Raw genomic sequence first — 57671 nt, forward strand, 5'->3', positions numbered from 1 at the left:
ATTCCAACAACTCAGCATCGTCAACCATGTCCGCTTTGTTCAGGAACACAACGATGTAAGGTACACCTACCTGACGTGACAACAGGATGTGCTCACGCGTCTGCGGCATTGGGCCGTCAGCAGCCGAACATACCAGAATCGCTCCGTCCATCTGTGCAGCACCGGTGATCATGTTTTTAACATAGTCAGCGTGTCCTGGGCAGTCTACGTGCGCATAGTGACGGACTGGTGACTCATACTCTACGTGTGAAGTCGAAATCGTGATACCACGCTCACGCTCTTCAGGTGCATTGTCGATACCGTCAAACGCTACCGCTGTACCACCCCAAACTTCTGCACATACGCGAGTCAACGCGGCTGTCAAAGTCGTTTTACCATGGTCAACGTGTCCGATTGTTCCTACGTTGACGTGAGGCTTGTTACGTTCAAAAGCTTTCTTAGCCATCTTGAATTCCCAATCTAATTTTGTTGACCTAAGGCCATAAATACAACAAAGGGCAGACATATTACTATATCTACCCTTAACAATACATGGAGCTCATGGGCGGAATTGAACCGCCGACCTCACCCTTACCAAGGGTGTGCTCTACCCCTGAGCTACATGAGCGAATTTGGAGCGGGTAGCGGGAATCGAACCCGCCTCTTCAGCTTGGAAGGCTGAGGTAATAGCCACTATACCATACCCGCCGGGCGTAGCTGATCGAGGTGGTGGTGGGAGGTGGATTCGAACCACCGAAGCTCTCGCGTCAGATTTACAGTCTGATCCCTTTGGCCACTCGGGAATCCCACCACATCGATTTACATCTTGATACTTCGTGGTGCCGGCACCAGGAGTCGAACCCGGGACCTACTGATTACAAGTCAGTTGCTCTACCGACTGAGCTATACCGGCGTTGCCATCGAAGTGGTGCGTATATTACTGAGCGGAATATATCTTTGCAAGCCTTATTTTCATTTTTTTATATTTTTTTACTAAAAAAATACATTTTTCTTACGCTTACCGCTCATTCAGTAGAATAATTGTGGCTTCTGAGGCAGTTGAAGCCGCGCGGGGTGCGGGTGCTGACTGATTCTGGACAAACCAAAATCCAGCCAAAACATTCAGCAAGACAACAAACATTAACAACCAACGCCAGAAAATTGATCCGCCCATACCAAGCCCTCCATCACTAATTCCGGCTCCCATTGAGCTGTTCGCAAATAATCGATAAGGAAATGACCATCACCGCCAGTGACCACAATACTCTGCGTTTTTTTCTCGTCTGCCTGCCGCTGTATTTTTTCAGCCAAAGCACCAAGAACATAACAACTTCCATTTTTAACACAGGCATCCGTCGTTGAGCCAGGGGAGTCATTCCAATTAAAACCCTGAGTATTGAACTTCACCCTTGCCGTATTACTCTGCAGTGATGTTTGTAACATTCTAAGCCCCGGGATGATATACCCTCCCAAATGCAGCCCATGCGTATCTACCCAGTCAATTGTGATCGCACTGCCACAATCGATCACACACAGACTAGAACGCTGACGCTGCCATGCGGCCAACATCCCCAACCAGCGATCCACTCCCATTTTTTCGGGCGTTTCATACGCATTGACCAAGCCATACATTTGCGCCACAGACTGAGCAAAAAACACCTGCGGACAAATCGCCTGTAAATACAAACGCAAACGCTCATTGATTTCATCGCTGGCAACAGAGGCAACCCGAACACGACTCACTCCAGAAAAAGCAGTGGCACTCACTTCTCCCGCTAAAAACGCGGCCGTAGTGGCGCGCTGGATAGGTGTTTTTCCAACTTGGTCGACCACCCTCCATTTTAACTGAGTATTTCCGACATCAATTTCAAGAACTTTCAGCAAGTCGGACACTCAACTCCCCTCCATGCAGCGCTTGCAAGCCACTGGCTCCCTTTAGCAACAGTGCACCCGAGTCATTCACCCCCTGACAAACTCCTTCCCAAGACTGTGACAGTGTTTTAACGCATACAACCTGCCCTTTAAATGCATCGGCATCGTTCCACTGCTGTTTAAAGTGAGCAAAACCGCGCTTCTCAAACTCGCTTAGTGCAGGCAGTAAATGCTTCAAAAGCATGATCAACAAGTCAGTTCGAGTACACACAAGCCCTTGGGACCTTAAGTCTGTCCAAGGCTGATCAATTTCACTGGCCATTTTTGCTGGCATCGCAACATTAACACCAATGCCTATTACCACTTGACTCTCAATCGATGTGTCACCGGACACCTCAATCAATACGCCTGCTAGTTTTTTGAGCTCAATAAGGACATCGTTTGGCCACTTTAACGTGACATTCGACAAGCCTAGTTCAGCCAAGGCAGACCGAATCGCCATGCCTACCACCAAACTTAAGCCTTCAAGCGCCGCAACACCCACACTAAATCGCCATGCCAGCGAAAAGCATAGATTGGCCGCAAAGGGACTCGCCCAAGTGCGTCCTCGCCGACCCCGCCCTTGCGTTTGCTGCTCGGTCACGCACAAGGCACGGTGATACCCATGACGAAAGGCATCCATTGCGTCACTATTCGTTGAGCCAGAGCAAACACTTAGCTGCAAGCACTCGATTGAGCTAAGCGCCTGCTGGTGCAGCGCCTTTTCCAGCCGAGCTCCATCAATAAGATCCACTCCGCCCGGTATTCGATAGCCCTTGCCTCGAACACTAAACACTTCTAACCCTATCGCCTCTAGAAGCTTGACCTGTTTCCATATAGCCGTTCGACTGACGCCTAGCGTAGCCGCCACTACGCTTCCAGAATGAAACTGGCCATCCGATAACAACCTTAACAGATCAAGAGTGGTCTCACCTATTGATGAAGGCGCCGTGAGCTTAGCGATCATTCTGCGCTCGCCTGATAGACAATAAAACTATAAGGATAGGGGTTAGGCTCAACCGCATTGAAATCTTCTTTTAAAATTTGCTGCCATTTCTGCGCATTAATTTCAGGGAAATAGGCATCCCCCTCGATCTCTGCATGCACCTGAGTTAAGTACAAACGCTCTGCCAGGCTCATTGCCTGCTGATAAATCTCAGCCCCACCTATGACCAAGGCTTCATCAACGCCATCAATCAGCGCTTGATGCTCGGCTAACTCAATCGCAGCCTCTAAGCTATTCACCACTTTTACTCCGAGTGGCTGATAGGTTGCACTGCGCGTAATCACAATATTCAAACGCCCAGGCAAAGGACGGCCAATAGACTCATAGGTTTTACGTCCCATAATAATGGGCTTACCCTGAGTGATTCGCTTGAAATACTTTAAGTCCTCGGGCAGGTACCAAGGCAACTTATTCTGCCGCCCTATTACGCGATTCGTAGACTGCGCAACAATAATCGATATACGCATAGCAACCTCAAATAGCTATAGGAGCTTTGATTGGGGGGTAAGGGTCGTAATCCACTACCTCAAAGTCATCATATTCGTATTCAAACAATGAAGCGGGCTTACGCTTAATAACAAGCCTTGGTAGAGGTCTAGGTTCTCTTGACAGTTGCTCAGCAACAATTTTCGGATCGGACATATGGTTGTGATATAAATGCAAATCACCAAACGTATGCACAAATTCGCCAACCTCCAGATCACACTGCTGTGCAATCATGTGAGTGAGCAAAGCATAGGACGCTATATTAAATGGCACACCCAAAAAATAGTCCGCACTGCGCTGATAAAGCTGACAACTTAACGCTCCCTTCGCGACATAAAACTGAAACAATGTATGACAAGGTGGCAAAGCAGCCTTCCCTAATCGCGCATTTTCTTGCGGACTTAGACCTTCATCAGGCAAGTCGGCTGGATTCCAACCACTCACCAACAAGCGGCGCGATTCTGGACGACATTTAATTTGCTCAACCACGTTCGATATTTGATCGATCGTACGCCCATCAGGGCATTGCCACGACCGCCATTGCTTGCCATACACCGGACCTAAGTCACCATTATCAAGCGCCCATTCATTCCAAATAGTGACACCCTGTGCCTGCAAAAGTCGGTTATCAGTGCTGCCTGATAAGAACCATAAAAGCTCATGAATCACCGACTTCATATGAACCTTCTTTGTGGTCAATAAGGGGAAGCCTTTTTGCAAATCAAAGCGCATTTGCCGACCGAACAATGATCGGGTACCCGTTCCCGTTCGATCACCTCGATCCACGCCATCATTTATGATCTCTTGCATCAGGTCTAAATACGCCCGCATGAGCAAACTCCAAACATCATTTTATTAAACTTTATTTAGCTCGCCTTACGATACGCCAGCGCAAGGAACAGAACCCCACAAACAACCATTGGCAGCGACAGTACTTGACCCATGGTGATCGCATTAAACGCTAGATATCCCAACTGAGGGTCCGGCTCCCGCACCGTTTCAACGGCAATTCGAAACAAACCATACAGCGTGAGAAACAGACCGGATACTGCCATACGTGGCCTAGGCTTCGAAGAAAAGAACCACAAGGCACAGAATAGAACAACACCTTCCAACAGCATTTGATAGAGCTGAGATGGATGGCGTGCCAAACCGTCTCCCGCTGCAGGAAAAATGACCCCCCAGGTTTGATCCGTGGCCTTACCCCATAGCTCTCCTCCAATAAAATTACCCAAGCGTCCAGCGCCCAAACCTATCGGAATTAAAGGAGCAACAAAATCACCGATTTCGAAAAAAGATTTTTGATACTTCTTGGCAAAGATGACTAAAGTCGCGAGCACACCTAGAAAACCACCATGAAAGGACATCCCGCCTTCCCAGATGGCAAATAGCCATAGTGGATCTTGAAGAAAATAATCAAAGTGGTAGAAAACAACGTAGCCCATTCGCCCGCCAAGTATCACACCCACAGCGCCCCAAAAAATCAGGTCCGACACCTGCTGCTCGCTCCATCCTGATCCTGGCTGCGCGGCCCGCCGATTACCCAACCACCAAGCCGCGCCAAAACCGACCATGTACATCATTCCATACCAGTGGATTTGCAAAGGGCCCAAAGAGAGCGCCACTGGATTTATTGCATGTTCCCACATTGTTATAGCACCCAATTAACCACTAAAAAACGAATTGCAATCACAAACAAAAACGCAGCGAAGCACTTTTTCAATACAGACTGCGGAAGCTTATGGGCAAGCCGGGCCCCAACGCCCGCAAACAATGAACTGCTAATAACAATACCCAAAAATGCAGGAAGATACACATACCCCAAACTCCACTCAGGGAGAGGCTTATCTAAACCGACCCAAACATTGGTTAATGCACCCATTACTGCAATAGGCAAACCACAAGCAGCCGACGTTGCGACCGCACGACGCATTTCTTGGCGACGCCATGTCAGATAAGGCACTGACAGGGTCCCACCACCTATACCAAAAATCGAAGATGCCCAACCTATAACACCTCCCGCACACTTCAACTCAATACCTGTTGGCGCCTCGCCACTTTGTTTAGGATGTAGGGAAAATGCCATTTGCAGCGCCACCAACAATGCGAACACGCCAAAAATCATTTGCAACACATGCCCAGGCAACAGCATAGCTGTATTTACCCCAAGCATTGCACCAACCAAAATACCCAACGTTAAGGATCTAAACAAAGGCCAATCAACGGCACCCTTGGCATGATGCGCACGAACTGAGCTCATAGACGTAATCACAATGGTGGCAAGTGAAGTCGCAACCGCCATGTGTGTCAGATACTCTACAGGCATCCCTTGTGCTTCGAAGCTAAAAATTAACACGGGGACTATAATAAGCCCTCCGCCAATACCAAACAGTCCTGCGACCAATCCCGCAAACGCACCTAGCGCTAAATATAGCGCTATAACCATTAACATATGGGTTCCTTATGTATTCAATAGACTATTCTTTTTCAGGAGTCGCTGGGCGCGTCAAGCGCGTCAAGCCAAAAGCTTTCAATGAACGACGCAACTCTTGATGTATTTCTTCGGCATCATGCATCATTCTAACACGGTGTAGTAATTGACGAGCATCCTCTAAGGTCACCTCGCGTATCGCATATTTTACACGCAGCAAATTGTTTGCGTTAACGGATAGCACATCGTACCCCATCGCCATCAGTAGCAGCGCTCCGCCCGGATCGGCCGCAATTTCGCCACAGATCGACACATGTTTTTTTTCTTTATGCGCCTCATGCACAATAAAATCCAACGCTTTTAAAACGGCAGGATGGTAAGACGCATACAAACCCGCCACTCGCGGATTGTTCCTGTCGACCGCCAGTAAATATTGAGTTAAGTCATTAGAGCCTACTGAAATAAAATCAACCATACGTGCAAAACGTCGCGTCTGATATACCGCAGCTGGCACCTCAATCATCACTCCAATAGGAGGACGCTTTACATCATAGCCTTCGTCGTTCAGTTCGCGGCACGCACGCTCTATCTGCCGAATAGCCTCTTCAACCTCATGAATACTGGTCACCATCGGCAACATGATTCTTAGATTATTGAGGCCAACGGAAGCACGCAACATCGCTCGGACCTGTACCATGAAGATTTCCGGGTGATCCAGCGTCACTCGAATACCACGCCAACCTAAGGAGGGGTTTTCTTCATGGATGGGGAAATACGGTAATGCTTTGTCTCCACCGATATCTAACGTCCGCATGGTGACCAATGCAGGAGCAAAGGCCGCAAGCTGAGTTCGATAACTTTCCAACTGCTCCATTTCACTCGGGAAACAATCACGAATCATAAACGGAATTTCAGTACGGTAAAGGCCGATCCCTTCAGCACCTCGCTCTAAAGAGCGCGCAACATCAGCAGCTAACCCGGTATTTACCCATAAGGGCAATCGATAGCCATCTTTAGTAATCGCGGGCAGCTCTTTTAGTGAGTTGAGTTGATCCAGAACAGCTCGCTCATCACTCAGAATACGACCATAGGCTTGCAGTAACTCTTCCGAAGGATTGAGATAAACGCGTCCGCTGTAACCATCTACGACAATTTCACACGCATTCAAACGTAAATACGGAATATTGGTGACGCCCATCACCGTGGGAATACCCATTGATCGGGCCAAAATTGCGGCATGAGAGTTTCCGGAGCCACTAATTGACACCAATCCCGACAATTTTCCTTCGGGCACCATGCCCAACATAGCGGGGGTTAACTCATCAGCCAGAAGAATGGCATTTTCAGGGTAGGTGACTTCGTTGCGCACCTCATCTTGAAGATGTCGTAATATTCTTCGACCTAAATCTTTAATATCGGTTGCACGCTCACTGAGATAACTGTCATCCATGGCTGAAAAGGCGCGCACATGCTCACTGATGACTTCTTTTAATGCCCCCTGAGCCCACAGGCCTGATCGAATACGATCCGACACTTCCAACGCAAGCGCATTGTCATCGAGCATGCGCAAATAAACATCAAACAGTGCACGCTCATCGACACTCAAGCGCTCAGACAAATTGGCTGCGACTTGACGTATCTCATCACGAACCGCTTCAAGCGCTTTATTAAAGGCCAGCAACTCCGCTTCAGGATCATCTGTTGTTTTATCTGGAACGGTGTCTAGATCGGCGGGCAAGGAGACAATGATGACCCGACCAATCGCGACACCAGGCGCGCCTGACACCCCTTCATAACGTACATCCAGTTTGCCGTTCAGGGATGCTCCTAAGGCGTAATGATTTCCGGTGGCATGAGAGTGCGCAATGATTCCCGCCAATTGCGCAGACAACGTGACCAAAAAGGCCTCTTCACTCTCATCAAAACGCCTTTTTTCATGCTGCTGTACAACCAAAACGCCCAAGACTTCGCGCTGATGAATAATAGGGACGCCTAAAAAAGCGTGGAAGCGCTCCTCTCCCGTCATTTGCAAGTAGTGAAAGGAGGGATGGGTAAACGCATCTTGAAGATTAATCGGTTCGGCGCGCTGTGCGACCACCCCCACAATACCTTCATTTAAGCCTAAGCTAACATGGCCCACGGCTTCTTGATTTAAGCCATGCGTTGCCATCAACACATAGCGCTGCACTGTTTTATCCAGTAAAAAAACAGAACAGACTTCTGTTTTCATGGCTTTTTGAACACGACTGACAATGATCGACAACACCGCATTTAGATCAGGTGCAATACCGACTTCCTGAACTATTTTGCGTAAAACATTTAAGATGCTCATGTTGCCACTCCCCAGTGTTATTATTAGATGTTCGTATGCAGTCGAATCAGCTTAGGAGACAATTCCTTCATCGCTTTTCGATACACTTCTCGCTTAAACGACACTACTTGGCCCAGCGGATACCAATAACTCACCCACTGCCAACCATCAAACTCTGGAGAGTCCGTAAGATCGATTTTCACGGCAGTATCCTTACTTAACATCTGTAACAAAAACCATTTTTGCTTTTGCCCAATACAGACGGGATGACTGTGTCGTCTCACCATTCGTTTGGGCAAGCGATAACGTAACCATCCCCGAGTCACTGCAAGAATCTCGACGTCGTTTGCCGACAATCCTATTTCTTCTCGCAACTCTCGATACATTGCTTCTTCAGGTGATTCATGGTCTTGAATCCCACCCTGAGGAAACTGCCACGCATCCTGGCCTACTCGCCTTGCCCAAAGTACCTGACCCAGCGAGTTCACCAGGATGATGCCGACATTCGGTCGGAAGCCCTCTGAATCAATCACAATATTTTACCTGAGTATTTCTTTATATTATGTTTATTGTTCCACAACTATGGGTTTACGCAAATAGCCATCTCGCCCGATTGGATTGCATATCACCCGTGCTTCAGTCTAAGCTATTCCATCTAATATCACTCAATGCGCCTAGTTTCATTGTATTTCTTGGTAATCCCTACATTTTGCACCGCACAGACCTTTGTTTATACAATGCATTAGAGCATATGATTGCGTCTTTTTAAAACAGGACTTGGAGTATCGTAACGTGAGGCTGGCTATTTTTGATCTCGATAACACTCTGCTTGGTGGTGACAGCGACCATGCGTGGGGCGCTTTTTTATGCGAAAAGGGAATTGTAGATCCGCAAGACTATCAAGATGCCAATGATTACTTCTACAAACAATACCAAAATGGGTCATTGGATATTGTCGAATTTTTGAGTTTTGCCTTAAAACCGCTCGCCCAGCATTCAATCGCTGACTTGCAGGCGTGGCACCAAGAATTTATGCAAACAAAAATTGAACCTATGGTGCTCCCTAAAGCACTGTCGTTGCTAAAACACCATAGAGACCAAGGTGACTATCTTCTTATCATAACGGCCACCAATGGTTTTATCACTCGCCCTATTGCTGAGCGCTTTGAAGTCGACGATATCTTGGCTACAGAACCTGAAATACTAAACAACCAATACACTGGCAGCTTTATTGGCAGTCCTTGCTTTCAAGATGGAAAAGTAACGCGCTTGCACGAGTGGCTAGACAAGACAGGGTACTCGTTGAGTGGCAGCTATTTTTACAGCGACTCCTGCAACGACTTACCTCTACTCGAAAAAGTGGACAACCCAATTGCCGTCAATCCCGACGAGATTTTGACCAAGGTTGCCAATGAGCGCGCTTGGCCAATTCTCGATTTACGCTAGTAGCCAGGCAACACGCGCATGAAACAGGCTTTAAGATAGTTGGTTTCGGGGATAGCTGGATGCATAGGGTGATCTGCACCTTGATGACCTAGCGCAAAGACTTGTGCGCTTCGATCCAGCTCTCGGCTATTTCCGCGCAGAATATCAATCAGGCTTTCTTGACTTAAGTGCATTGAGCAAGAGCCTGATATCAACACCCCGTCACGGCTTAGCAAACGCATGGCAAAGTTATTGATTCGAGAATACGCCCTTTCCCCATTGCGAATATCTTTGCGGCGCTGAATAAAAGCCGGCGGGTCAACCACAACCACATCAAAGCGCTCGCCCTCGGCGGTTAAGGCTTTACAGATATCAAACGCATCGCCTTTCAATCCCTTAAAACGCGTCTCGCCTTTGTTGATACGTGCATTCTCTGCTGCAACATCTAATGCAGTTTGCGATGCATCCACACAAATGACTTCAGATGCGCCAGCCGCAAGCGCTTGCGCACCCCAACCACCGACATAACTGAATAGATCCAGCACGCGCTTCCCTTTCACCAAGGACATCATTCGGGCACGATTCTCCCGATGATCATAGAACCAACCCGTCTTTTGGCCGTCAAGAACAGGTGCTACCAAAGACACACCATTTTCAGTCAGTGGAGCCAACTCTGGCACTTCGCCCTGAACAACTTCAACATAGCTGTCGAGCCCTTCAAGCGCACGCATCTTGCCATCGTTACGCAAAAGAATCGCTTGGGGAGTAAAGACCTTATTCAGCGCATCAACGATATCGGCCTTAACCCGCTCCATCCCTGCGGTTGAAATCTGAACAACGAAAACATCATAAAAGCGATCTATAACCAAGCCTGGCAAACCATCTGAGTCACCATAAACCAAACGGTAACAGTTCTCTGAAAAGCAGCGTTCACGCAAAGCCAACGCAATATTCAGACGGTGAACCAGCAACGAGCGATCCAAAGGATATTTGATATCGCGACTTATTAACCGCCCACAGATAAGATTGTTAGGATTAACATAGGCTAACCCAAGCACCTTTCCTCGCGCATCTTGCACACACACCTGCTCACCCGCCTCAAACTGCTTGAGTGGCGAAAGCTGTGTATTAATTTCGTTGCTGTAAATCCAAATATGGCCAGCACGCAAACGCTTCTCAGCACCTGCGTTTAGAATAAGCGGTTGAAAGTTCATATATATCGCTTTAGAGAAGCAACCTACGATTCATTCATAGGTTGTTTGTGTAAAAATCACAGAGTAATCAGCTTTCTGATTCGCAATGCTCTGCGTAACCATCGGCATCCAACAAATCGTCCAGCTCAGCTGGATCGCTTATACGGATACGAAAGAACCAACCATCACCATAAGGATCTGAGTTAACCAGTTCTGGCGCATCTTCTAAATCTTCGTTAATCGCAATCACTTCACCTGTGAGCGGAGCATAGATATCGGAGGCAGCTTTAACCGACTCAACAACACCTGCATCATCGCCCGCTGCCAGCTCGTCACCCACCTCTGGCAGCTCAACAAACACGACATCACCCAAAAGATCTTGCGCATGGTCCGTGACACCAATCGTGAAGGTTCCATCACCTTCATCACGAATCCACTCGTGACTAGCGACATACTTTAATTCAGCGGGAATGCTACTCATACTTAATCCTACCTGTTTCAGGAATATACTTTTTTACCGTTTCGAACAAACGGTGGCCTTACTATCTTGACACAAACTTGCTTTCCTCGCATATCAACTTCAGCCGTGTCTGACTGAGTGATTGGAAGTCTTGCTAATGCAACAGAATAGCCCAATGTCGGTGAAAAGCTACCACTGGTAATCTCACCTTCTTGCCCTTCTGCCGTGATCACTCGTTGATGGGCTCGCAACACACCACGTGACTCCATCACCAACCCAACCAATTTATACGCTGGCCCCTGAACTTTCTCAGCCTCTAGAGCCGCACGCCCCACAAAAGAGCGGTCTTGTGGCTCCCAAGCAACCGTCCAGGCCATATTAGAGACCAAAGGTGTGACGTTTTCATCCATGTCTTGGCCATAGAGGTTCATTCCTGCTTCTAAGCGCAATGTATCTCTTGCCCCTAAACCGCAAGGCTTTACTCCGGCTTCAGCTAATTGCTGCCAAAAGCCTGCGGCTTCATCCTCAGGTAACATTATTTCTAAGCCATCTTCGCCCGTATACCCTGTGCGCGCAATAAACCAGCCTTCGGACTCGTGGCCTTGAAATACATCCAGTTCATCTATTAATGCTTGGCGATAGGGACTCAAAACGGACTTGGCTTTTTCGATGGCCGTCGGCCCCTGAATCGCGATCATCGCTAACTCGGGTTGCTCGGTTAAGGCAACATCCATTTTAGCGGCACGCTCAGACATCCAACGCAAATCTTTTTCACGCGTAGCGCAATTGACTACGAGTCGATAACCTTCACCGACGACCTCTGAGTCCGTCATTAAATAGACAATCAGGTCATCGATAACACCACCCTGCTCATTCAGCATGGCAGAGTACAAAGCTTTGCCTTTTTGCTTCAAACGAGCGACATCGTTCGCAAGCAACAAACGAAGATATTCCCGAGCATCTGGGCCTGTTACATCAACAACGGTCATGTGTGATACATCAAACATGCCAGCGTCTGTGCGAACCTGATGATGCTCCTCTACTTGGGAACCATAGTTCAGTGGCATATCCCATCCACCAAAGTCCACCAGTTTGGCTCCCATAGCAAGATGCATAGCGTGAAGTGCGGTTTTATTTCCCATGAAGTTACTCATCTGTACGGCATTCTCAAGCGAACAATCTCACACTGCTCTGCTAGGTCGTGCAAAAAAGGGATATTAATGTAGCGACAAAGCAACTCTAATTCAATTATGAGGCACGTGTACTGTAAATTTTTTTCACTGGCGATCACCGATATTGGCGTGCTCGCGCAAAATCGCCATGGCGTTTTCTTTCAGTATGATCAAGCGTATCTAATAAAGTGGGGTCAATTAGGGTCTAGGGTCACTTCCTGTAGCATTTTTTCTCGCCAGTTTTTAGCACCCTTAGGAGGCTGGCCATAACTCACCTCATCCCCACCAACGATAATGGCGTGGCAGGTTGGGTGTTGTTTTTGGATTTTTGCCAGTGCTCGCATGAAAATATGGAAGCCACGGTAAGGCTCGAGGTTGCGTAAATGGATCAAATAAACATCAGGAGAGTGTGGCCAAGATTTCGCAACCTCTCGAACTTGACCGGGAAACGTATGATGAAGCATTAGAGCGGCCGTCAGCAGAGTGCTTTTTGGCGGCTGGCTAACAGCGTTGTGATGCACTCCCTGCACGATTCATTCTTCCCTATGATATTTTCCTTGCAGAGGATGCTAAACCCAGCTTAGAAAAAGATCAACAAAAAAGCCTGATCTGTCATTTTGCACTACCTGCCTTGCTCTAGCGACAAGCCGTGCAAAAAATAAACAGCCACCCACTCCGTCAAAACACCCTTACGGGTGCTCGACACAGAGGTGGCAAGTTCCCTTTAGTGCCCATCGCCATGGCTACCAAATGATTCTTCACCGGAGCCAGTTGATCAAGACCCTTCATGCCCAAGCTTCTCAACAAACGTATAGGCGCAGGTCTGTGTCCAAACAGACGGCGAAACACTTCCATGGTCGCGGCCATTTTGATATTTTCAGCCCGCCTTTGCCTCTGAAAACGACGCAGTACCGTCAGTGATGACAAAGACTCTCCTGCCTGATGCGCTTGCGTTAACACATCCGCCAATGAGGCGACATCCAAAAAGCCAAGATTAACGCCCTGCCCCGCCAGAGGATGAATCGTATGCGCCGCATCGCCAATCAGAGCCAAGCCTGTATCAACATACTGGTGCGCATGCCTTTGACGCAAATTTAAAGCCGTGACCTGATCAACCACTCGTATGTCACCCAGCCGTTGCCCGACCGCCTGAGTAATTGCCTGCCCTAACGCTTCGGCTGACAAAGCTTGCAAGGATCGCGCATGCGTAGGAGAGGTGGACCAAACCAATGATAAATAGTGCGGAGAAGAAGATGCTAGAGGCAATAGTGCCAGAGGGCCATCCTCGGTAAAGACCTGCCAACAGGTATTCTGATGACTCTGCTCACTGATCAAGGTGGTCACCAACGCATGATGACCATAGTCCCACTCTGTAGCGCCAATACCAGAGAGTTGCCTCGTTTTTGACAACGCGCCATCCGCTCCAATCAACAGCGGTGTATGAATAACGTCATTGTTGGTCAAGGTGATCTGACGTCCACCTGCTGCATCGGGTGCGCTCAACGCTGACAAGCCAACACCTTGTATGATTTCGATCTGCGCATATTGCTGAACAACTTGGAGCAACGCCGCATGTATAATACGGTTTTCCACGATATGACCTAAACAGGGTTCATGCAACTCATCCGCGCTGAAATGAATTTCGCCACGCCCCATACCGTCCCAAACATGCATATCGGTATAAGCGGCCGCACGCAAGCCCTCAATAACTGACCAAGCACCCAAAAAGTCTAATAGCTGAGACGATGCCTTTGTCAAAGCGCTCACGCGCACATCAAAACGATCACTTGGCAGCGCATCTAATGCACTACTCTGCTCAAGAGCCTGCTGCTCAAGCAGTAAAATACGCAATCCCGTCGGCGCTAAGGCGGCCGCTAACGCCAACCCGACCATGCCGGCCCCAGAGATTACCAGATCGAAACTTACCTTTGTCTCAGACATCATCTTTCCCCTTAGACTCTTAATGCTGGGTAATCCAATCCCATTGCTGAGCGTGCAAGCAATGATTTCAGTGGTGGACTCACATCCAATAGCTGTAGGCCTAAATCACGCCCCAATGCAGAAATACTATTTGTGTTAGAAAACAGCTTCATCGTTTTGTCGCTAAACGCAATGGTTCTGAACTGATCCTGACGGCGCTTTTGCTCAAAGGCTTGCAAGGCTTCAAGATCACCCAATGCGCGTTGTTGACGACAGCTGGCCACGATTGTTTCAGCCAAGTCTGTAACACCGCGCAAAGCAAGGTTATACCCCTGCCCTGCAATTGGATGCAGCGAGTGCGCTGCATTGCCGAGCATGACCAGCCCTGTTCGAACCTGTTCTTGAGCCACGGTCAGCTTTAAAGGATAGTGATAACGCTCGCCCACCCGCATAAAACGACCCGATCGATATCCAAATGTCTCTTGTAACTCGCGAATAAACGCCTTATCCGATAAGTTAAGCACTCGATCAATAGATGCCTCAGGCAATGTCCAGATTAACCCACAGCGATGCTCATAGCCTTGAGACTCGCTGGGCAATAGCGCCATTGGCCCCGTTGCCGTAAAGCGCTCATAAGCCACCCCAGCATGAGGACGATCAATACTGACGTTGCTGACCAATGCATATTGTTGATAACTCTCTTGGCTATATGGAATACCCAGTGTGTTTCGTAACTCGGAGCGTCCACCGTCAGCCATCACCACTAATTGAGCAATACACTCATGACGGTCACCGCCCGATTGCACCTCAACCCGATATCCCTCAGTTTGATGCGTTAAAGACATCACTTCTGCTGGACAGATTAAATCGACAGCACCCTGACCTTTGTCTCTAAGGTGATCCAACAGCACACGACCTAGCCAATGATTCTCGACCACATACCCAAGCGCAGGAACCCCTTCCTCTTTTGCATGCAAACGAGCCGCACCAAAATGTCCTTTATCCGAAACATGAATATGCTCAATCGGGGTCAAGTGTTCGGCCAGACGCTGCCACACACCCGTGCGCTCATAAAAACTTCTCGCTCCGTATGACAACGCCGTCGTTCGAGCATCATAACTCGGTTGATATGGCTCACCAGCGCCAGGCATTGCCTGTGCTTCTATGACCGCAATGGATAGCCCTAAGGAGTGTGCGACAGGTAAAAGTGCCGTGGCCAAACTGGCGCCGACCATCCCACCACCAATAATCAATAGATCGTATGCGGGTGCCATTACAGACTCCTAACGCGCCATTAAGGCTTCTATTTCATCGATTTCTTTTGGCACTGCAGCCGTTAATATATGATGACCTGTTGCCGTAACAAGCACATCGTCTTCTATGCGTATCCCGATGCCTCTCCAACGAGGATCAACGTCCTGGTTGTCCGCGGCTATATACACACCAGGCTCTACCGTCATGACCATACCCTCTTCCAGAGGCCGCCAATCCCCTTTTTGTTTGTACGCACCCACATCGTGAACATCCATACCCAGCCAATGCCCTATTCTGTGCATATAAAAAGGCTTATAGGCACCGGCTTCAATCAACTGATCGGCCTCACCCTTCAACAAGCCCAGCTCAAGTAAGCCTTCGGTTAAGAGCTTTACAGACAAATCATGAATCGCATTCCAAGGCGTTCCCGGCTTAATGGCTTCGATGCATTGCTTTTGCACGTCGAGAACCAGTCCATATAAGGCTTTTTGTTCTGGTGAAAAACGCCCATTGACCGGGAAGGTACGGGTAATATCACTGGCATAGCAATCCAATTCGCAGCCAGCATCAATCAAAACCAAATCGCCATCCTTTAGCTCAGCTGTATTCTCAATATAATGAAGAATACACGCATTCTGGCCTCCTCCAACAATGGGCGTATAGGCTTGAAAACGAGCGCCCTGCATCGCGCAATAATGCTGGATTTCTGCTTCTAGCTGATACTCCATCACGCCCGGACGACAAACTTGCATCGCGCGAACATGGGCCTGTGCAGAAATATCGGCGGCGCGTTGCATGAGCGCAATTTCTGCATCATCTTTAAACAGGCGCATTTCGTGTAATAAATCATCAATCAAGCCCAGCTGATTAGGCGCATGACGACCTTGGCGTGACGCTTCACGCAATCCTTTTAGCCAATTCATAACCTTAGAATCAAACTCAGCGCTCTGGCCCCAAGCATAATAAAGTGCCTGTGTGCCATCCAACACATCCGGCAACTGCTTTTCTATTTCAGAAAGAGCAAATGCTTGATCCATCCCATACTGGCTAACACAACCTTCTGGGCCTGCTCTAAAGCCTGTCCAGACTTCCATCGCGGGATCTCGTGGCTGACAAAACATAATACTGCGCCCCACACCCAAGCCAGGCAACAACACCAACAGGGCATCTGGCTCATTGAAACCCGTCAGATAATAAAAATTGCTGTCTTGTCGGAAGGCATATTCCGCATCTCTATTTCGAGTTACCAAACGGTTCGCGGCAATCAGCGCAACACTACCTTCAGGCATTTTTGACATAAGTTGCGCACGACGCTTTGCGAACACAGATTGATCTAACGTCATCAACATTTAAATACCCCTTAATGCAAAAGTGCCGGTTTGTCCGATGAATCATCTGCATCGGGCTGATTATAATCAATAAACACCAAAACCAAGGCCATGCGCACATACTCAGCCACTTCCATGAAATTGGCCTCGTCTCCAGCCTCTTCCTCTGAGTCTGCTTCTATCTGAGCAATTTGAGCCAGGTCTTGAATCGCTTCGTTCACCTGTTCCGACAAATGTTTAGTTGCGACCTGCATACCAAATCCAGCAAGGAAGCCACTGCACCAGCTGCCCAGTGCATCAACACGATCACTGAGTGCTTGATCGTCATCAGGCAACAACAATTCTACGGCCAAAGAGTCAGATTGGAGTTGAAGGAGTGTTGCTTGGTAGACACTCAGCAGCCCTAGTTTAGAAGTTTCTTGCTTAAAAGCACTGATGTCGGTCAGGTCTGCAAGCATTCGGAGTAATGTATCAGGGTCAAATCGTGCTCCAGCCGCCACATGGCCCGCAATCACCCCATGCAATTCTGAGGGTGAAAGTGTGAGAATGCCCTCTTCTATCAGTGCATTCGCAAGCGTATCAAAATCAGGCAGTTCTGTAGGTAATATATCTTTAGACATAGCGCATCGCATTACTCAATGATGAATGAATGTTGTTATGCTAGCATTTACTGAAGGTAGTATGAACAAAAGCACCGATTGACCCCATAGCGTGCGCTGTTTATATTGACGCTAACGCTGAGAGGAACATGTACGACATGAGTGAACACTATTTTGATGCGCTCGAACATAAAATTGATCGATTAATTACGCGTCTTGAAGAGTTAGAGCATGAAAACTTGCGTCTTAAAGAGCAGGAAGGCCGCCTAAGAGATGAGCGCAATCAATTGCTCACCATTAACAATCAGACTCAAAGCAAAGTCGAGGCAATGATTGCCCGACTCAAATCATTGGAGCAACGCTCATGAGCGCATCTCGCAGCGTGACCGTTAAACTTCTCGATAAAGAGTACACCATCAGTTGCCCAGACGGTGCAGAAGCTGAGCTACTGGCATCGGCTGACTATCTCAATGAGAAAATGCGTGAAATACGCAATACAGGCAAAATTGTTGGATTGGAACGCATTGCGGTGATGGCAGCATTGAATATGTCGCATGAGTTGATGAAGAGTAAAGAAGAGCAACGCCACGTTGTTGAAATGAATTTACGACGCATCAGCAATAAAATTGATCGAGCGCTTAACGATAAAAAAGGATAACACCTGACAAATGTCTTAAATTTGTTATAATAGGTTTGTCTCCTAGGATGTTCGAGAGTTGGTTAAGTCCCTCGAGCCTATAAATTCCTACTTGGCGGTGTTACTTTGGTGTTGTGTGCATGTCCGATGTTTCGGAAAGCCTAATACGCCAGATAATGCCTCCACTCTGAACCTCACGGTTCAGGGCCACAATCAATATCGGCATTCTGGGAGATCCTTTATATACCATGTCGACCGCTAGCGAAAAACAAACACTTCGCCAACAGATGCGAAGCGCTCGCCGAGCCCTATCACCACACCAGCAACGCCAGAACGCCCGTCTTTTATGCCGCTCAGTTGAGTCTCAACTTTGGTTTCAACAAGCTAAATCGATCGCTTTGTATTTACCCAATGATGGCGAAATAGACACAGGCCCTCTAATTCAACTCTGTTGGTTATCGGGGAAAAAAGTATTTCTACCCAGACTCCATCCCACAGCCAAGCACCGTCTTATCTTTGTTCCCTACACCGCGCAGAGCAAAATGCGACTTAATTGCTACCAAATTCCAGAGCCTATGATTCAGGGTCTAAAACCAAGACCTGCTTGGGCTTTAAGTTTAGTCATGTTTCCATTGGTCGCATTTGATCAAAAAGGAGGCAGATTAGGAATGGGGGGCGGCTATTATGACCGGACGTTTAGCTTCAAACACCTGCCTAAAGGCATGAACTCAACAAAACTTATTGGCTTAGCTCACGATATTCAGAAAGTAGACAGCTTACCGACCGAATCTTGGGACATACCCTTGCAGGGTATCGCTACAGATAAGGATTATTACCCCTGTTGACACCAAAAATGCCTAACTATTGAAAACTTGCTGAACTAACGACGCAATTTCAGGGGCACTTTGTGAAACACCGGTCATAACCGTACCCACAATAAAGAACAATACTACAACCAGAATAAGGTCAGGACTCCTTTTCATTAACTCGTATCTCACAATTGTAATAGGTTAGTGACAAACTCGTAGTGCGAAATAGCAGCTAGACTCTTGGCTTTAGTGCCAACTTAGCATCATATAATTTTAAACTATTGACGTAATAGTCTTTCACATTTAGAAATAAAATCAAGCATTAATTCTCTTTACTACGTAAGTAGTACAAAAGCGTTGATCTTTATCCAACAAATGACAACACCAAGGGTAAGGTTAACATCGCGAAGAGCGTTTGGGCCGTGATGATCGCCGCCATCACAGCCGCATCGCCCCCTAGTTGTCGGGCCAGAATATAGGCAGAGGTTGCGGTTGGCATTGCCGCAAAAATGATCAACACTTGAGATGCTAACTCGGATAACTGAAAGCCGTAAGCAACTCCCCAAGCAATGAGAGGAAATAGCAAAAGCTTGATGGCCGAAGAAATATAAAGCACTCGACCTGAAGACCTCAAAGCACTCAGATTAAGCGCAGCCCCCACAGAGAGCAGACCTAAAGGCAACGCCATTTGCCCTAACAGGCCTAGAGTGGCAGAAAACGTCGCTGGCAACCCACCCAACTGATTCACAAGAACCCCAGCAAAACAGGCAAGAATTAGCGGGTTAGTCACTAACGCCTTAAGGGTCGGCACTAGATTGGAGGCCAAACCCTTCTCACTCGAAAAAACAAGAACACAGAGTATATTTAGAGTTGGAATCATCACTGCTGCAATAATGGCGGCAATCACCAAACCCGCTGATGATAACAATGCCGATGTGGTGGCAAGCGCAACAAATGTATTAAAGCGCATACTGCCTTGATAAAACGACGTATAGGTTGCAAAGCCAACCCCTAAACGTTTTTTTAGCAACAAGCAAACACCACTGACGAGTGCTAACAGAAGCAAAACCGCCAATACAATCCGCAAGGACTCACCTCCTGAGAGGCTGGCTTGACTCAAACTATTAATTAATAGAGCCGGAAACAGCAGGTAGTAAGTAAAGCGCTCTGCGGGCGCCCAAAACCCCTCTCCGGGGAATCCGTGGCGACGCGCAAAAAAACCAATCATCAGTAACGCAAAAATAGGCACTAACGCAGAGATGATCTGTAGCATCGCCTTTCCTCAAGCCTTCTGTGAGTAAAGGCATCTAGAGAAGACCAGATGCCCCTTCTTAATCAGTCAACTGAACGTGCTTGCAGCATTTGACGACCCTGCTGCACAGCCCATCGAACTTGATCAGGTGCCGTGCCACCTATATGATTTCGAGCCGCAACTGATCCATCCAGAGACAAAACATCAAACACATCGGCTTCAATGATATTTGAGAACTGTTGCAGCTCTTCGAGCGACATTTCACCTAGATCTTTCTGTGTGCGTACACCATAAGCAACGGACAATCCAACGATCTCATGGGCATCACGGAAGGCAACACCTTTGCGCACCAAATAATCCGCTAAATCCGTAGCCGTTGAAAAGCCTCTCAACGCCGCTTCCCTCATCACATCTTTGCGTGCTTCAAGGGCAGGAATCATATCTGCGAAGGCCCTCAGGCAACCCTTGACTGTATCGACCGTATCAAACAGCGGTTCTTTATCTTCTTGATTATCTTTGTTGTACGCCAGAGGTTGAGACTTCATTAATGTCAACAACGACACTAAATGACCATAAACACGCCCACTTTTACCGCGAACCAACTCGGGCACATCTGGATTTTTCTTTTGCGGCATTATCGAAGAGCCTGTACAGAAACGATCCGGCAAGTTGATAAAATTGAATTGTGAAGATGTCCACAAAACCAATTCTTCAGACATACGCGTCATATGCATCAGCAACAGACTGGATGCCGCACAGAACTCGATTGCAAAATCACGATCAGAGACAGCGTCCAACGAGTTATTGGCAGGCGCCGCAAACTGGAGCAGCTCCGCTGTGTAAAAGCGATCAATTGGATAGGTTGTCCCCGCTAAAGCTGCAGCGCCTAACGGCAGAACATTAATCCGTTTACGGCAATCAACAAAGCGCTCGTAATCACGGCTCAGCATTTCAAACCAAGCCATTAAATGATGACCGAAAGTGACGGGCTGCGCCGTTTGTAAATGTGTAAAGCCTGGCATGATTGTATCGGCTTCGCGTTCGGCTAACTCTAACAATCCATTTTGCAGGCGGCTTATTTCATCTAAAATCAAATCCGTTTCATCGCGCATATACAAACGTATATCCGTGGCAACTTGGTCGTTGCGAGAACGTCCCGTGTGCAATTTCTTGCCAGTAATACCAATTTTACGGGTCAGTGCGGCTTCTATGTTCATATGCACGTCTTCGAGTTCAACCGACCACTCAAAGTCACCACGTTCGATTTCAACACGAATTTCGCTTAAGCCACGAATAATGTCATCACGTTCAGCATCGCTCAGGACACCGACTTTAGCCAACATACGCGCATGCGCAATTGATCCCTGAATATCCTGCCTAAATAGACGCTGATCAAACATGACTGAGGCGGTAAAACGAGCAACGAACGCATCGGTAGGTTCCGAGAAACGTCCGCCCCACTGTTGATTGGTTTTTTCACTCATGTCGAGATCTCCGTGAAGGGCTAAAAAATTAACGCAATTATACCAATGTTATCATCATAATGGACGTAGGATTTCGCCTGAAACGCTGTCTTCTGATACAATCCCATGTATTTTAAGATGATTAATCCGGTGACAGGGCCCACATTATGAGCAGAACCATACGAATTGCTACACGTCGTAGCTTGCTTGCTCTTTGGCAAGCAGAATACGTCAAATCGGAATTGGAACGTCACCACCCTGAATTAACGATCGAATTGGTCACAATGGTGACCCAAGGCGACAAGATTCTAGATACACCCTTGGCCAAAATCGGTGGTAAGGGACTTTTCGTCAAAGAATTGGAAACTGCCATGCTTGAGCATCGAGCGGACATTGCCGTTCACTCCATGAAAGATGTTCCTATGGAGTTCCCTGAAGGGTTAGGCCTTGCAGTGATCTGCCCTCGCGAAAAGCCGACTGATGCTTTTGTCAGCAATCATTTTGATTCACTAGATGACTTACCGATGGGTGCACGCGTTGGTACATCCTCTTTACGCCGAGAAGTACAAATCCGCGAGCGTCGCTCTGACCTTGTAGTTTCGAGCCTACGCGGGAATGTTCAAACACGCCTTGGCAAACTGGATGCGGGTGAGTTTGATGCCATCATCCTTGCGACAGCAGGCTTGATTCGCCTGAAACTTGAAACGCGTATCCGTCAGGAAATACCCGCTGAAGAGAGCCTACCAGCAGGCGGTCAAGGCGCTGTTGGGATTGAGTGCAGACTGGACGATCACGAACTCATCGCGCTGCTCCAACCCCTGCATGATATTGATACCTCTGACCGCGTCTTGGCCGAGCGTGCCATGAACCGCCGTCTTGAAGGAGGATGCCAAGTACCCATTGGATGCTACGCTCTGCTAGAGGGTGACCAGCTTTGGTTACGGGGTTTAGTCGGTCGTCCAGATGGCACTCTCGTTTTGAGAGATGAAATTCGCGGCCCCAGACAGGACGCCGAATCTTTAGGCATTACACTCGCCGAGCGCTTATTGGCTGCGGGTGCTGATGACGTGTTAAAAAGTGTTTATGCATCACATGGATAAACCCTTAAAAGGCCGTCATGTTTTGGTATTGCGGGCTGCGCATCAAAACGCTGCTCAATGCGAACGCTTGGCGCAACTGGGGGCACAGGCTGTTGCACTCCCAGCATTGGAGATAGAGCCGGTTACCGAGATCAATGCAGAAGACTATTGGTCGCTAAAGGACAGCATTCAAAATATCGACACTTATCAAATCGTTATTTTTGTTAGTCCCAATGCAGCTGAATTTTCCTACGAGTGGATCGATGCCTATTGGCCACAACTGCCTGTGGGAGTGGACTGGATCGGCATTGGCCAACAGACATGCAAACGACTGCAAAGCTTAGACATTCCAGCTTGGTCCGTGGCTAACGGATACGACTCCGAAAGCTTACTTTCTGATGCGCGTCTGCAAAATGTGGCTGGGCAACGAGTTCTCATCCTTCGCGGACAAGACGGCCGACGTCTTATTTACGACACACTGACCCAACGTGGTGCTAAAGTCGATTATAGAACAGTTTACTATCGTCGCTGCCCCCGCTATTCTGAACAGGTTATTTATGAGGCTGTGGTCGCTCATCCACCTGCTGCCATTTTAGCAACCAGTGGCGAGGTGCTGACCAACCTATTGTCCATCGTAGGCCAGCTTTCCACAGAGCAGCGCCAGTCAATTTTTTTAAGTTTGTTAATCGTTCCCAGCCAGAGAATTGCTGAATTAGCACGAGGCTTGGGATTCACCCGGGTCAGGGTTGCGTCTGGACCAGATGATGAATCAATGGTTCAGGCTATAATTCCTGCCAACGAATTGGAACAACCGGCATGAAAGACACACCAGAGAAGAAGAACGATAGCACAACCAAGAAAACTCAACCTGAACAATCCACCTCGGCATCCGAAAGCAGCGGTGTAGATGAGACAACCTCTGCCAAGACTGACGCTAAAGAGGCAACCTCTAGCGAGAAAAGCGCGCCAGTATCGAAAGAACCTAGTGTAGAGCCAGTGTCCGCCTCTAACGAGCCGCCGACCAAGCCTGAAATGACACCAGCGACCCAACCCACTTCGTCAAACTGGCCTGGTAAAGTCGCGTTAGTCTTGTCTGTTGCGGCACTTGGCCTTAGCGGCTATATGTACTGGTCCAGCGAGCAGTCCCGCACTCAAATCCAACTTCTCTCTGCAAACCTAGACAGCGCATTAGCCAGTGCTAAAGCGGATAGCAGTGAGCGCATTAGCGGCATCAGCCAACAGTTAGGTCAGGTTCAAGAGCGAACTGAACAACTGCGTTCATTGAATACAAAAACGGAACAAAGCATCGAAACACTGCATGGCCGTTTAACTCAAGCCGTACAACAAATGAATGCTCAACAACAGGTTTCTGACAAAGACTGGCTATTGGCTGAAGCTGAATACTTGTTGCGGTTGGCAAATCAACGCGTCTTAATGGAAAACTCAGCATCAGGTGCCTTAGCGCTCCTCAGATCAGCTGACAAGGTTTTACAAGAAGCCGACGATGTTTCGCTATACCCGATTCGCCAAAGCTTAGCAGCTGACATCAGTGCTTTAGAAGGAGTGCCTAGACTGGATGTAGAAGGCATTTACTTACGCTTAAGCGCAATGAGCCAACAGACGACGCAACTGCGCATGTCTCACCCCTCTGATCAACGTCAATTACCAAACTTATTGGATGATGTTACACCGGACAGCTTAAAAGAGAGCTGGGGAGCAGGCGCAAAAGCCGCACTCAACAAGGCGATGGACAAGCTGGATCAACTCGTTGTTATTCAACATAGAGATGCTCCTATCGCTCCTTTATTGGCCCCAGATCAAATCTACTATCTGCAACAGAATCTCCACTTAATGTTTGAACAGGCTCAAACAGCGGTTTTACAACGCCGCCAAGGTGCCTATGAAGAAAGCTTATCGAAAGCGTCAACCTGGATTGGAGATTACTTTGATACGACAGAAGCCAATGCCATTTCTTTACTGCGTGCGATAGAGGAACTTAAAACCTTCCAAGTTGCCCCTGAGCTACCTTCAATTGCCACTTCTCTCAATGCGCTCAAAGAGCACATGGCTGAAGTAAGACGCTTGCAAAGAGAAGGAGGCAATTAATGAAACGTTTTTTTCTACTGATACTCATCGTCTTAGTCGCAGGTGCTTGGGCCGGACAGCTCATGATGCAAGATACTGGGTATGTGTTAGTAGCGTTCAAGCAAACGACGATTGAAACAACCCTTTGGGTATTCTTAATCGCCACACTGATCGCTTTTTTCATTGCTCACGGCTTAGTGAATCTCTTCTTTAACACACACCTGCCTTGGGATAAATTCCGTAACTGGCGTGAAAAAAGACAACAAAAAGCCGCGAACAAAGAAACCCTTAAAGGCTTTTTGCAACTGTCACAAGGCGACTGCTTGAAGGCACAGAACTTGCTCAGCCAATCGGCTGAAAAGTCCGGCGTCCCTTTGATCAACTACCTTGCAGCAGCACGTGCCGCCAATGAGGGTGGAGATCACCAGAACGCTGACCTTCTGCTGCAGAAGGCCTTAAAGGCTGCCCCTGAGGCGGACTTAACCATTAAAATCACTGAAGCCCAATTCAAGGTCAACCGTGGACAGATTGAAGCGGCGCTAACACTTCTGTTGAATCTTCGCCGGACAGAACCCAGAAACAAACAAATTCTCGTACTGCTTAAAGAAGTCTATGCAGGGCTAGATGACTGGCAAGGCCTTGTTGACCTTCTTCCAGACCTAAAAAAGTACGAAGCACTCACCAACACTCAGCTACAGCGTATTGAAAAAGAAGCCTGCATTGGTCTTCTTAAGCAGTTCAAACAACAAAATACACTAACCGATGAGAATGCCGTTAAGCATTTGCAAAGCCTTTGGGTAACCTTACCCAAAACAGTGGCTAAACATAACGACGTAGTGGCTGAATACACTCAACAGCTCATCGAACACAAAGGCTTTTCAGCAGCAGAAACCCTACTGCGTGAAACGCTCAACAACAGCTGGAATGAAAGACTGATTGAACTCTATGGACAAGTGCAGCTAGCCAAACCAAGAAAGCTTCTTGATCAGGCGAAAGCATGGTTTCCAGCACATCCAGAAAGCCTGGGGTTGAAGTTAGCACTCGCACGCCTCTCTCTTCTCAATCAAGAATGGGAAGAAGCTGCTGAGTACTATCAAATGACACTGGCGTCTCAGGAGACACCAGAACATCTGGCGGAGTATGCAAGACTCCTGAAACACCTTGGCAAACCCGTTGAGGCCAGCGAGCAGTTAAATCGTAGCATCGAGCTGCTCAGCAGCCAGTTACCTGATTTACCTTTGCCACCACCGGCACTAAAAGCCACCTAAACACAGCAATACCGGATGTCATGCAATAAAAAAAGGGTCTGAAATGACCCTTTTTTATGGTAACAAGAAACCAACTTAAGTGTGCCGAACAGGCCTTGGCGCATAAGCAAATGCATCGGCAAAGATCTGATCGTCTAGCACACCTCTATCCTCTAGCACATCCACTAAAGCATAGACCATTGCTGGCGACCCACTAATGTAAACCCGCATCTGAGAAAGATCACTTGGCAAGTCCTCTTGAATTGCAGTGGGCAGCATTCCTTTACGTCCCATCCACTCAGCATCATCATCGCTCAAGACAGGCACAAAGCGTACATTCTTGTGCTCCTTAGACCACTGATCTGGCAAGTCCACCAAATACATATCCTCGCGCTGACGAGCCCCCCAGTAGATATCGATGGGATTCATCACTTGATTAGCAAGCAAATGCTCAACCATGCTTTTGATCTGGGCAAAACCTGTGCTTGCGGCCACAAACACCAAGTGCTGCTCGGGATTTAAGGTTTGCACATCTAAACAACATGAACCCATACCCAGCGTGACACTCACTTGTGGCTGTGTCTGCAAATGCGTCAAGATCGCGGTATTTAATAGACTCTCTGGCATCGCACGGATGTGCAGTTCCAGATCGCTGCTTTGATCAGGCGCTGACGCGATAGAAAAGGAGGCTTTACGTCCATCAGGCAACTCTAAATCTAAATATTGACCTGCAATAAATTCCAACCGGTGCTGAGCATCTGCTACACGTAAACGGACTCGATACACATCATGATTCAATAAACTTACATTGACGATATCTGTCGTATAACTTTTCAATTCTGTGTTCCTCCAAGGATGTCTAGGCTGTCCCATAACGCATCCACTCGCACCTTGATTTCATCACTCATTGCAATGGGCTCTCCCCACTCTCGCTGAGTCTCTCCAGGCCATTTATTGGTCGCATCCATCCCCATCTTCGACCCTAAGCCAGATACAGGTGATGCAAAGTCAAGATAATCAATCGGTGTGTTTTCAATCATGACCGTATCACGGGAAGGGTCCATCCGCGTGGTAATCGCCCAGATCACATCCTTCCAATCCCTTGCATTGACGTCATCATCGCAAACAACAACAAACTTAGTGTACATAAATTGGCGTAAAAATGACCAGACGCCCAACATGACGCGCTTCGCATGCCCAGGATACTGTTTCTTAATGGTCACAACAGCCATTCGGTAAGAACAGCCCTCTGGTGGCAGATAGAAATCAATGATCTCGGGGAACTGCTTTTGCAGTATCGGTACAAACACTTCATTGAGGGCAACCCCTAAAATGGCAGGCTCATCCGGTGGCCGACCGGTATAGGTGCTGTGATAAATCGGATCTTTACGGTGTGTGATTCGCTCGACAGTAAATACTGGAAAACGATCCACTTCGTTGTAATAGCCAGTGTGATCCCCAAACGGCCCTTCATCCGCCATTTCCTCTGGGTAGATATACCCTTCTAGAACAAACTCGGCGCTTGCGGGCACCTGCAAATCATTGCCAATACACTTCACCAATTCCGTTTTGCCACCACGCAACAATCCAGCAAATGCGTACTCCGAAAGCGTATCAGGCACCGGAGTAACAGCACCTAGAATAGTGGCGGGGTCAGCCCCCAAAGCCACGGCTACTGGAAAAGGCTGGCCAGGATTTGCTTGCTGCCACTCGCGGAAGTCTAGCGCCCCCCCACGATGAGCCAACCATCTCATAATGAGCTTATTACGGCCAATGAGCTGCTGACGGTAAATGCCTAAGTTTTGGCGTGGCTTATTAGGCCCCCGTGTGATGACCAGCGGCCAAGTCACTAGAGGCCCAGCATCGCCAGGCCAGCAGGTCTGAATTGGCAGCTGATACAAGTCAACATCATCACCCTCAATGACATACTCCTGACAAGCGGCCGAACGCACCAACTTAGGCCCCATGTTCAAGACGTGCTTAAATACAGGGAGTTTTTCCCAAGCATCTTTAAAGCCTTTTGGAGGCTCAGGCTCTTTCAGCTGCGCCAGCAACTTACCCACATCTCGCAAAGCTGACACCGACTCTTCACCCATGCCTAAAGCGACACGTTCAGGAGTTCCGAAGAGGTTAGCAAGCACAGGGTATTTAAAGCCAACTGGATTTTCAAACAACAAAGCCGGTCCACCAGCCCGTAAAGTTCGATCACAAATTTCGGTCATTTCCAAAACAGGATTGATAGGCTGTTTGATGCGCTTTAGCTCACCGCGCTGCTCCAGCATGCGGATGAAATCTCGGAGATCTTTATATTTTGGTGTAGACATGGCAATAACTTTTTTGAGAGAGATAGCAACTGCCGAGCAGCCGCTACCTGTTTGAAGATGTCAGACTTACGTCAGCAACATCAAAATAGATCGTTATTTACGTCTCATCGACAAGAAGAACTCATCGTTTGTTTTGAAGTCTTTAAGCTTATCAATAACAAACTCTGTCGCCGCTGCATCTTCCATCGGATCAAGAAGCTTTCTAAGAATCCACATACGTTGCAATTCATCTTCCGTCGTCAACAGATCTTCTCTGCGCGTACCGGAACGGCGAATGTTAATCGCTGGGAATACCCGCTTCTCTGCAACTTTACGATCAAGGTGAACCTCGGCATTACCCGTTCCCTTAAATTCTTCGTAAATAACTTCGTCCATTTTAGAGCCAGTATCAACCAAGGCGGTGGCGATAATCGTAAGACTTCCACCCTCTTCAATATTTCGAGCCGCACCAAAAAAGCGCTTAGGGCGCTCTAAGGCATGCGCATCCACACCACCTGTTAAGACTTTACCAGATGACGGAATAACCGTGTTATAGGCACGCGCCAAACGTGTAATCGAATCAAGAAGGATGACAACGTCTTTTTTATGTTCGGTTAAGCGCTTCGCTTTTTCTAACACCATCTCTGCCACTTGAACGTGGCGTGATGGCGGCTCATCAAACGTTGATGCGACGACTTCACCCCTGACGGTACGCTGCATGTCGGTCACTTCTTCAGGACGCTCATCTATCAGCAGTACAATCAAATAGCAATCTGGGCTGTTACGCGTGATGCTGTTTGCAATATTTTGCAGCATTAACGTTTTACCCGCTTTAGGCGGGGAAACGATCAATGCGCGCTGGCCTTTACCCATTGGCGAAACCAAGTCAATGACACGTGCTGTAATATCTTCAGTACTGCCATTTCCCACTTCCATACGAATACGAGACTGAGCAAATAAGGGGGTTAGGTTTTCAAACAGGATTTTGTTCTTGGCATTTTCAGGACGGTCGAAGTTGATTTCACTGACTTTAAGCAGTGCAAAATAACGCTCACCATCCTTTGGTGGGCGAATTTTACCTGCTATGGTATCGCCCGTTCGTAGATTAAAACGTCGTATCTGGCTAGGTGAGACATAAATATCATCAGGACCTGCCAAGTACGAGGAGTCTGCTGAACGCAAAAAACCAAAGCCATCTTGCAGAATTTCCAAAACACCGTCGCCGTAGATATCTTCTCCACTGACAGCATGTTTTTTCAAGATTGCAAAAATAACATCTTGTTTGCGAGAGCGGGCCATATTATGGAGGCCCATGGTATTTGCGATCTCGAGAAGATCAGGAACACTTTTTAATTTTAATTCGGTAAGATTCATAGTTTCTTTGGATGCAGCCAAGAGTGGGCTGATATTGAATGGTAGCCGGAGGATTGATTGGAAAGATTAATTACAGCAATCGAAACTAAAGGTAACGATTATTGTACCTAGTAACATCTAACGACACGTAAAAGATAAGGGAAATATAAAGATTTTATGTGCTGGTGTCTAGTTCTCTGATAAGAAAATGCGCGATATACCAAAGTAAGTCGCGCATCACTGTCAGTTATTACAGATTTGCGTCAATGAAAGCAGACAACTGTGACTTGGACAATGCACCAACCTTTGTCGCTTCAACGTTCCCCCCTTTAAATAACATTAACGTTGGGATACCGCGAATACCGAACTTCGGTGGCGTTTCGTTGTTTTCATCTATGTTAAGCTTGCACACCTTGAGTTGCCCTTCATATTCCTTAGCAATTTCCTCAAGGACAGGGGCGATCATCTTGCATGGGCCGCACCACTCCGCCCAATAATCTACCAAAACAGGGCTATCAGACTTCACCACCTCATCTTCAAAGCTTGCGTCGGTGACGTTAACAATAATATCGCTCATGAACTTCTCTCTCCATTGCACTTGGTGCTTTGTAATCGATTATACAAGGATAATAACACCAGTTTTTACTGATTGTGAACTGAATATTCATAGGTATACCCTATCACCTGCATAGTGAAAAGCTTCTTAAGGGCGAAAGGGTCTGGCAGAATAGTCATTTAGCCAGTACTCTCTGTTAAAAGTAAATTAGAGATTAGAATCGATGTACGAACAATCAGCCACAATTGATCCAAACAAACCCGGCGCATTGATGGCGGCCATCGACATTGGATCGAACAGTTTTCACATGGTCGTCGCACGATATGTCGAGGGTGAATTAAAACCCATTGATATCATGTCAGAAAAAGTACAGCTTGCATCCGGCATGGACGACGAAGGGCTTCTAACACCGGATGCACAGCAACGTGGGCTCGATTGTTTAAGTCGCTTTGCACAACGTTTAACTGAGTTACCTCGCAGTGCCATACGTGCGGTTGCAACCAATGCGTTACGAGAAGCGGTCAACGGTGATGAGTTTGCACAGCAAGCCGCTAAAATTTTGGGACTCCCGATTCAAATCGTTGCAGGCCATGAAGAAGCACGCCTCATATATTTAGGTGTTTGTCATAGCCTTGCCGACGATTCAGGCAAACGCTTGGTGATTGATATTGGCGGAGGCAGTACCGAGTTTATTATTGGTGAGCGCTTCGAACCACAGCTTCTCGAAAGTCTTCAAATGGGGTGCGTAAGCTTCCATGAAGAGTTTTTCTTAGATGGGAAAATTACTGAGGCTGGCTTTAATAAGGCCAAAATGGCTGCACAACAAGAGCTTTTATCTATCAGAAGAAACTATAAGCGTTTAGGCTGGAGCAGCTGCGTTGGCTCTTCCGGAACGATCAAAGCCACCTTACAAGCCTGCACGGAGCTAGGCCTTTCGAATGGCATTATTACGCGCGATGCTTTAAACAAACTGAAAACCTATTTGCTTCAGGTTGGACATTCAGATCAACTGACGCTTTCAACCGTTAAACCCGAGCGCAAAGCTGTATTGCCGGCAGGGGTTGCAATTCTGGATGCAGCTTTTGAGTCATTGGATATCGAAAGCATGGCTTTTTCTGATGGTGCTCTGCGCGAGGGGGTGCTCTATGATATGGCAGGGCGTTTGCGCCATGAAGACGTGCGAGAGCGGACGATTAACGCCTTAATGCAGCGTTACCATATTGACAGCAAACACGCCTATCGCATCGAAGCCACTGCCCTAATTATGCTGGCACAAGTAAAAGATCCTTGGCAGCTGAATGATCCAGAATTCCATGACATGCTCTGCTGGTCGGCTCGCACACATGAAATCGGATTGACCATTTCCCACAACCGCTATCATCGTCATAGCGCCTATTTGCTGCAACACTGTGATTTGGCAGGGTTCAGTAATTTAGAACAGCAGATGCTAGCCTTTTTGGCAAAAGGACACCGTCGTAAACTACCCAAAGATGAATATAAAACACTACCGGATGAAAAACGAGATGCGTATTTGCGCTTGTGTCTTCTACTTCGTTTAGCCGTCATTTTTCATCGCAGCCGCAGTAAAGCACGCTTACCAGCGTTCAGCTTACAGGTCGATGGAAATAAGCTACACCTCTGTTTTCCGTCTGGCTGGCTTGACCACCACCCGCTAACACGTGCGGATCTTGAAAACGAATCCGAGTTTCTAAAAAGCATGGACTACAAACTTAAAGTTGACTGACATGCAGAACAGCTAAACCCTTCGAACGATGGATTGAGCACTACAAAAAAGCCCTTGACGCTGACAGCGATCAAGGGCTTTTTATAATGGAATTAAACGCTTACAGCTGTGGACCCGCTTTGATGATTTCTTCAGACACGCCAGAGAACTTCTGGAAGTTATCAACAAACTGCTGAATCAAGTCTTTTGCAGCAGCGTCATAGTCGGCCGGATTCGCCCAGGTTTCGCGTGGGTTCAACAAAGAAGAATCGACACCTGGCACCTGAGTTGGAACCGCAAGATTGATGCCCGGCAAATGAACCAGCTCACAATCCTTAAGAGCACCACTTTGAATCGCACTAATGATGCCGCGAGTAGTTGGAATACTGAAACGCTGCCCCACTCCATAAGAACCACCTGTCCAGCCTGTATTCACAAGGTACACGCGTGAGCCAAAGGCATTGATACGCTTCATAAGTAGGTCAGCGTAAACATGTGCTGGACGCGGGAAGAAAGGCGCACCGAAACAAGTTGAGAAGGTTGACTTGATACCGCCACCTGAGCCCATTTCAGTTGAGCCCACTAACGCTGTATATCCAGACAAAAAGTGATACGCCGCCGCTTCTTTTGTTAATACAGAAACAGGCGGCAGAACGCCAGTTAAGTCACAGGTTAAGAAGACTATGGCTTCAGGCTCTGCACCCTTGTTGTCAGACGAGCGTTTTTCAACGTGCTCAAGCGGATAGGCGCAACGACCATTTTCAGTCAGCGACGTGTCGTTGTAATCTGCAACGCGCTTCTCATCAAGCGTAACGTTTTCAACAATCGCACCGAATCGAATCGCATCCCAAATAATGGGCTCATTCTTCTGGCTCAGGTTGATCGTTTTTGCGTAGCAACCACCTTCAATATTGAAGACAACGCCTGTTCCCCAACCATGCTCATCATCACCAATCAAGAAACGGTCAGGATCAGCAGATAAGGTCGTTTTTCCTGTGCCAGACAAACCGAAGAATAGAGTTGTAGAGCCGTCTTCGCCAATATTCGCTGAACAGTGCATGGGTAAAACATCGAACTCTGGCAACAAGAAGTTTTGCACAGAGAACATGGCTTTTTTCATTTCACCCGCATAGCGCATGCCAGCAATCAGCACCTTACGCTCAGTGAAATTTAAGATGACACAGCCGTCGCTGTTTGTACCGTCGCGTTCTGGCTCACAGACAAAGCCCGCCGCATTGATAATCTCCCACTCATCTTTTGAGTTAGGGTTATACACCGAAGGGCGAATGAATAGATTTAAACCAAACAGATTTTGCCACGCAGTTTGCGTTGTCATCTTAACTGGAAGGTAATGATTATCATCCGATCCAACATGCACATAAGATACAAAGCGCTCTTCATCATTCAGCCAATTCGCAACACGATCCCACAACGCATTAAATGTATCAGGATCAAATGGACGATTCACCTTACCCCAATCGACGGTATCGGCAGTGGTAGCATCCTTAACGATAAAACGATCCATCGGTGAACGCCCGGTACGCTTACCGGTTGTGACAACCAGTGCACCATTATCAGCCAGCACACCTTCTTGACGCTGTAAGGCGCGCTCAACTAACTCAGCTGGGCTAAGGTTCTGATGTGCAATTTTGACGGTTTCTGTAGTCATTACTAATTCCCTTGGCGCTATGCCAAAAAATTACTGAAGAGCCTTAAAGACCCCTGCCAAGAAGCCTCGGTGAGTACCCGCTAATCGCTTAGGTTACACAGATGTCCGAGCCTAGATACTAATACTTTTTCACACTTTAAAGGCCGACTATTATGACATAAAAAAGAGCGTATTGGCACAATACACAAACTCTTCTCATTCACAAATTCGACTGGCTAGACTAAGGTTTAACCCATCTTTACTTTTAGTGCAATACGGAATCTCCCGCTTCTTCACCCTGAGCTGGTTCAGCGAAGAGAGATTTTATATCTGTTTGATTAAACAAATAACGCTCATTACAAAATTGACAATCGACCTTTAACACACCATCAGCTTCATCAGCGGCAGCGTCTAGGAGATCAGATTCTGTTAACAGCTTGAGCGCATTAGCGCTTCGCTCTCTGGAACAGTCACAATAAAACTCAAGCGTTTGCGCTTCAAAGAGTCGACACTCTTCCTCATGAAATAAACGATAAAGAAGGGTCTCATTGTCTAATGATAAGAGCTCGTCTGCTGACAAGGTTCCAGCTAAAAAGGTAATCCTCTCCCAGTCGTCTAAACTTCCCTTCGCGCTTGGCAACATCTGCAATAAAAGCCCCGATGCTTGACGCCCATCAGCTTGCAAGTAGATGCTCGTCGCCAATTGTTCAGACTGCTTAAAATAAATTTCAAGACACTTTGCTAGGGTTTCCCCCTCTAAACCAACAACGCCTTGATAACGCTGTCCACCAATGGGCTCCAGCGTTAGAGCTAAACGTCCTTCTTCTAGCAAGTCGGCAAGGCTCCCAAGCTCAGGCACTTCGCCATCTACTCTGGCAACCGCTCTCACCTGCTGATGGTGTGTACATTCTGCCATCAGCATGCGAACGGCACCTGTGCCTTGAGCCTGAAGAATCAACCGACCTTCAAATTTCAAGGTTGAACTTAACAGCGTGACAGCCGCCATCATTTCACCCAAAAGCGTTTGGACACACGAAGGGTAAGTGTTACGGCTCAACACCGCCTGATAACTTTCCTGCAACCCCGTCACCACACCTCTGACGTCTAAATCATCAAACAGTATTCGTTGAATTTTATCCGGTGAGCTCATTCACAATTTCCACCTTAACGGCTAACTCTAAGAGTGGAGCCGGCGCACTTGCGCTGTTACCATAAAGCAATATTTTAACATAATGGGTCTATTCATTCGTATGACAAGCTCAAAACCTTTTTTTTCAGATCAATGGCAACTACGCCCGCTTATCATCTTTCATGCAATTGCCTTAGCCCTATTGCTAAGTTTTATCTGGCCTGCTGGCTTTTTCGCTTGGCGAAGCGCAGATGAGCAGGTTTTCTTTGCATTAAATTCTTCGCTTGAGAGCGGCGGTACCTGGGCTTGGCTATGGGCTTGGGCAAACACACGTTACAAAGACCTAGCATTGGCCGTTGTGATGCTGTGCTTTCTCATTTTCCCCAAACTTGGTATCCCCCGCTCAGAGCTCCAAAAAGCCTTTATTGGCTTTATAGTTTTACTCTTTTTACTCATTCCACTGCGTTATTTTTTTTACGAATTTGCTAAAGCAATAGATCTAACAGGACAAAGTCCATCTAGAGTACTCGAGCCGGCTTACTTACTAACAGAGCTATTCCCTGGTATTCCAGCTAAAGATGCCTCGTCACGCAGCTTCCCTGGAGATCACGCGACCATTCTCTTACTTTGGGCCGGTTACCTGTTGATGTGCTCTCGCCATTTTATGGCGTATATTGCGGCATTCATTGCAACACTGATGATTCTTCCACGACTGGTGGGTGGCGCCCACTGGCTAAGCGACATTCTTGTCGGCGGCCTAGTCATCGCACTGCCTATTCTGGCTTGGGGCTTCTACACACCCTTACTTCACAAGTGCACCAGCCGTATAGCCAAACATCTTCAGCCTTTATTTCACCTAGTCAGCCGGATTCCACTTTTAGGAACATTGGCATTTTTTGATGTCAGTCGAAAACGGGGCTGACTTAATCCCAGCTCCCCTTCACACGCAGTAGCTCCCGACGACTCTTTTTATCCGGCCGGTGTTCGGGAGCACTGCCATGAATTTTACGTTGCTCTGCCGCACGTTCACGCTTCTCGATACTTTCTGGTTTTTCACGATACAAACGCTGGGCCTCCTCAGCCCCTCTCCTCTGATCGGCAAGACTCACTACGACGATTGTCTTTTCATCAAAGCCTAAGCGCAGGGTAAGCTCTGCGCCTATCTCAACCATTTTGCTACTTTTTGCGCGCTGTCCATCATAATGAACTTTACCGCCCTCAATCATTTGCTTGGCGAGCGCACGTGTCTTATAAAATCGTGCTGCCCAGAGCCACTTATCTAATCGCACTTTCGATTGGCTAGAGTCATAATGTTGGGTCATTCGTTGGCATCACCTCTTCAAAATCATGAATTGCATTAAACCGATCAACGGCACGAGCAGGCATTTGGCTATCGGGTTGAGCGATGCTCAACAAGTAGCCAACACCATAGATTGCGGCTGAGTTCAGAACAGGGAGGCTGTCATCAATCAATAAGGTTCGCGGAGGAGAGAAAGGCTCTCTTTCCTGTAATGCATGCCAAAAAGCTTGATCCTCTTTCGGCACCTGAAACTCGTGAGATGAGATAACCGCATCTACCATACTGGCCAACCCCGTTCGCTCTAACTTTAAGTTTAAGCTATCAGGGTGCGCATTGGTGACAATCACACTGCGTTTGTGTGATGCTTTTAAAGCCTTTAAAAAACTCGGCACATTCGGACGAAAGCCAATTTTTTCGGCCACTTCATGCTTTAGAGCCGCGACTGGCAAGCCCAACTCTTCTGTCCAATAATCCAAACAATACCAACTGAGACGACCTTGCTCCTGCTTTATGCGTTCATGCAGCCATTGCTTTGCTTCGTTTGGCTCAAGAGCATGCACTTGCGCATAGCGCAAGGGCAAAAATTCTAACCAAAAATAGGAGTCGAAATGGAGATCCAACAAGGTACCGTCCATATCCAACAAAACTGTATCTATCGCTTGCCAATCCAATATCATCAGTGAAACACTTACCTTATTGATTAAACCTATCTCCAGTATGAACTGATCAATTTGATTTTTGAAGCTCATCGAGTTATTCGCCAAAGGAGTCACACATGCACACTAACCTGCCGCCCATTGAGTCATTACTTGAATTGGTTCGCAACGCCGGTGACGCAATCATGGAGGTGTATCATCAAGGAGAGTGGGACACGCAATTAAAAGCCGATCAATCTCCGGTGACCGCCGCCGATCTCGCAGCAGAACGAATTCTGGCTCAAGGGCTCGGCGTGTTAACGCCTGATATTCCTATTTTGAGTGAAGAAGCGCGGATACCGGACTGGTCGGAGCGCCAAGGCTGGACTCGCTACTGGTTGATTGACCCACTAGACGGTACGCGTGAGTTTCTACAACGAAATGGTGAGTTTACCGTTAACCTTGCGCTGATTGATCAACAAACCCCAGTCTTAGGCATTGTTTACGCTCCTGCAAAATCAGCGTTTTACTGGGGAGGTACCCACTTGGGAGCCTGGCGCATAGAAAATGGATTGCCTCACCCCATTCAAACGCGCTCAATTAAAGATAAAGTTCACTTACTGACCAGCCGCCGTCATGGACGCAAAGAGGCTGAAGCCGTCGCTCAAGTATTAGAGGATTTTAAAGTCAACACGAGCGCGATGGGTAGTTCACTTAAGCTTTGCTTGATTGCCTCGGGTATGGCTGATTTATATCCCCGAATGACACCTACTAGCGAGTGGGACACTGCGGCGGCGCAAGCGATTTTGGTTGAGGCTGGTGGAGTATTGCTAGATGCCAACACACTGGAGCCTTTGCGCTACAACACTAAGGATTCGCTTGAAAACCCTGCCTTCATTGCACTGGGCGATACCTCCCTCAGCCTTGAAAAACGCCTTAAGTGCGAATCTTTCAATCACTGAACCTTGTTTTTCAAACAAACGCCGCAATATAGTATTTGATGAGTGTTTAATCGAAGGGGCTGACTCCTTTTAAGACAAAAAGTCACATTTTTTGTGCCGTTATAGAATCTCAATTCAGTGATATGATGGTACAGATTGCGTGAAGGCGTAATTCTTTTCGTAACGTTAAACACCAATTCCTGTCAAATTAAAGGTGATTATAATGAGTTTTGAACTGCCAGCACTGCCTTACGAGAAAAATGCACTTGAACCACATATTTCTGCAGAAACCTTGGATTACCATCACGGTAAGCACCACAACACCTATGTTGTAAAGCTGAATGGCTTGATCCCTGGTACTGAGTTTGAAGGCAAGAGCCTAGAAGACATCATCAAAACTTCATCTGGCCCTGTCTTCAATAACGCCGCTCAAATTTGGAACCACACCTTCTACTGGCATTGCCTTGCACCAAATGCTGGTGGTGCTCCAACAGGCGCTATTGCAGATGCAATTAATGCCAAGTGGGGTTCTTTCGAAAAATTCCAAGAAGAGTTCAATGACAAAGCGGTCAATAACTTTGCCTCTAGCTGGACTTGGTTAGTTAAAAATGCTGACGGCTCCTTAGAGATCGTTAACACCAGCAATGCTGGAACGCCGATGACCAATGGCCAAACAGCGTTGTTGACTGTCGACCTATGGGAACATGCGTACTACATTGATTACCGCAATGTACGCCCTGATTACCTAAAAAGCTTCTGGGCACTTGTAAACTGGGAATTTGTAAACCAGAACCTAGCGGCTTAATACGTACGCATAGGTTAAAAGCACAGCAGCCTCCTGTTGTGCTTCAGTGAAAAGACCGCGCCAAGCGGTCTTTTCATTTTAGGCTCGAACCCCGTTAGCTGTGAATTATGTCAAAGCATCCTATACACTCTACACCACTTAACTCAGGCAACTCGCGCTCCGTTGCTTCGTCACAATCGATATTACATCCAGACTTAGAAAAGCTCGTTAAAAAATACCAATCCACTCATTTTAATAAACCAATCGCGTACCATAACCAACAGGCATTTGAATTATTAAGAGAGCGCCTCAATCAATACGACTCTAAACTCATATTTGATTCAGGCTGTGGCGTCGGCGACAGCACGAATTATTTAGCAATGCAGTACCCGGATCATCTGGTTGTAGGTATTGATCGCTCTGAAGACAGACTGACAAAGCAACGCCCTCCTTTGCCAAGCAATGCGCTATTGGCGCGAAGCGATTTAGTCGACTTTTGGCGCTTAGCTACAAGTGCTAATATCCGACTTTCTCACCATTTCCTGCTCTATCCGAACCCCTATCCAAAAGCGAACCAAATCAGCAGACGTTTTTATGCTCACCCAGTCTTTCCTGACTTTGTCAAACTCGGTGGAAGGATTGAAGCCCGTAGCAACTGGAAACTCTACCTTGAAGAGTTGCAACTTTCCTTGCACCTCTACGGCATTAAATCCAGTCTGAAACAACTGCATGTTGAACTACCTATTACTGCCTTCGAACGCAAGTATCACGCCAGTGGTCAACCTCTTTGGCGATTGATTAGCGAATCTTAACAATCGCTAGTCGCTCCTCAATGATCGCGATTCGCTTCCGAGTATCGGCGATAAACGCCTGCGAGGCCTGAATTGAGCCTAGATCCCCACCTTGGTTTTTCACAAATGCGTCACTCATTTGAGTTTCGCGCAGATCTAACCACTCATTCTGCTCTTTAATTTCGCGCGAACGTGCTAGCTCAGGCAAGTAATCCAACAGTTCGTGAAACAGCACATACAATTGCGCATCATATAAGTAGGCTAAATTTAAAAGGGTTTGCAATTGTTCAGGATCTTGCGATTGAGTTTGCCGTGCCAGCAAAATCTCGAATTGCAGAATCGGTTGCTGGTAGTTTGGAAACCAATTGAGTGCTGTTATTTCTGGCGAAGAGAGCCGCTGTTGAGCGCCAAAATCGATATTACTTGACTCACCTACAACTGTGGAAGAGCCCGTGGAAGGCCTCACAATATCAGTGCAACCAGACAAACTAAACAATAGCGTCAGGCAAACTAGCCCTGCCGTTAATCTCATAGGTATGTATCCTATTGGTACTTTACGTTAATCTTCTAACAGGCGCTCAACAAACGGCCAAACATTGTCGAGTATCACGGGTTGTGCCTGTGCGTTCGGATGAAGACCGTCAGACTGCATGAGATCCCAATTAAGTGCAACATTTTCAAGTAAAAAGGGAACTCTATCAACCTCATAATGGTCTGCTACTTCTGTGAACAGCTCAAAAAAAGCGTCGCCGTAACGCGCTCCATAGTTTGAAGGGATACGTATACCAATTAAAAGAACTTGAGCATCCTCAGCTAAGGATAACTCAATCAGGGCGGATAAATTTTCACGAATAACAGAGATGGGAGTTCCTCTTAATGCATCATTAGCACCCAGCTCAATCAACACCCACTGAGGTTTATGGGTGGCGAGTAAGGATGGCAGACGGTTCAAGCCGCCACTGGTCGTTTCACCACTCACACTCGCGTTGACGACTTGATAGTCTGCTGATTCTTGAGACAATCGATCCGCCATAAGAGACACCCAGCCTTCAGATGGCGAAATACCATAGGCGGCAGACAAACTGTCACCTAATACTAATAGGGTTTTCGCCTGTACGGTGTTAACTAAACCGATTAATAGCAATATGGATATGAGATAACGCATGACACTCCTTACCCCTGATGGATTCATTCTTGAAGCTCAGAATGTCGCAAAATCCTTTCCAGCACAAGAGCAACGCCTTGAACTCTTCTCCGCGCTATCGCTTCAAGTGAAGCCCGGTGAGAGTTTAGCCATCATAGGTCGATCCGGTGCAGGCAAGTCTACACTACTGAGTTTACTGGCTGGCCTTGACCAACCCAGCGCCGGACATATTAAAATAGCAGGGCAAGACTTATCCTCTATGGATGATGCACAAAGGGCTGCCTTTCGTTCGCAATACATTAGTTTCATTTTTCAGTCCTTCCACTTACTCCCTGAATTGAGTGCTCTCGACAATGTGCGCTTACCACTGGAAATACGTGGAGACGAACAAGCAGAGCAACAAGCTCTCAAGTGGTTAAAAGAAGTCGGCCTGGAGAAACGAGTGCACCATTACCCCTCTCAATTGTCAGGTGGTGAGCAACAACGCGTTGCGATTGCTCGTGCCTTTGTGACATCGCCCCAATTATTGTTTGCGGATGAGCCTACCGGAAACCTTGATGATGAAACAGGGCAACAAATTATTGAACAACTTTTCACGCTGAATGCTGAACATAAGACTACGTTAATTTTAATTACGCACGACCCAGATCTTGCTTCACGCTGTCAACGTTGCGTCACACTTAACAATGGGCACTTGACTGAGAGGTCCTTATGAGCGCTTCTGTCCGTTTACTCAGACGTCAGATGCAGGGTCAACTCCGAACAACAGAGTGGAGAGCCTTACTCATTGCAACTTGGATCGCCATTACGCTTACGACCCTTTTGTCGCTGCTTGGGGATCGACTCGAACGCGGTTTAATACGTGAAAGCGCATCCGTACTCGGTGCAGATATGGTCTTAAGTAGCCAACGTCCCATTCAAGATCTACGCCGACAGCAAGCAGCAGATGCAGGCCTAAACAGCACATCAGTCATTCAGTTTCCAAGCATGATTAGTGCTGGCGATGACATGATGCTTAGCTCTGTTCGCATCGTGCAATCGCCTTACCCCTTGCGAGGCCAAATTCAAACACGCCCTGCTCAAGAAACTGATATCCCTGAACCGGGGCATGCTTGGGTTGAAGCAAGAGTTATGTCACAACTGGGTCTTAGCATCGGTGACAAGATCGAGCTGGGGTACACCGAGCTGATTGTCAATGCTGAGCTTATCAGCTCTCCCGACAGAGGTAGTGGCTTTAGAAGTTTTAGTCCTCAAATACTTGTCAACGAAGCGGATCTTGATGCTAGCGGTATTCTCGCGCCAGGGAGCCGAGCCGAATTCAGGCTTTTACTGTCAGGCTCAACTGAACAGGTCAATTCCTTTACCCTGTTTTTGAATGAAAGCCTAGGCGATGAAGAGCGACTATTTACACTTCAGAGTGATCAACCGATGGGCGGCGGTGCGTTGGCCAGTGCTTTAAACTATCTGAAACTTACCTCGTTGATTACACTTTTGTTATCGGCTTTAACCATTTTTTTGAGCCTTAAGCGTTTTAGTCAGAGCCAACATCTTCGCTGCGCTCTGTTATTAAGTCTCGGCATGACACAGCGCTCAATGGTCATGCTGTACTTGATGCAGCTACTACTGGCTTGGGCTGTACTTGCCCTTATAGGCTCTCTGACAGGAATTGCATTAGAACAAATGGTCTCACGCTGGTTAGATGAGTTACTTCCTCAGTCGCTGCCAGCTCCCGCTCTTTGGCGCTATTTTACAGGTGCAGGCGTTGGCTTAGCACTATTGGTTCTACTGGGACTGCCACCTACTTTAGGCCTATCAAAAGTATCGGTCAGCGCTTTATTTAGAGATGAGGACATCAGAACCGAGAGACGCGGACTCGTACTACAACTCATATGCGCCCTACTGCTCCTCGCCGTACTATTGAGTTTTCTTGAAGCCCCCATCGCTGCATTAATTCTATTGTTATTTTTACTGATAGGTGGTGCGGTATTGGGGTCCATTGCTCAGTTCTGCTTGAAACATCTTGCCACACCCCTGTCCAAACGACTTTTATTGGGTCGTTTGTTAGTGATGCGCTTACGCCAACAACGCCAGTGGCATCGTTTACAGTCCGCTGTTGCTATCTTACTTTTAACGCTTTTGAGCGTAGTCTGGGTAAGCCGTACAGATCTGCTTGAAGATTGGCAAGCCCAAATACCCGACGATACCCCCAACTACTTTGTCGTCAATATCCAACCTTGGCAAACAGAAGGACTGCAGAGCTTTTTGGATAACGCAAATGTGAGTGCTGAGTTTTTTCCTATGGTCAGAGGCCGCATCACCACCCTAAATGGAGCGCCAATTCACGCTCAAATGACGCCGGAGCAGCTTGAGCACAACACACTTAATCGCGAATTAAACCTGAGCTGGAGCAATCATGCGCCTACACACAACACAATGGTTGAAGGTCAATGGTGGCAAGGTGAAACGACGGAGCCACTCATATCAGTTGAGGCGGAAATGGCAGAAATTTTAGGACTCAAGCTCGGTGATGTATTAGGATTTGATCTAGCAGGATTAGAGGTAGAAGCACAAATAGCGAACCTCCGTGGTGTCGAGTGGACATCCTTCCAACCTAACTTTTATGTCATTTTTGACGAAGCAACACTGAATCAATTTCCTGCGACCTATATTACGAGTTTTCGTTTAGCGCAAGAACAACAAGAACTGGCAAACCAACTCATACGCGAGTTTCCGTCCTTAACCTTAATTGATATCGATCAAATGCTACTGCAACTGAGTCAGTGGTTGACGCGTTTAGGAGACAGTTCAGCACTGATACTGGCACTGAGTCTTATTTGTGGATCTATGCTGATGTTGCTTACCCTGCAGCAAGCATTAGATCAACGCCGCTATGAGGGTGCTTTACTTCAGACACTTGGTGCAAATGCCAAGCAAACCCAACATCTGGACTTATTAGAACTGATGCTACTCGGAGCTCTATGCGGACTAATGGCCGCAATCATCGCGGAAGGGGTTATTGCCTTGCTCTACATTCACTTGCTCGACATTGCACCGCAATTGCATCTAGGCCTGTGGTTGGCCTTACCCCTTGCGAGCTTCGCATTTTTCACAGTGAGTGGCGCTTTACTACGAAAACGCCTCACGCTTGATCAATGTTACCGCCTGCTTAGAGCGCACTAAAATCGTGAGAGCCCTGATCGGGCTCTCTTTTTAGATTACGTACGTGCACGTATCTCTTCAACACCCGCTGGCGTAGACATTAGCACAACATCAGCAGGACGATTAGCAAACAAACCATTCGTCACCACGCCAACTATATTATTGATAAAGCGCTCAAAGGCTTTAGGGTCGAGTATTTCCAAATGATGTACATCTAAAATGATGTTGCCATTGTCGGTGATACACCCTTCGCGATACACAGGCTGTCCATCGAGTGCTGCTAGTTGGCGCGCCACGTAAGAGCGTGCCATTGGAATCACCTCAATCGGTAAAGGAAAGCGTCCGAGGACATCCACTCGCTTACTTTGATCCACTATGCAGATGAACTCCTTTGATGCTGCTGCCACAATTTTTTCACGTGTCAGTGCAGCGCCACCACCCTTGATGAGATTAAGTGCACCATCAAACTCATCCGCTCCATCAATATAAAAGGCTAATGAACCCGCACTATTAAGATCAAAAACCTCGATACCTACTTGGCGAAGGCGTTCTGCCGTTGCTTCAGAACTTGCAACCGCTCCAGCAAAGAGATCACGACAGGATGCCAATGCATCAATAAAACAATTGGCCGTTGAACCCGTTCCGACACCAATAATCATGTCTTTTTCAAGACGAGATCGAATCATGTCTACCGCTGCTTGGCCGACAGCCTTTTTCATTTCATCCTGAGTCATCACATTTCACCTATTGTTGCGTAATAATCGTTAATTATACGCAACACCTTATCATGCTTGTAGACGCTAGAGGTTATAGCCGATAACATCAGTTCTCTTTTATTATTCACTTTGGCAAACTTGGTTCGTTATGGCTCACCGGTATATCAAAAAAATTCTTGAAGCTCGGGTTTACGATGTTGCAGTCGAAACCCCTCTCCACCTCGCTCCCTCTCTTTCCAACCGATTGGGCAATCGAATTTTATTGAAGCGTGAAGACATGCAACCCGTGTTTTCCTTCAAACTCAGAGGCGCCTACAACCGTATGGCTCAGCTGACCGAAAGTGAAAAGGCGGCAGGCGTCATTACGGCCTCTGCTGGAAACCATGCACAAGGTCTCGCGATGTCGGCAAAGGCAATGGGCGTAAAAGCCACCATTGTCATGCCAAAAACCACACCCGAGATCAAAGTCAGCAGTGTGAAAGCGCGAGGCGGACGCGTTGTCCTGCATGGAGACACCTTTGATGAAGCACAAGCCCATGCCAAACGCCTCGTCAGTGAGAAAGGCTACACCTACATCCCCCCCTTCGATGACCCCGACGTCATCGCTGGGCAAGGCACTATTGCGATGGAAATCCTGCGCCAAGAAAGTGGTCCAATAGAAGCAGTCTTCGTTCCCGTCGGTGGTGGTGGCCTCATCGCAGGCATCGCAGTGTACATCAAATATCTGCGCCCAGACATTAAAGTGATTGGCGTCGAGCCAGAAGATGCGGCCTGTCTTAAAGCCGCACTAGAAGCGGGCGAGCGTGTGATCCTTCCACAAGTAGGTCTGTTTGCAGATGGTGTTGCCGTGGCACAAATTGGCGAACATACCTTTGAATTAGCGAAGCAGTTCGTCGACGAAGTCATCACTGTAACAACTGATGAAATCTGTGCTGCCGTTAAAGATATATTCGATGATACTCGCTCTGTGTGCGAGCCTGCGGGTGCACTCGGTGTTGCGGGCGTCAAAAAATACGTTGAGCGTGAGAAAATTTCAGGCCAAACCCTGATCGCCATTGATTCTGGTGCCAATGTTAACTTTGACCGTTTGCGACATATTGCAGAACGCTCTGAGTTAGGTGAAAAACGTGAAGCAATTATTGCGGCAAAAATCCCTGAACGCCCAGGCAGCTTCAAGCAGTTTTGTACGGCACTCGGTAAGCGCAACATTACAGAGTTTAATTACCGCTACAGCGATGATAATCAAGCCATCATTTTCGCGGGTGTTCAAATCAAGCCAGATAACGACGGGCGCAAAGAGCTTCTCGACACGCTAAAAGCACATGATTTAGAAGTCACCGATCTGACAGATAACGAAATGGCAAAAATCCATATTCGTTACATGGTCGGTGGGCATGCACCCGCGAGTGTGACCAACGAAGTGATTTATCGATTTGAGTTTCCTGAGCGCCCCGGCGCATTAATGCTCTTTCTCAATAAACTCGGCGGACGTTGGAATATTTCAATGTTTCACTACCGCAATCATGGTGCTGCGTATGGCCGCGTACTTGCGGGCATGCAAGTTCCACCTGAAGAGCGTAGTTTAGTTGCCACTTATCTTTCTGAAATTGGCTACACCTATTGGGAAGAAACCGACAACGATGCCTATAAGCTTTTTCTAGGTTAGACAACAAAAAACCCTCGCAAGCGAGGGTTTTTAACAGGCCTGACTAAATCCGGCCTTTAAACAATACTTACTTCTGAGCGTCGCTCAAAGTGTGGCCTTTTTCTTCCCAGAATTTAGCCGCACCTGGATGAACAGTGTTCACAACACCGTTAAGAGCACTTTCAACTGTCATTGCTGACGCAGCGCTAGACACAGAACGCATGAACGCTAAGCCATCATCTGAATAGACTTCAGAAACCATGTTGTAAATCATCTCTTCAGACATGTGGCGTCCAGTTACCCACAGAGCAGAGTCCTGAATAGTCACAACATCATAGTCTACGTTCGGGTAGGTTCCAGCAGGAATCGTTACCTGAGCATAGTAAGGATGATCATTGAACAATGTTCCTTTCTCAGCCGCTTCATAGACTTGCAAAAGTTTTACACGATTACTGGTGGCTGCTTGAATAACGGAGGCATTCGGGAAGCCCGCAAATACCCATAGAGCGTCGATTTGACGGTCACCCAACGCAGAAGCACCTTGGTTGTAACCTATATACTGAGGGCTAATTTTGTCCCATAGGCCAACACCTTCAAAGAAACGTTGTGCAGAAGCTGCCGCGCCAGAACCAGCAGGTCCTACAGCAACATTTTTACCTGCCAACTGGCTCACATCGGTGATGCCTGCGCTATCCAATACAATCAAGTGAGCAGGCGCACCAAACATGTAAGATATCGCCTGAACGTTGCGGTAACGGCGAGTATCGTTCGTTAATTGGCCTTCTGATCCTAAGTAAAGGTCGCCTGAGTAAACGATACCAAAATCAGCATCACGTGAATTTACGCGTCTTAAGTTCTCAACAGAACCCGCTGATGCCATATTCGACACATCAACGCCGTCAATTGCGCGTGATAAACGTGTTGAGATGCCATTAGAGAAAAATTGGAAGGTACCGCCATCTGGACCGCCGGAAAAAGCCAAACGCTGAACCGATTGAGCACTGGCCATTGATGCAAAGGTAAGGGACACAGCCGCAACTGCTGCTGCCGCCAATGAAGCCGTTTTTTTAAAATTAAACATGGCTGACATAAAGATTTCCTCTTTTGTATTTATCATTTTTTATGGGTGTATCACGTTTTGCTTTCACAAAACAATTCATCTTGCTCAGATCCGAACGGTAAGCACCGGAACCTTCGCTTCACGTATCACACGCTCAGCTGTTGAGCCAACGAGTACTTTTTCAATACCCGTTCGCCCAGCTGTACCCAGTACAATTAGATCCATTGACTGAGTATGTGCAACACGTAAAATCTCTTCTTCACTACGCCCGATAACAACATCGGTGACAAGCTCAATACCCTTTAACTTTTCAGGTGAAAGGTATTGTTTACAAAAATCTTTCATATCTGCAATCGCATGTGTCTCGACCTCGCGTGCAAAAATTTCTACAACTTCTGCAGGTAGGCGTCGACGACGTTTATCCATCAACTCAGTGATGACGTGTAAAACATACAGTTGGGCACCCGAGAGATGTGCAACTTCCAACGCATGCTGACAAGCCTTATATGAGCCTTCAGAAAAATCTGTCGCGAACAATATTTTCTTATATAACGCCATAATCTTGTCCTTTATTCAGGCTTAGTAGTAAGTGCTTCAACGCCATTTTGCTTAGTCACATCACGTTGCATCCAATAAACGGCAGCAACTAGAGCTAGACCAATTGCATCGGATATGAGGGTTGGCCAGTAGAGCGCAACGGTTGCAACTCCAAGAATAATCCACTCAAGTAACGTCGTTTTACGACGCGCATAGCCTATGGCAAATGAACAGAACGCGATTGTTCCCATCACAGCTGACGTGTAAGCAATCAGAATATCAGTGGTAGAACCATCTAACAGCATTGCTGGCACGAAAGCAAAAAGAAGCGGCATGATGTACAACATTTTTGCGAACCTGAATGCCGTCCAACCCGTCTTCCATGGATCTGAGCCCGCAATCGCAGCACCCGCATAAGCCGCCACACAGACAGGCGGCGTTATGTTCGAGTCTTGTGAGAGCCAGTACACAATCATGTGAGCCGCAATGACGCTTACACCCAAGTCACCTAATGCCGGTACGGCAAGGACAGCAACGATCAGATACGCAGCCGTCACAGGCACACCCATACCCAATACCAAGGAAGCGATCGCGACTAACAGCAAGGCCAATAACAGGTTACCACCAGCCATCGAAATAATGAGATCAGAGAATTTAAGGCCCATTCCTGTCAATGAGATAGTACCCACAATCACGCCTATCACACCCATTGTAGCCCCTACAATTAGAGTGTTACGCGCACCAAGTTGAATCGCATCCCAAACTTCACGCGGCCCCATGCGTGTCTCTTTTTTGATCCAGCTAACAGCGACACACGACAAGGTCGCCCAGAATGCAGCATTGCCCGCGGAGCGCCCACTTAACAACATAACTGTAATGATGACGAGTGGCAGTGCAAAGTACCAACCTGCCTTCAACACGTCCTTCCAATGAGGCAAAACCTCACCTGGGGTGCCGATCAAATTATGTTTTTTAGCTTCAAAGTGAACCATCATAAAGATGGATAGGAAATAGATAAAAGCAGGCCCTATCGATAAAATCATGATGGTGGAATAAGGCGTACCCGTCAATTCAGCCATTAAGAAACCACCAGCACCCATAATTGGAGGCAGGAACATTCCTCCAATAGACGCAGCAGGTTCAATTGCACCAGCGACGTGCGGTTTAAACCCAGCTCGCTTCATCATAGGAATGGTGAACGCACCAGAGGACACTGTGTTGGCAATAGCACTACCAGATACTGAGCCAAATAAAGCCGAAGACATAACCGCTACTTTTGCAGGGCCTCCTGCTGAACGACCCGCTAAGGCTAAGGGTAATTCAATAAAGAATTTTCCAGCGCCTGATTTTTGCAAAAACGCGCCAAAGAAAATAAACAGAATAACGTAGGTTGCCAGAACACTCGCCATTACACCAAACACACCGTTGGTCGTCAGGAATAAAGAGGTTGCTAAACGTTCAATACTAAAGCCACGGTGAGCAAACAGCTCAGGCAAATAAGGACCGTATAACCCGAAAGCGATCATACCAATACCGATTAAGGTAATCGACCAGCCTAACACACGTCGGCAAACCTCAAGCGATAAAATCAAACCAACAATACTGATGAGATAATCCAACTCATGCTCAGCGCCTGCACGGTAGTTTAATTGCTCAAACTGGCTGATCCAGTACAAAACCGAAGCCGTTACCATTAGACAGAGTATAATATCGCTGGCCGAGGGCGTGCTGGTAAAACGCTTTGCCATCCACTGGTCCAGTGGTACCAAAAGAGCGGCAAAAGGCAAGGTTAATAAGAAAATCCAGCCTAAGAGACCAAATTCTTCTGCATAGGCAACGCCCCATCCATCATATCCTGCAGTCTCTTTAAACATCATAACTTGCTGATAAAGTGCGTAAGGCGACTCAAAAACAAAGAAGGAGTTAATCAATATCGATATCAGAAAACCCGTCAAAATCGATAAGGAAATCGCCATCCTGCGTGAACCTGCGGGGTAAAGCAAAAAAACCAACGCAAAGGTAATCAGGACATAAACACCAAGGTGATATTGTGTGCTTAAGGCTTTGAAACCAGCACCATAGAAATAGATCAAAACCATAGTGGCACTTAAGGCCGCCACTAACCACTTCCAAACCCCACCCAGCCGACGCTCTGTTTTAGCATCTTTCTCCATGAGTTCTTTCAGCTTGGCTCGCTCTTCAGGGCTGAGAGTATCAAGCGACTTATCAGTATCAGACATTTTTCTTAACCTCTGGGGTTGAGTTAACACGGTCAAAACTTATGTTTATTTTGGTGACACAGTTGTAATTAACTTTAGTCCAGATTTACTGTTTACCAAGCTTATAACTGCGCGATTTACCATAGGACATCTATAAGCAGGAAGCATGCCAACCCAAACAAAACCCACACGTATCTATATTTATCATAGAGTTAAACGAGCCGCACCAATATGAATTTTATAAACACACAAGGAGTTCGGCGAGTAACCATCCATGCAAAAAGCACAAATAGGCGGATTTCCACACATTTATTTCGTTAATAATCAGTACACTTACAATAGGTGCGTTATTTAAAATGCCTGTTATACTTGCTTTCTGATTAAAACAAGACTGTACTCTTTTTAATGTTGAGCACTGAGGTTGAAGATGTCTATTAAAACAAGAGTTAACCTATCACTCCTAGCCGTATTTTTCATTGTGCTCATCACATCACTTACAGTTATTTATCGTAGCGAATCTTCACTCGTGAGCCAGGTTGCAACGACAACAACAATTGATACGGCGGACTCTTACTTTGATAGTATCAATATTCTGATGCTCAGCGGTGCAATGGGGAATCGAAAGGCCTTACAAGATAAAATTCTCAGTAATGAATCCATCACTGAGGCAAGAATTCTTCGTAGCGATGCCTTAAACAGCATTTATGGACCCGGTTCTAGCGACTCCGTGGTTCAGGACGATCTAGACCGACGCGCCATGCAGGGCGAGCGTATTATTGAAGAAACTCGTGATAGCAATGGTCACCGTTTGACCGTGATCCTACCCATGAAGGCCATTCCTGATTACAAAGGCACCAACTGTATGCTCTGTCACCAGCATCCAGAAAATACGGTTTTGGGGGCCGTTAGAGTGACCTACTCCCTAGATCAAATGAATCAAGCCATTCGAAGCAACATGATTAACGTTGCGCTTATTGAGCTTGCGTTATTTATCGCGGGAATCTTGATGATTAGCTATGTATTAAATCGAGTAGTAATTGCACCTCTCAATCGTTTCGCTAAAACACTGCATCAGATTGAAGATCGTAATGATTTTAGCCTGCGAGTACCTGTCGATGGAAAAGACGAAATTGGGCGCATGTCCATGGCGGCCAATGCGCTACTTTCAAACATACAAGCAAGCCTGCAACACGTTAGCGAAACCGTTTCAAGACTCTCAAGCTCTAGCAGTCGAATTAATCATATCGCCCAGCGAACCAGCAGTTCTGTGATGCATCAACAAGAACAAACCTCCTCAGTCATGGCGGCCATTACACAAATGAGCAACTCTACAGAAAGTGTGGCCTCCAGTGCAGAAGAAACGGTTGCCGCTTCTGAACTTGCCAGACAAGAAAGCGAGTCCGGTAGACGCATTACCGATGATGCCATCGATTCCATCATGCAATTGCGCCAAAATATTGAACAGGCCACCAGCGTTATTCATCAGTTGGATCAACAAAGTCAAAATGTTGATACGGTCCTCGAAGTTATTCGAAAAATCGCTGAGCAAACCAATTTACTCGCACTTAATGCGGCCATTGAAGCCGCAAGAGCTGGCGAGCAAGGAAGAGGGTTTGCGGTTGTGGCAGATGAAGTACGAACGCTGGCCAGTCGAACACACTCGTCAACGGAAGAAATTAATACCATCATCTCCAATCTTCAAGCTGGAGCGAGAGAAGCCGTTCAAGCGATGGAAAGCTCATTGAAAAGTGCAGACTCTGGCGTCACGCAGGTGGAGAACTCAACTCGTGCGTTTGCCACGATTGCTGCCGAAATTGAGCGCATCAATAGCATGAATCATCAAGTCGCTCAGGCGATCCATGCAAACTCAGACGTAGCAAACCAGATTGATAAAAGTATCCAAGCCATCAACAGTAGCACAGATGAGACCTCGGAGCATGCACGCTTCCTAAATGATGTGTCGCATGAGTTGACCGACCTTGCAACTCAGCTTGAGCAAATGCTGTCTCGCTTCAAGCTATAAAAGGATCAACAACCTAGACAACTAAGATTACTTGTAATCTTTTTTGTCTAGGTCGTACTTACGCATTTTGTCGTATAGTGTTTTACGCGGCAATCCCAAGCTATCAAGCGTATCTTTGATTGAACCTGCATGACGAGACAGTTCTGTGTGAATCAAGGTTTTTTCGAAATACTCCACCTGCTCAGGTAAGGTCATGGCCCGCCCTACAGGGGCTCCGGTAATCGGTCGATTATCAAAGTCAAATGTACAACTTTCACCCAAGAGCACATAGCGCTCTGCTAAATTTCGCAGCTCACGTACATTGCCGGGCCAATCATGCAGCATCAAACTGCGCATACGCTCAGCTGATAAAGGCAGCACCTCTCGACCATACTGTGCTGACGCTATCAGTGAAAAATGATGGAAGAGCAAAGGAATATCCTCTCGCCGCTCTCTTAAAGGGGGAATATCGACACGCAGCACATTCAGTCGGTAATAAAGGTCTTCACGGAACTGCCCTTGCTCACACAGTAGACGCAGCTCAGCTTTACTCGCAGCAATCACGCGTAAGTCCAGATCAATCACCTGATTAGAACCTAAACGTTCTATTTGTCGATCTTCCAAGACTCTCAGCAGTTTAATTTGCAAGGAGAGCGGCATGCTTTCGATTTCATCCAGAAACAATGTGCCACCGTTTGCATGCTCCAACTTACCAATCCTCCTAGATCGTGCATCGGTGAATGCCCCCGCTTCGTGCCCAAATAACTCACTTTCAATGAGCGCTTCGGGTACCGCTCCGCAGTTAATCGCCACAAAGTTCTTTTCTTGACGTGAACTATGCTCGTGGATGTAACGTGCCAATAAATCTTTACCACAGCCAGTTTCAGCCATAATTAAAATATCAGCAGAGGTGTCCGCAATGGCCGACACCAAACGTCGTAGCTGTTGTATCTTTTCTGACTTACCAATTACCCTCGGGCCTGGAGCACTTTGCGCTTCCAATTCGATTTTTAGCTGACGGTTTTCAAGGGTCAGATGACGCTTATCCAAGGCCCTACGAACCACATCCAATAGGAGTTCGGATGCAAAGGGTTTTTCAATAAAATCGTAGGCTCCTTCTCGAATCGCTTTTACTGCCATTGATATATCACCATGCCCGGTAATTAAAATGACAGGTAAGGTCGGATCTTTCGCATGGACTTTTCGCATCAACGCCAAGCCATCCATGCCCGGCATGTTGATATCTGTAATAATAACACCCGGCCAACTGTCATCCACCAGCGCCAGCGCTTCCTCTCCTCGGCTTAAGGTAGAGACATCATACCCCTCCAACTGCAAAGTCTGACCGGCGGCAAGGCGAACATGTTTTTCATCATCCACAAGTAAAACAGGACTGTTCATTGGCTGCATACGTTATTTTCTCTATACGCGTTCTGAAGGTGAAGGAAGCTCTATATGACCCGGGATTGAAGCTATTGGTAGACTAATAACAAAAACTGCACCGCCCTCTGCATGGTTTTTAGCCACCAGACTTCCCTGTAAGGATTCGGTAATGCGCTGAGAAATAGACAAACCTAACCCCAAGCCCTGCCCCGCTGTTTTTGTTGTATAGAAGGGTTCAAAAATCCGCTGCGGGTCTTTGATACCCGGCCCATAATCTCTAAAGCCTATGTCTATCATGGATTGAGACGATGTTAAACTAACATCAATTTGCGGATTTTCATAACCTTCCATCGCTTGAATAGCATTGGCTAACAAGTTTACAAACACCTGCTCTAACCGCAAACTGTCTGCCGTTACGTATACTTCCTCAAGGCCTGGGGGCCAATTCACCTCAATACCCTCTTTCTCAAGCTGTCCATACATCACTGACATAGCGCCATCTCTTACGGCTTTTAAGCAGACAACTTCGCTCTGTCCCGTGCTTTTGCGCGAAAACTCTTTTAAGGGATGTATAATTTTAGCCATACGCTCCGTCAACCCACTAATCTCAGACAGATTACTGGATACAACTTCAAATCGACCACGCTCCAAGAAGGCCTTAGCATTGTCGGCATAATGGCGGATGGCGGTCAGTGGCTGGTTCAACTCATGGTTAATCCCGGCTGCCATCTGTCCGAGCACAGCCAATTTTGCGGTCTGAATTAGTTCATTCTGGGTATGGCGATGCTGAGACATCTCATCCAATAATCGCATGTTAATTTGACGTAAATCAGATGTGCGCTCTTCAACACGAGACTCTAACGCATCACGAGCTTGCTGCAATCTTTGTTCATACAATTTACGCTCCGTAATATCGTGAATCGTTAACATAAACTGACGCTCACCCGCCACTTCCATACGACCGATCGTTAACTCGATAGGAAACCAGCCGCGGCCTTTATGGTAAGCTTGGGCTTCGATCGTCAGCTCATCAGGGGCATCAGGGGCATCATTCATAATGTGTCGCCAGCAGACAGACCTATCGGCCTCCGATAACAACTGGCTAAAATAGTGCTCTCGGATTTCATCCGCTTTAATACCAAATAATTTCTCAGCCGTCGGGTTGAGGTACCGCATCTGCCCCTGTTCGTCTAAAGTAATTAAACCCGCATGCGTATTGTCGATAATGGCACGGATTCGAGCTTCTGAGGCTTCTAAAGCCCGATGCTCACGTAGCTGGAAGTCTTCCCGCTGTTGAACAATTCGATAGCGTGCCAACAACACCATCACCAACAACACAGTTGCGACATAAATAAACGCCACATGTGTCAAAGCGCTGATCATACGCTGCTCTACGGGTTTTAAACTCGCTAAGATCGTGACATTCAAGTCCGCATCTGGCATGGATCGTGACATTTTTAAATATTGCCGAGAAGTCAAAACTTCTTGATCCTCTCGGTTTTTATCCAAAATATCCGTCAAGGTAATTAATTGAGATCCTGAAGGCAGTGTATCTCTCTGAACAATATCCAAAGGATCTAAGTCATGTGCACCGTATCTTAAGCTTTCGACCACACGACGTCGCTCATGCGCCGCTAAAGGGCGTAAGGTTCTGAACTTCCACTCGGGACGTGTAGATATGAAAATCACATCATCATTGTCGGTTACCAAGATATCCTGCATTGGATCATTCCAATGATCCTCGACATCATTAAGGTCAATTTTTACTACGACCACACCCTGAATTTGTCCACTGCCGTAAACAGGGTAACTAAAAAAATACCCTCGCTGCTGAGACGTCGTTCCTAATGCGAAGTAACGACCAGACTGCCCTTTCATCGCATCGATGAAATAAGGCCTAAAGCTGAAGTTCCCACCCACAAATGAACGATCTAGCGCCCAGTTACTTGACGCGACTGTTTCGCCCTCGGCATTCATTAAATAGGTATCAGAGGCACCAATAGTTGCGTTCACATCTTGTAGATAAAAATTGATACGAAGCCTATCTTGCTCCCTCATAGGGAGTGGAAGGATAGAGGCTAACTCCGAGTAACCGGACAAGAGTTTAGGTAAATCTTTGTATCGATCGAACTTTTGCTGGACACTCAAAAGATAGCGGTTAAGATCAGCTTCCGTTTTTCGTTCAAGTTCAGCCAGCGTTTGACTTCGACTGATATGCGCCGTTTGAACCATTAGCAAGGCAAACACGACTAATAGAACAACCACGATCACTGAGCGACGCCCGAGTCGTTGTGAGGTACTATCAGCAGGATAGAATGAATTCATGTGTCATGCCCTGATCAGCGAATGGAACATTGCTAAGATTATTCTTATAAAATAGCACAACTTTAGTCTATATAGTTTAACTCGAACTTTCACTTTACATTTACCGATAATCTGAAGTGCCCTTTTCGTCCTTCACACTTCATGTATAGGTCTGCGTCAATCTAAGGATACTCATGCAAATTGAACTCAAATTGGCCAAAGAGCTAGACATTGGTCAGCATCAAGTCTCAGCCACCCTCTCACTTTTAGATCAGGGGGCGACAATTCCCTTTATTGCCCGCTATCGCAAGGAGGCTACAGGCGGCCTTGATGATACCCAACTGAGAGACTTACACCAACGTCTGCTGTACTTACGTGACTTGGATCAGCGCCGTAAGGTTATTATCGAGCAAATCACCGAACAAGGCTTACTGACACGTGATCTCGAACAGGCATTGCAAAGCGCCGACACTAAGTCGAGACTTGAGGACTTATACCTTCCCTTTCGTCCTAAGCGACGCAACAAAGCGCAAGAGGCACGTGAAGCAGGTTTGGCCCCTCTCAGCCAAACGATTCTTCAGCACTTTCAAGACGACCCAAAAGACTTTGCGCCCGCCTTCATGACATCAACGCCCCCCTTCGATACGCTTGACGGGGTATTAGAGAATACCAAGCATATTTTATTGGAAACGCTCACAGAACAAGCCGATGCCCTAGGCCACTTACGACTGCAGCTCTGGAAAAAAGGGGTGTTAAAGGTTCAAGTCGTCAAGGGTAAAGCACAGGAAGATAGCAAATATCGTGATTACTTCGAGTATGAAGAAGCCATTGTGAAAATCCCATCCCATCGAGCACTGGCACTTCTCAGAGGACATAACGAAGGGGTTTTGAAATACACGCTCAATTTACCGGATGGCATGTTAGACGCACCTTATTTCACCTTGGCTCAAGCCGTCAAGGTTCAGTATGCAAATAGTCACCCTTGGTTAAAGAAAGTGATTGAAGAGGCATGGAGTAAACGTTTAAGACCGCAGCTTGAAACTGAATTGGTTAAGCAAATGCGTGAGAACGCTGACGCCGTTGCCATTGACGTGTTTGCTAAAAACCTTAAAGATTTATTATTGGCGGCCCCTGCCGGCGCAAAAGCCACACTTGGTTTAGACCCAGGCCTTCGCACTGGAACAAAACTCGCGGTCGTCAGTGCCACCGGCCAACTCCTAGCACACGACACCATTTATCCTCATGCCCCGCATCATAAGGAAGCACAGGCCCTTGACACGCTTACCCGCTTGATCAAAAAGCATGATGTGGAACTTATTGCGATCGGAAATGGAACAGCATCCCGAGAAACGCAAGCCTTGGTCAGTCAACTGCAAACAACTATTGGGAAATCAGCACCTGCAGCTGTATTAGTCAGTGAAGCAGGTGCATCGGTCTATTCAGCGTCAGCCTTCGCCGCAGCCGAGTTTCCAGATCTAGACGTTAGCATCCGCGGTGCCGTTTCCATTGCTCGGCGTTTGCAAGACCCTCTCGCAGAACTGGTTAAAATTGATCCTCAATCGATTGGAGTGGGCCAGTATCAACATGACATTGATCAGAAAGCCCTCGCAAGTAAACTTGATGATGTGGTCGAAGACTGTGTTAACTATGTCGGTGTCGACCTAAACATGGCATCTGAGGCCTTACTTAGTCGTGTTGCAGGACTCAATTCGACCTTAGCAAACAATATAGTCGCTTGGCGAAATGAGTCTGGTCGTTTTAATCAACGAAAACAACTCTTAAAGGTTCCAAGACTTGGACCAAAGGCATTCGAGCAGTGTGCTGGATTCTTACGAATTCGAAACGGCTTGGAACCCTTAGACAACTCGGCGGTTCACCCGGAATCCTATGATCTTGTTGCTGAAATTGCGCGCTGTGTCGGCATGACTGTCCCTGAACTGTTGAATCAACCCTCAGCCCTGAGAACACTGACTCAACGTCAAATTGATCAGCTTTCTAAGGCACGGTTTACACTCACGGACATTTTAAAAGAACTCGAAAAGCCCGGCAGAGATCCAAGGCCGGAGTTTCAGTCCGTTCAATATGATCAACGAGTCCAGACACTTCAAGATCTTCAAGAGGGGATGCGACTTGAGGGCGTGATTACCAATGTGACCCCCTTTGGTGCTTTCGTCGATGTTGGTGTGCATCAAGACGGGCTTGTGCATATTTCACAATTGGCCGATCGCTTTGTAAGTGACCCACACAGCGTTGTACAAACAGGGCAAATCGTTCAAGTACGCGTTTTAGAGG

54 protein-coding genes, 4 tRNA genes and 1 other RNA gene (1 of these 59 running past the window's edge) are annotated in these 57671 nt (G+C 47.2%); 19 read left to right on the forward strand and 40 right to left on the reverse strand.

Annotated features, from left to right (window positions below; all coding sequences use genetic code 11):
• The 14 genes from DN062_RS15675 to DN062_RS15735 all read right to left on the reverse strand — a co-directional run.
• The coding region (locus tag DN062_RS15675) for a GTP-binding protein (protein ID WP_133256770.1) at window positions 1-445 on the reverse strand (445 nt) is incomplete at its 3' end.
• Between the two features lie 87 nt (window positions 446-532).
• A tRNA-Thr gene (locus DN062_RS15680) sits at window positions 533-607 on the reverse strand.
• A gap of 5 nt (window positions 608-612) precedes the next feature.
• Window positions 613-687 (reverse strand) — tRNA-Gly (locus DN062_RS15685).
• Window positions 688-706: 19 nt separating this feature from the next.
• A tRNA-Tyr gene (locus DN062_RS15690) sits at window positions 707-790 on the reverse strand.
• Between the two features lie 26 nt (window positions 791-816).
• A tRNA-Thr gene (locus DN062_RS15695) sits at window positions 817-892 on the reverse strand.
• 105 nt (window positions 893-997) lie between these two features.
• Window positions 998-1153 carry a hypothetical protein gene (locus tag DN062_RS18560; protein WP_156460566.1) on the reverse strand — a complete coding sequence of 52 codons (156 nt, stop codon included), beginning with the start codon at window positions 1151-1153 and terminating at the stop codon, window positions 998-1000.
• On the reverse strand, window positions 1120-1872 hold the full coding sequence (locus tag DN062_RS15700; RefSeq protein ID WP_112160252.1) for a type III pantothenate kinase: 753 nt from the start codon (window positions 1870-1872) through the stop codon (window positions 1120-1122). Before DN062_RS15700 ends, DN062_RS18560 begins: the two co-directional genes overlap by 34 nt.
• Window positions 1847-2857 carry a bifunctional biotin--[acetyl-CoA-carboxylase] ligase/biotin operon repressor BirA gene (gene birA / locus DN062_RS15705; protein ID WP_112160253.1) on the reverse strand — a complete coding sequence of 337 codons (1011 nt, stop codon included), beginning with the start codon at window positions 2855-2857 and terminating at the stop codon, window positions 1847-1849. Before birA ends, DN062_RS15700 begins: the two co-directional genes overlap by 26 nt.
• On the reverse strand, window positions 2854-3363 hold the full coding sequence (locus DN062_RS15710) for a dihydrofolate reductase (protein ID WP_112160254.1): 510 nt from the start codon (window positions 3361-3363) through the stop codon (window positions 2854-2856). Before DN062_RS15710 ends, birA begins: the two co-directional genes overlap by 4 nt.
• Window positions 3364-3370: 7 nt before the next feature.
• Complete coding sequence (locus DN062_RS15715) at window positions 3371-4213, reverse strand: thymidylate synthase (RefSeq protein ID WP_112160255.1); 843 nt, start codon at window positions 4211-4213, stop codon at window positions 3371-3373.
• Between the two features lie 35 nt (window positions 4214-4248).
• On the reverse strand, window positions 4249-5031 hold the full coding sequence (gene lgt, locus DN062_RS15720; protein ID WP_112160256.1) for a prolipoprotein diacylglyceryl transferase: 783 nt from the start codon (window positions 5029-5031) through the stop codon (window positions 4249-4251).
• A gap of 2 nt (window positions 5032-5033) precedes the next feature.
• Complete coding sequence (locus DN062_RS15725; RefSeq protein ID WP_193483904.1) at window positions 5034-5834, reverse strand: sulfite exporter TauE/SafE family protein; 801 nt, start codon at window positions 5832-5834, stop codon at window positions 5034-5036.
• Between the two features lie 25 nt (window positions 5835-5859).
• Window positions 5860-8145, reverse strand: coding sequence for a phosphoenolpyruvate--protein phosphotransferase (gene ptsP, locus DN062_RS15730; RefSeq protein WP_239995813.1), 2286 nt, complete (start codon window positions 8143-8145; stop codon window positions 5860-5862).
• A gap of 23 nt (window positions 8146-8168) precedes the next feature.
• Window positions 8169-8657 (reverse strand): RNA pyrophosphohydrolase, encoded by a 489-nt coding sequence (locus DN062_RS15735; RefSeq protein ID WP_112160257.1) that lies wholly within the window; start codon window positions 8655-8657, stop codon window positions 8169-8171.
• 259 nt (window positions 8658-8916) lie between these two features.
• On the opposite strand from DN062_RS15735, the gene DN062_RS15740 reads away from it, so the two are divergent.
• Window positions 8917-9570, forward strand: a complete 654-nt coding sequence (locus tag DN062_RS15740; protein WP_112160258.1) for a histidinol-phosphatase — start codon at window positions 8917-8919, stop codon at window positions 9568-9570.
• Here DN062_RS15740 and DN062_RS15745 read toward each other — a convergent pair.
• The 8 genes from DN062_RS15745 to DN062_RS15780 all read right to left on the reverse strand — a co-directional run bounded on the left by DN062_RS15745 (window position 9567) and on the right by DN062_RS15780 (window position 17496).
• Window positions 9567-10763, reverse strand: a complete 1197-nt coding sequence (locus DN062_RS15745; RefSeq protein WP_112160259.1) for a class I SAM-dependent rRNA methyltransferase — start codon at window positions 10761-10763, stop codon at window positions 9567-9569. The two genes, DN062_RS15740 and DN062_RS15745, sit on opposite strands and share 4 nt — an antisense overlap.
• Window positions 10764-10830: 67 nt before the next feature.
• Complete coding sequence (gene gcvH, locus DN062_RS15750; protein ID WP_036511898.1) at window positions 10831-11223, reverse strand: glycine cleavage system protein GcvH; 393 nt, start codon at window positions 11221-11223, stop codon at window positions 10831-10833.
• Window positions 11224-11240: 17 nt separating this feature from the next.
• Window positions 11241-12344 (reverse strand): glycine cleavage system aminomethyltransferase GcvT, encoded by a 1104-nt coding sequence (gene gcvT, locus DN062_RS15755; RefSeq protein ID WP_112160260.1) that lies wholly within the window; start codon window positions 12342-12344, stop codon window positions 11241-11243.
• Window positions 12345-12568: 224 nt separating this feature from the next.
• Window positions 12569-12904, reverse strand: coding sequence for a hypothetical protein (locus tag DN062_RS15760; protein ID WP_112160261.1), 336 nt, complete (start codon window positions 12902-12904; stop codon window positions 12569-12571).
• Window positions 12905-13052: 148 nt separating this feature from the next.
• Complete coding sequence (locus DN062_RS15765) at window positions 13053-14315, reverse strand: UbiH/UbiF/VisC/COQ6 family ubiquinone biosynthesis hydroxylase (protein ID WP_112160262.1); 1263 nt, start codon at window positions 14313-14315, stop codon at window positions 13053-13055.
• A gap of 11 nt (window positions 14316-14326) precedes the next feature.
• Entirely contained in the window at window positions 14327-15568 is a 1242-nt protein-coding gene (gene ubiH, locus DN062_RS15770; protein WP_112160263.1) for a 2-octaprenyl-6-methoxyphenyl hydroxylase, read from the reverse strand.
• 9 nt (window positions 15569-15577) lie between these two features.
• Entirely contained in the window at window positions 15578-16897 is a 1320-nt protein-coding gene (pepP, locus tag DN062_RS15775) for a Xaa-Pro aminopeptidase (protein ID WP_338039983.1), read from the reverse strand.
• Window positions 16898-16908: 11 nt separating this feature from the next.
• Window positions 16909-17496 (reverse strand): UPF0149 family protein, encoded by a 588-nt coding sequence (locus DN062_RS15780; RefSeq protein ID WP_112160264.1) that lies wholly within the window; start codon window positions 17494-17496, stop codon window positions 16909-16911.
• A gap of 137 nt (window positions 17497-17633) precedes the next feature.
• On the opposite strand from DN062_RS15780, the gene DN062_RS15785 reads away from it, so the two are divergent.
• The 4 genes from DN062_RS15785 (at window position 17634) to DN062_RS15800 (ending at window position 18957) form a co-directional block, all read left to right on the forward strand.
• Window positions 17634-17843 carry a TIGR02449 family protein gene (locus DN062_RS15785; RefSeq protein WP_112160265.1) on the forward strand — a complete coding sequence of 70 codons (210 nt, stop codon included), beginning with the start codon at window positions 17634-17636 and terminating at the stop codon, window positions 17841-17843.
• The gene (locus tag DN062_RS15790; RefSeq protein WP_112160266.1) at window positions 17840-18133 is read left to right on the forward strand and encodes a cell division protein ZapA; all 294 of its coding nucleotides are present in this window, start codon (window positions 17840-17842) and stop codon (window positions 18131-18133) included. Before DN062_RS15785 ends, DN062_RS15790 begins: the two co-directional genes overlap by 4 nt.
• A gap of 36 nt (window positions 18134-18169) precedes the next feature.
• Window positions 18170-18350: non-coding RNA, 6S RNA (ssrS, locus tag DN062_RS15795), on the forward strand.
• Window positions 18351-18360: 10 nt separating this feature from the next.
• Entirely contained in the window at window positions 18361-18957 is a 597-nt protein-coding gene (locus DN062_RS15800) for a 5-formyltetrahydrofolate cyclo-ligase (RefSeq protein ID WP_112160267.1), read from the forward strand.
• A gap of 328 nt (window positions 18958-19285) precedes the next feature.
• On the opposite strand, the gene DN062_RS15805 is transcribed toward DN062_RS15800, so the two are convergent.
• Together DN062_RS15805 and argH are read right to left on the reverse strand one after the other, a co-directional pair.
• Window positions 19286-20194, reverse strand: a complete 909-nt coding sequence (locus tag DN062_RS15805) for an AEC family transporter (RefSeq protein ID WP_112160268.1) — start codon at window positions 20192-20194, stop codon at window positions 19286-19288.
• A 62-nt stretch (window positions 20195-20256) separates the two neighbouring features.
• Complete coding sequence (gene argH / locus DN062_RS15810; protein ID WP_112160269.1) at window positions 20257-21657, reverse strand: argininosuccinate lyase; 1401 nt, start codon at window positions 21655-21657, stop codon at window positions 20257-20259.
• A 146-nt stretch (window positions 21658-21803) separates the two neighbouring features.
• On the opposite strand from argH, the gene hemC reads away from it, so the two are divergent.
• Genes hemC through DN062_RS15830 form a run of 4 tightly spaced genes read left to right on the forward strand, consistent with a single transcriptional unit; the run spans window position 21804 to window position 26068 of the window.
• Complete coding sequence (gene hemC / locus DN062_RS15815; RefSeq protein ID WP_205126756.1) at window positions 21804-22736, forward strand: hydroxymethylbilane synthase; 933 nt, start codon at window positions 21804-21806, stop codon at window positions 22734-22736.
• Window positions 22729-23535 carry a uroporphyrinogen-III synthase gene (locus DN062_RS15820; RefSeq protein ID WP_239995814.1) on the forward strand — a complete coding sequence of 269 codons (807 nt, stop codon included), beginning with the start codon at window positions 22729-22731 and terminating at the stop codon, window positions 23533-23535. Before hemC ends, DN062_RS15820 begins: the two co-directional genes overlap by 8 nt.
• Window positions 23532-24821 carry a uroporphyrinogen-III C-methyltransferase gene (locus DN062_RS15825; RefSeq protein ID WP_112160272.1) on the forward strand — a complete coding sequence of 430 codons (1290 nt, stop codon included), beginning with the start codon at window positions 23532-23534 and terminating at the stop codon, window positions 24819-24821. Before DN062_RS15820 ends, DN062_RS15825 begins: the two co-directional genes overlap by 4 nt.
• Window positions 24821-26068: a heme biosynthesis HemY N-terminal domain-containing protein gene (locus DN062_RS15830; RefSeq protein WP_112160273.1), complete on the forward strand. Its 1248-nt coding sequence runs from the start codon at window positions 24821-24823 to the stop codon at window positions 26066-26068. Before DN062_RS15825 ends, DN062_RS15830 begins: the two co-directional genes overlap by 1 nt.
• A 75-nt stretch (window positions 26069-26143) precedes the next feature.
• Here DN062_RS15830 and DN062_RS15835 read toward each other — a convergent pair whose 3' ends face one another.
• The 4 genes from DN062_RS15835 to trxA all read right to left on the reverse strand — a co-directional run bounded on the left by DN062_RS15835 (window position 26144) and on the right by trxA (window position 30280).
• On the reverse strand, window positions 26144-26884 hold the full coding sequence (locus tag DN062_RS15835; protein WP_162301316.1) for an NAD(P)H-flavin reductase: 741 nt from the start codon (window positions 26882-26884) through the stop codon (window positions 26144-26146).
• The gene (ubiD, locus tag DN062_RS15840; RefSeq protein ID WP_112160275.1) at window positions 26881-28371 is read right to left on the reverse strand and encodes a 4-hydroxy-3-polyprenylbenzoate decarboxylase; all 1491 of its coding nucleotides are present in this window, start codon (window positions 28369-28371) and stop codon (window positions 26881-26883) included. The genes DN062_RS15835 and ubiD overlap by 4 nt, the downstream gene beginning before the upstream one ends.
• Before the next feature lie 93 nt (window positions 28372-28464).
• Window positions 28465-29724, reverse strand: coding sequence for a transcription termination factor Rho (gene rho, locus DN062_RS15845; RefSeq protein ID WP_112160276.1), 1260 nt, complete (start codon window positions 29722-29724; stop codon window positions 28465-28467).
• Between the two features lie 229 nt (window positions 29725-29953).
• Complete coding sequence (gene trxA, locus DN062_RS15850) at window positions 29954-30280, reverse strand: thioredoxin TrxA (RefSeq protein ID WP_036511867.1); 327 nt, start codon at window positions 30278-30280, stop codon at window positions 29954-29956.
• A gap of 202 nt (window positions 30281-30482) precedes the next feature.
• On the opposite strand from trxA, the gene ppx reads away from it, so the two are divergent.
• Window positions 30483-32003 (forward strand): exopolyphosphatase, encoded by a 1521-nt coding sequence (gene ppx / locus DN062_RS15855; protein WP_112160277.1) that lies wholly within the window; start codon window positions 30483-30485, stop codon window positions 32001-32003.
• Between the two features lie 100 nt (window positions 32004-32103).
• Here the strand turns inward: ppx and DN062_RS15860 are convergent, their stop codons facing one another.
• Both DN062_RS15860 and hslO read right to left on the reverse strand, forming a co-directional pair.
• The gene (locus DN062_RS15860) at window positions 32104-33651 is read right to left on the reverse strand and encodes a phosphoenolpyruvate carboxykinase (protein ID WP_112160278.1); all 1548 of its coding nucleotides are present in this window, start codon (window positions 33649-33651) and stop codon (window positions 32104-32106) included.
• A 244-nt stretch (window positions 33652-33895) separates the two neighbouring features.
• Entirely contained in the window at window positions 33896-34780 is an 885-nt protein-coding gene (hslO, locus tag DN062_RS15865) for an Hsp33 family molecular chaperone HslO (RefSeq protein WP_112160279.1), read from the reverse strand.
• Window positions 34781-34880: 100 nt separating this feature from the next.
• Between hslO and DN062_RS15870 the strand changes: the two genes are divergently transcribed.
• Entirely contained in the window at window positions 34881-35681 is an 801-nt protein-coding gene (locus DN062_RS15870; RefSeq protein ID WP_162301317.1) for a phosphatase PAP2 family protein, read from the forward strand.
• A 1-nt stretch (window position 35682) separates the two neighbouring features.
• On the opposite strand, the gene hslR is transcribed toward DN062_RS15870, so the two are convergent.
• Window positions 35683-36081, reverse strand: a complete 399-nt coding sequence (gene hslR / locus DN062_RS15875) for a ribosome-associated heat shock protein Hsp15 (protein ID WP_112160281.1) — start codon at window positions 36079-36081, stop codon at window positions 35683-35685.
• Entirely contained in the window at window positions 36065-36808 is a 744-nt protein-coding gene (gene yrfG / locus DN062_RS15880; RefSeq protein ID WP_338039984.1) for a GMP/IMP nucleotidase, read from the reverse strand. The genes hslR and yrfG overlap by 17 nt, the downstream gene beginning before the upstream one ends.
• Before the next feature lie 26 nt (window positions 36809-36834).
• Between yrfG and cysQ the strand changes: the two genes are divergently transcribed.
• The 3 genes from cysQ to trmB all read left to right on the forward strand — a co-directional run bounded on the left by cysQ (window position 36835) and on the right by trmB (window position 39231).
• Window positions 36835-37656: a 3'(2'),5'-bisphosphate nucleotidase CysQ gene (gene cysQ / locus DN062_RS15885; protein WP_112160282.1), complete on the forward strand. Its 822-nt coding sequence runs from the start codon at window positions 36835-36837 to the stop codon at window positions 37654-37656.
• A gap of 202 nt (window positions 37657-37858) precedes the next feature.
• On the forward strand, window positions 37859-38440 hold the full coding sequence (gene sodB, locus DN062_RS15890) for a superoxide dismutase [Fe] (RefSeq protein WP_112160283.1): 582 nt from the start codon (window positions 37859-37861) through the stop codon (window positions 38438-38440).
• Window positions 38441-38547: 107 nt separating this feature from the next.
• On the forward strand, window positions 38548-39231 hold the full coding sequence (gene trmB, locus DN062_RS15895) for a tRNA (guanine(46)-N(7))-methyltransferase TrmB (RefSeq protein WP_112160284.1): 684 nt from the start codon (window positions 38548-38550) through the stop codon (window positions 39229-39231).
• Here the strand turns inward: trmB and DN062_RS15900 are convergent.
• On the reverse strand, window positions 39218-39742 hold the full coding sequence (locus tag DN062_RS15900) for a hypothetical protein (protein WP_112160285.1): 525 nt from the start codon (window positions 39740-39742) through the stop codon (window positions 39218-39220). The two genes, trmB and DN062_RS15900, sit on opposite strands and share 14 nt — an antisense overlap.
• 27 nt (window positions 39743-39769) lie before the next feature.
• On the reverse strand, window positions 39770-40375 hold the full coding sequence (locus DN062_RS15905; RefSeq protein ID WP_112160286.1) for an arylesterase: 606 nt from the start codon (window positions 40373-40375) through the stop codon (window positions 39770-39772).
• Between DN062_RS15905 and DN062_RS15910 the strand changes: the two genes are divergently transcribed.
• Window positions 40374-41069 carry an ABC transporter ATP-binding protein gene (locus DN062_RS15910; protein ID WP_112160287.1) on the forward strand — a complete coding sequence of 232 codons (696 nt, stop codon included), beginning with the start codon at window positions 40374-40376 and terminating at the stop codon, window positions 41067-41069. The two genes, DN062_RS15905 and DN062_RS15910, sit on opposite strands and share 2 nt — an antisense overlap.
• Window positions 41066-43534 carry an ABC transporter permease gene (locus tag DN062_RS15915; protein WP_112160288.1) on the forward strand — a complete coding sequence of 823 codons (2469 nt, stop codon included), beginning with the start codon at window positions 41066-41068 and terminating at the stop codon, window positions 43532-43534. Before DN062_RS15910 ends, DN062_RS15915 begins: the two co-directional genes overlap by 4 nt.
• A gap of 35 nt (window positions 43535-43569) precedes the next feature.
• Here the strand turns inward: DN062_RS15915 and rpiA are convergent, their stop codons facing one another.
• Complete coding sequence (rpiA, locus tag DN062_RS15920) at window positions 43570-44247, reverse strand: ribose-5-phosphate isomerase RpiA (RefSeq protein WP_112160289.1); 678 nt, start codon at window positions 44245-44247, stop codon at window positions 43570-43572.
• A 130-nt stretch (window positions 44248-44377) separates the two neighbouring features.
• On the opposite strand from rpiA, the gene ilvA reads away from it, so the two are divergent.
• Window positions 44378-45895: a threonine ammonia-lyase, biosynthetic gene (ilvA, locus tag DN062_RS15925; protein WP_112160290.1), complete on the forward strand. Its 1518-nt coding sequence runs from the start codon at window positions 44378-44380 to the stop codon at window positions 45893-45895.
• A gap of 67 nt (window positions 45896-45962) precedes the next feature.
• On the opposite strand, the gene DN062_RS15930 is transcribed toward ilvA, so the two are convergent.
• The 3 genes from DN062_RS15930 to DN062_RS15940 all read right to left on the reverse strand — a co-directional run bounded on the left by DN062_RS15930 (window position 45963) and on the right by DN062_RS15940 (window position 49711).
• Window positions 45963-46964 (reverse strand): TAXI family TRAP transporter solute-binding subunit, encoded by a 1002-nt coding sequence (locus tag DN062_RS15930; RefSeq protein ID WP_205126757.1) that lies wholly within the window; start codon window positions 46962-46964, stop codon window positions 45963-45965.
• Between the two features lie 75 nt (window positions 46965-47039).
• The gene (locus DN062_RS15935) at window positions 47040-47492 is read right to left on the reverse strand and encodes a universal stress protein (protein WP_112160291.1); all 453 of its coding nucleotides are present in this window, start codon (window positions 47490-47492) and stop codon (window positions 47040-47042) included.
• Between the two features lie 11 nt (window positions 47493-47503).
• The gene (locus DN062_RS15940) at window positions 47504-49711 is read right to left on the reverse strand and encodes a TRAP transporter permease (protein WP_112160292.1); all 2208 of its coding nucleotides are present in this window, start codon (window positions 49709-49711) and stop codon (window positions 47504-47506) included.
• Window positions 49712-50117: 406 nt separating this feature from the next.
• On the opposite strand from DN062_RS15940, the gene DN062_RS15945 reads away from it, so the two are divergent.
• The gene (locus DN062_RS15945; protein WP_239995815.1) at window positions 50118-51713 is read left to right on the forward strand and encodes a methyl-accepting chemotaxis protein; all 1596 of its coding nucleotides are present in this window, start codon (window positions 50118-50120) and stop codon (window positions 51711-51713) included.
• A gap of 27 nt (window positions 51714-51740) precedes the next feature.
• On the opposite strand, the gene DN062_RS15950 is transcribed toward DN062_RS15945, so the two are convergent.
• Window positions 51741-53102 (reverse strand): sigma-54-dependent transcriptional regulator, encoded by a 1362-nt coding sequence (locus DN062_RS15950; protein ID WP_112160294.1) that lies wholly within the window; start codon window positions 53100-53102, stop codon window positions 51741-51743.
• Between the two features lie 12 nt (window positions 53103-53114).
• Window positions 53115-55400 carry a PAS domain S-box protein gene (locus DN062_RS15955; RefSeq protein ID WP_112160295.1) on the reverse strand — a complete coding sequence of 762 codons (2286 nt, stop codon included), beginning with the start codon at window positions 55398-55400 and terminating at the stop codon, window positions 53115-53117.
• A gap of 173 nt (window positions 55401-55573) precedes the next feature.
• Between DN062_RS15955 and DN062_RS15960 the strand changes: the two genes are divergently transcribed.
• On the forward strand, window positions 55574-57671 hold the 5' portion of the coding sequence (locus DN062_RS15960; protein WP_112160296.1) for a Tex family protein. Its footprint extends 50 nt past the window's final position; only the first 2098 of its 2148 coding nucleotides appear in the window; the start codon lies at window positions 55574-55576; its stop codon lies beyond the right edge, outside the window.

This window comes from Nitrincola tibetensis, assembly GCF_003284585.1.
In the GTDB taxonomy this organism is placed as follows: domain Bacteria; phylum Pseudomonadota; class Gammaproteobacteria; order Pseudomonadales; family Balneatricaceae; genus Nitrincola; species Nitrincola tibetensis.

Bases quoted from the DNA above. Each gene is read 5' to 3' on its own strand.
- DN062_RS18560 (WP_156460566.1), bottom strand. From the start codon at position 1,153: ATGGGCGGATCAATTTTCTGGCGTTGGTTGTTAATGTTTGTTGTCTTG.
- birA (WP_112160253.1), bottom strand. From the start codon at position 2,857: ATGATCGCTAAGCTCACGGCGCCTTCATCAATAGGTGAGACCACTCTT.
- DN062_RS15710 (WP_112160254.1), bottom strand. From the start codon at position 3,363: ATGCGTATATCGATTATTGTTGCGCAGTCTACGAATCGCGTAATAGGG.
- DN062_RS15715 (WP_112160255.1), bottom strand. From the start codon at position 4,213: ATGCGGGCGTATTTAGACCTGATGCAAGAGATCATAAATGATGGCGTG.
- lgt (WP_112160256.1), bottom strand. From the start codon at position 5,031: ATGTGGGAACATGCAATAAATCCAGTGGCGCTCTCTTTGGGCCCTTTG.
- DN062_RS15725 (WP_193483904.1), bottom strand. From the start codon at position 5,834: ATGTTAATGGTTATAGCGCTATATTTAGCGCTAGGTGCGTTTGCGGGA.
- ptsP (WP_239995813.1), bottom strand. From the start codon at position 8,145: ATGAGCATCTTAAATGTTTTACGCAAAATAGTTCAGGAAGTCGGTATT.
- DN062_RS15745 (WP_112160259.1), bottom strand. From the start codon at position 10,763: ATGAACTTTCAACCGCTTATTCTAAACGCAGGTGCTGAGAAGCGTTTG.
- gcvH (WP_036511898.1), bottom strand. From the start codon at position 11,223: ATGAGTAGCATTCCCGCTGAATTAAAGTATGTCGCTAGTCACGAGTGG.
- gcvT (WP_112160260.1), bottom strand. From the start codon at position 12,344: ATGGGAAATAAAACCGCACTTCACGCTATGCATCTTGCTATGGGAGCC.
- DN062_RS15765 (WP_112160262.1), bottom strand. From the start codon at position 14,315: ATGTCTGAGACAAAGGTAAGTTTCGATCTGGTAATCTCTGGGGCCGGC.
- ubiH (WP_112160263.1), bottom strand. From the start codon at position 15,568: ATGGCACCCGCATACGATCTATTGATTATTGGTGGTGGGATGGTCGGC.
- pepP (WP_338039983.1), bottom strand. From the start codon at position 16,897: ATGTTGATGACGTTAGATCAATCTGTGTTCGCAAAGCGTCGTGCGCAA.
- DN062_RS15780 (WP_112160264.1), bottom strand. From the start codon at position 17,496: ATGTCTAAAGATATATTACCTACAGAACTGCCTGATTTTGATACGCTT.
- DN062_RS15785 (WP_112160265.1), top strand. From the start codon at position 17,634: ATGAGTGAACACTATTTTGATGCGCTCGAACATAAAATTGATCGATTA.
- DN062_RS15790 (WP_112160266.1), top strand. From the start codon at position 17,840: ATGAGCGCATCTCGCAGCGTGACCGTTAAACTTCTCGATAAAGAGTAC.
- DN062_RS15800 (WP_112160267.1), top strand. From the start codon at position 18,361: ATGTCGACCGCTAGCGAAAAACAAACACTTCGCCAACAGATGCGAAGC.
- DN062_RS15805 (WP_112160268.1), bottom strand. From the start codon at position 20,194: ATGCTACAGATCATCTCTGCGTTAGTGCCTATTTTTGCGTTACTGATG.
- argH (WP_112160269.1), bottom strand. From the start codon at position 21,657: ATGAGTGAAAAAACCAATCAACAGTGGGGCGGACGTTTCTCGGAACCT.
- hemC (WP_205126756.1), top strand. From the start codon at position 21,804: ATGAGCAGAACCATACGAATTGCTACACGTCGTAGCTTGCTTGCTCTT.
- DN062_RS15820 (WP_239995814.1), top strand. From the start codon at position 22,729: ATGGATAAACCCTTAAAAGGCCGTCATGTTTTGGTATTGCGGGCTGCG.
- DN062_RS15825 (WP_112160272.1), top strand. From the start codon at position 23,532: ATGAAAGACACACCAGAGAAGAAGAACGATAGCACAACCAAGAAAACT.
- DN062_RS15830 (WP_112160273.1), top strand. From the start codon at position 24,821: ATGAAACGTTTTTTTCTACTGATACTCATCGTCTTAGTCGCAGGTGCT.
- ubiD (WP_112160275.1), bottom strand. From the start codon at position 28,371: ATGTCTACACCAAAATATAAAGATCTCCGAGATTTCATCCGCATGCTG.
- rho (WP_112160276.1), bottom strand. From the start codon at position 29,724: ATGAATCTTACCGAATTAAAATTAAAAAGTGTTCCTGATCTTCTCGAG.
- trxA (WP_036511867.1), bottom strand. From the start codon at position 30,280: ATGAGCGATATTATTGTTAACGTCACCGACGCAAGCTTTGAAGATGAG.
- ppx (WP_112160277.1), top strand. From the start codon at position 30,483: ATGTACGAACAATCAGCCACAATTGATCCAAACAAACCCGGCGCATTG.
- DN062_RS15860 (WP_112160278.1), bottom strand. From the start codon at position 33,651: ATGACTACAGAAACCGTCAAAATTGCACATCAGAACCTTAGCCCAGCT.
- hslO (WP_112160279.1), bottom strand. From the start codon at position 34,780: ATGAGCTCACCGGATAAAATTCAACGAATACTGTTTGATGATTTAGAC.
- DN062_RS15870 (WP_162301317.1), top strand. From the start codon at position 34,881: ATGACAAGCTCAAAACCTTTTTTTTCAGATCAATGGCAACTACGCCCG.
- hslR (WP_112160281.1), bottom strand. From the start codon at position 36,081: ATGACCCAACATTATGACTCTAGCCAATCGAAAGTGCGATTAGATAAG.
- yrfG (WP_338039984.1), bottom strand. From the start codon at position 36,808: ATGAGCTTCAAAAATCAAATTGATCAGTTCATACTGGAGATAGGTTTA.
- cysQ (WP_112160282.1), top strand. From the start codon at position 36,835: ATGCACACTAACCTGCCGCCCATTGAGTCATTACTTGAATTGGTTCGC.
- sodB (WP_112160283.1), top strand. From the start codon at position 37,859: ATGAGTTTTGAACTGCCAGCACTGCCTTACGAGAAAAATGCACTTGAA.
- trmB (WP_112160284.1), top strand. From the start codon at position 38,548: ATGTCAAAGCATCCTATACACTCTACACCACTTAACTCAGGCAACTCG.
- DN062_RS15900 (WP_112160285.1), bottom strand. From the start codon at position 39,742: ATGAGATTAACGGCAGGGCTAGTTTGCCTGACGCTATTGTTTAGTTTG.
- DN062_RS15910 (WP_112160287.1), top strand. From the start codon at position 40,374: ATGACACTCCTTACCCCTGATGGATTCATTCTTGAAGCTCAGAATGTC.
- DN062_RS15905 (WP_112160286.1), bottom strand. From the start codon at position 40,375: ATGCGTTATCTCATATCCATATTGCTATTAATCGGTTTAGTTAACACC.
- DN062_RS15915 (WP_112160288.1), top strand. From the start codon at position 41,066: ATGAGCGCTTCTGTCCGTTTACTCAGACGTCAGATGCAGGGTCAACTC.
- rpiA (WP_112160289.1), bottom strand. From the start codon at position 44,247: ATGACTCAGGATGAAATGAAAAAGGCTGTCGGCCAAGCAGCGGTAGAC.
- ilvA (WP_112160290.1), top strand. From the start codon at position 44,378: ATGGCTCACCGGTATATCAAAAAAATTCTTGAAGCTCGGGTTTACGAT.
- DN062_RS15930 (WP_205126757.1), bottom strand. From the start codon at position 46,964: ATGTCAGCCATGTTTAATTTTAAAAAAACGGCTTCATTGGCGGCAGCA.
- DN062_RS15935 (WP_112160291.1), bottom strand. From the start codon at position 47,492: ATGGCGTTATATAAGAAAATATTGTTCGCGACAGATTTTTCTGAAGGC.
- DN062_RS15940 (WP_112160292.1), bottom strand. From the start codon at position 49,711: ATGTCTGATACTGATAAGTCGCTTGATACTCTCAGCCCTGAAGAGCGA.
- DN062_RS15945 (WP_239995815.1), top strand. From the start codon at position 50,118: ATGTCTATTAAAACAAGAGTTAACCTATCACTCCTAGCCGTATTTTTC.
- DN062_RS15950 (WP_112160294.1), bottom strand. From the start codon at position 53,102: ATGCAGCCAATGAACAGTCCTGTTTTACTTGTGGATGATGAAAAACAT.
- DN062_RS15955 (WP_112160295.1), bottom strand. From the start codon at position 55,400: ATGAATTCATTCTATCCTGCTGATAGTACCTCACAACGACTCGGGCGT.